Genomic DNA, 41,359 nt, shown 5'->3' on the forward strand with positions numbered 1-41,359 from the left:
CAATCATTACAAATGAAGAATCAGATAAATACGTTAGTCAAAAAGAAAAACTAGAGAACCTAAGTAAAAAAGCGGAAACCACAAAAACAGAATTTGCCAAGGAATTACAAAACACCAAAGAAGCTCATGCGCAAAAAATTCTTGAAGTAAGAGAAAAAATCTCACAGCTTCAAGCGGATGAAAATGCTGCTAACTTAAATGATGTCATTCAAAAACTTCAGCAAGCAATCACAAATAATCAAATAACTGATGACAACCAACCACTTGCAGATATAAATCACAAAAAGGACACATTGCAAAAAGCAATAGAAACAGCAGAAAATGAAAAAATTATAGCTAACAAAGAAACCGAGGCAGCACTAGATAATTTAGGTAAAACCATAAATGAAGCCAATTCTCTTACAAGTTCAATGCAATCAGAACCATTGCTAAATGATGCAAAAAATAAATTAGAACAAACAATAAAAGAAGCAACAGCTAAGAAAAATCACAGTCCTAAAAAACTAACTAATGCCGAAATCAATAATGCTAACAAAAAACTAAGTCAAGCAAAGCAAGAAGCAGAAAATACAATAAATAGTATAAATAAGCAAAAGAGTGAAATAAGAACCCAGATTAATCAAAAAGCAAAGGATATCAAAGATTATGCAGACACTTTAACTAAGAGCGAATATAAGGACATAAAGGATAAACTCACCAAAGCTGTAAGCGATTTTGAAACACAAAACAAAAAAGAGCTAAACAACAAAACCAAGCAACAACTAGATGAAATTTTGAATGATTTAAGTTCAAAATTAACCGAAGCCAAAGCAGAACAAGCTAAAAAAGATGGCGACATTAAGGAATTTAATAAACAACAATTATTAAATTCAAAGGATGCATTAAATAATTTTTCAAGCACAATAACAAGTAACGATTCTGAAATGATCAAATTAAAGGAAGATATTAAAAAGGCTATAGATGAAACAGATAAAATTATAAAAAGTAGTCAATCAGAAAAGTATGAGGAACAAAAGAAAAAACTTGATAATCTAAAAATAACGGCTGAACAGCAAAAGAAACAATTTGATGCAAGAATTCAAGAAGCAAAATCAGAACACGATAAAAAAATAAAGGAAGCTAATGATAAACTAACTGATCTAAGAAATGATGTAAACTCTAATAACTTAACAGAAGTTATTACCAAACTTCAAGAAGAAATCAGCAATAACCAAAGCTCTAGCATTACTGATTCAATTCAAAGTATTAATAGCAAAAAGGAAGCATTACAACATGCTATCCAAATAGCTGAAGCAGAGAAAGCTGAGGTAGACAAAAAAATTAACAAGGATCTTGAAGATTTCGAAAAAACATTAGAAAAAGCCAATGCAACAAAAAACGCGATGAATAATGAGCCTGAATTAAATAATCAAAAACAAACGCTTGAACAAGCGATAAATAATGCAAATAACATTAAAAATGCACATAAAAAAGCTCTAGATTCTCAAATAAAAGAAGCTAATAAAATCCTTGCAGAAGCTGAAAAGGTTGCAAAAGCTGCTCTTGATAGTATCAATAACCAAAAATCCGAATTAATAAAGCAGATTCAAATCAAAGCTGACGAAATTGAACAATATAAAAATCAAAATTTATCTAACGATAGTGCTTATGGCCAAATCAAAAATGAACTAGAAACAATCCTAAATAACTACAACAATAACGATAAGACAAATATTAATTCTAAAACTAAACACGACCTAGAACAGATCAAATCTAAACTTGATGCAGCCCTAGAAAAGGCAAAAAGAGATAAAGCGCAAAAAGATGCAGAAATTACTGAGACAAATAAGCGACAACTTACAAAAGCTAAAAACGATCTGCGGGAAGTTGTAAAACGTATCATAACACATGACCCAGAAATGACTAAGTTAAAAGAAAAACTTAACTCTGCCATTTCTGAGGCCGAAAATGTACTCAACAGAGAAGAACACGAAAAATTTATTGAACAAAAAAATAAATTAAATAATTTAAAAAATGAAGCAAACAGTGCAATAACTAATTTTAATAACAGACTTCATACTGAGCAAGACCTGCATAAGAAAAAGCTTAGAGATGCACAAGCAAAATTAGATTCATTAAAACAAGATTCAAACCACGCAAATTTAGCTACCATAATTAATCAATTGCAACAAATAATTAATACAAATAAATCCATAAAAAAAACTGACCCAATTAAAAGCATTTCAGATAAGGCTAGTGCCTTAGAGCAAGCAACAACAAACGCTGAAACGCAAAGAGTAGCTGCAAATCAAAAAACCGATGCCGAGATTGCAAAATTAGAAATGACACTTAAAAAAGCAAATGCTACAAAAGCAGAAATGGCTAAGGAACCAGCATTAAGTGATTCAACAACTACACTTACAAATGCGATTAGTTCAGCACAACCAGCAGCTAATAAAACTACTAAACTAACTGATGCACGAATTATCGATGCTAATAGAAGATTAACGGCAGCTGAGGATGTCGCCAAAAAAGCTCTTGATGCTATTAATAATCAAAAACAAACATTAAGAACACGAGTACAACAAAAAGCAGATGCAATTGACACTTATATAACTTCAAACCTAAATAAAAAAGAATACAAAAAAATTAAGCAAGAATTGCAAAATATTCTCGATACATACAATTCACAAAATAAACCTCATCTTACAACAAAAACAAAAGCGCAATTAGAGGAAATATCTAAGAATTTAGAAGATGAATTAAATAAGGCTAAACAAAAGAAAGAAAAGCAAGATAGTGATACAAGCATTGCTAATAAGAAAACAGAAATTAACAAATTAATTGATAAAATTCCTTATCCAGATCCTAATTCACCTGAAGCAACCCAAGCTAAAAATGCTCTAAAAAATACTGTTAATCAATTAAATAATATCCAAAGTTTAATTCAAAAACAAACTGAGATAACTAATTTTAGCAGCCATATGCAAACAAAGAAAAATCAGTTAAGTGCTAACGGCGGAAATCTAAAATATTCAGAAAATAATGCACAAGCAGTTCAAAAAATAAAACAAAAGCTAAATTCAGCACAAAATATAAATCAAGCTAATAACGCCCTACCAGATGGTTGAGCTAATAAGATTGAAACATACAAAAATGTAATTAATTCTTCGTTTGATAATGGCGCTGATAAAAACAATTTAATAACAAGATTAAACCAAACTGTTCCTACAACAATAACTGATAGTGGTGTATATAATGAAAATCATTTAAAAAATGAAATAATACAAAACTATAAACGTCTTGCAAAAGACAAGATAGGCACTTTAAGCAATATTCCTCAAGATAAAAAAAATAATATAAAGAGTAATATCGATAACATACAAGTTCCTAATGATCATACAAAATTATCTAAAACCATCAATGACATTAAGGAACTTGTTACAAATGCTACAAGACAAAACTTCAACTTATTTATTGATAAATTAGCATATCCAGAAGATAAATCGCAATTAAGAACTAATTCATTAAAAACAAAAGCAATAATTAAACAAGCACTAACATCTAATATTGATTATTCAAATAAAAATTCTGTGGAAACGACTCTAAATAAGCTAAAAACAAATATTGATACATTAAAAAATGAAATAAATAATATTAAACCAGAAGCAAAGAAAAATGAATTCTTAACAGAATTTTCTAAGGCTGATCATACTAAAATTTCAACATTATTACAAAAGGTTAGAAAATATAAACAGGATTATAAAGACAAAAAGCGTTCAGCTCAAGGAGTTATTTCACAAATTTCTGATCAAAATGAAAAGAAAAAACTGCAAGAAAAATTAGATAACCCAACAAATAGTATCGAAAGCTTTGATGCTATTAAAACTGAAGCAGAAAAGCAAAAAGAAAAAGAAATTAAGCAAAAGTCTAAGGAACTTCAAAGAGCTAAAGATGAAGCAAAGAAAATTGTCGACGAAATTAATTATCCTGGTGGAAGCAAATCACACGCCATAGAAACTCTAAAACATCAAATTGATCAAGCACAATCAATTGATGAAATTAATAGATTAAATGAAAATAATAAGAAGATAAAAGAAGCTGTTAAGAGAGCTCTTGACGCTATTGATAAATTAACAGATAATAAAGAAAAAGAAAATTTAAAAAGAGAGCTTGATAGTACTATAAGCATCGATGGTCAAAATAGTGGTATTAAACATATTACCGGTAAGGCTATCATGAAACGCCGTGAAGCACTAGAAAAGAAAAAGGGTAATATTCAAAAAGAAATCGAAAAACAAAAAGATTCAGCAGATAAAAAAGATTTAATAAACCAACTAAAACACATCGAGAGCGAAAAAGACCTTGATATGGTTAAGCAACAACTTAACTTAATTAAGGAAAAAGATAAACTAAAAGATGAAGTTTCAAAACTTGAACTATTTGACCTATCTGGCCACCTAAATGAAAATGGCCAAACCGGCAGAGGAGGTTTAAACAGCTCACAGTTATCAATGCTTAACAAAAGAATTTCTGATGCAACAACCGACCACGAACTGCAAACTATTAAGGCAGATATAGAAAGACAGAAACAAGCCGAGCTTAATGATTTAAAATTACAGCGAGCTAACGGCGGATTTCAACTAGACGCATATACTAGTCAAGAAATTTTTAATGATTTTAGTGAAATGAAGAATTTTTTATTCTCTATTATTTCAAACATAAAAATAATAAAAGGGATAGGCAATTCAAATGCTGAAAATGAATTCAGAAATAAGGGAGCTGAATTGCAAAATAAAATACTTTATCAAACAACAACCATAGATCAATATAAAAAAGTTAAACAGGAAGTTGAAAATTTTGCTAAACGTTGAGAAGATGATAGTAAAACTCAAAATTGAGTAGCATTCTTTATTGAAAGAGTTGAAAAACATTCTACGCAAAGTCCGCCTGAAGCTGGTCCATTCCCAGTAAATGTTGCGGAAAACCATATTAAACAAATTAAAACAATATTTAAAAATAAAGCGACAACGCGTGAACAAGCCATAAAAGCAGAAAATGATTATCTAAAATATATATTCTTTAATGCAAGAAGATTAAAGAAGCTTGATTATGACTATCTACAATTTATTAAAGACTTAAAATTAAACCCATTCTTGGATGAAAATGAAAAATCAAGACTTGATGTGCAATTTGACAAATTTACGAAAGCTGCTGATATAAACAGCAAAGCAAAAGTAGCTCTTGATATTGATTCTAGCTTGATCGGAAAAGGAACTAATACAAGGGATTTCTGGAGAGCAAGTTCACAAGTCGATTTTGTTGAATATTGGGTTTCAATGGTTGCTGAAGCACCAGAAAATATAATTAGTCAAGAAAACAAATATATATGAATTGATAAAATTACCCTAAATATTGATGAAAGAAAAGAAGTTGCTAAAAAACTATGAGATGAGTTTAAAACAAAATATAAGGATACGCTACTAAAAGGCGTTCTATTAGATAAAGACGGATTTCCTCAAAGACATGCACCGTTCTTTGAATAAAATATTTTATTGCAACATTAATTAGTAATTTTCATAAATTAATAACCTAAACTTTTAACATTTTTTATAACTAAAAATAAGGGGAAAATGCTGATTTATTAAAAAAATCAGCATTTTTTACTTTTTTTGACCTCAAATATATAATAATTTAGTTATAAATACACTAAAGAAAAATGAGGTAAAAATGATACTAAAAGGCCAAAGAGTTCAAATGCCTAAAAATGTCAAAATCATTAGAAAAGGTGATAATAAATATGTATATTAATAGAAGATGATAAAAAAATATCATTCGTTGCTTATACCGGGCAATATTTAACAATAACTAAAATTTTTAAAGATTTATATATAGATGAACAATTCTCGTGTTTCCCACATTAAGTATAAAAAAAATAAATATTCCATTTTTATGGAGTTTATTAAGTTAAAATAAAAGAATTTTTTCAGTAGTGTAGAAAATTTTGTGTAAATTAATCTCAGGCTTACCTTTAGTAAGATATTTGAGTATAGCAATTGCACAAATCTAAATTTATTATGCAAAAACACCAAACAACATGACAAAATTGGATAAATTTTCTTCCAAATATGTTGTTTGGATGTTTTAATTATTTAATCATCTTTTTCAAAAAAATTGTAACTGATTAAAAACAGACCCTCAATTAGGAATAAGGTACCAAAAATAATAAATTAAAAAGTCCTTTTGGACTTTTTAATTTATTGATTCCAAGTCATAAATGGCTTTTTCAATATTAATCCCAATAATATTATGGACATAATGATAAACTGATGATTCTTTGTTTAAAAAAGCATCATTTGCGGTTTTTATTTTAATGAAATAATTTTCATGAAGCTGAATATTTGCATTAACGTCACATTTATATACTGTTTCTAATAGATATTTAAATTCTTTCTCAGCAATTTCTTGATCGCAAAAAACATAAAATGGTCAAAAATTATTTTCTTTATATTTAAACGTAATTAATGTTCCGCCTTTTCCATCATTATTTATTATTTCACGAATTTTTTTTAACTGCTTTAATTTAAAATAAGAAATTTTTTTATTGGCAGTGATATTTTTAATAAAAACAGCATCTTTATTAAACTGACTATAAAACAATTCATAAGAACAAATGAAATATAAACTTTCCTCAAAGTAGAAATTATATTGAGTTTCTTCATTGCTTATGTATGATTCATAATCAATAGAATTATAAAACGGAGATTTTGCAATTTTTTTATAAATAACAAAATCACCTAAATCAAGAATCGGTAATATATCATAATCTTCTTGATTTTTTATAGGACTTAATAAACGTGTGCAAATCATTTCTTTCTCCTTAAAATAAAAACCACAAGACACTGCACTTCTCGATATGGCTGCTATATCTCTATCCTGACCAATTTACAAGGTTACCGTTCTCATGGCTTTATTATTATACTATATTTGCAAGCATTTTATTATATTAAATTAATCCAAAAAAAACACTTTGAATAAACTGCTTTATTTGCAACATTAACAAATGTCCCAAAATGAATTATAAAATGCGCCGAAGCGCAAATTTTAACGTCTGTTGTAATATTCAACAATTAATGATTCATCAATTTCTTTTGCAAACTCATTTCTTTCTGGCATTCTTGTATATGTAAACTTATTCCCATCACGAGTTAACCATGCAGCGGTTGTCATAACTTCAAGAGCGTCTTTAACATTTGCATTATTTTCTAATGAAGATTTAAGTTCGATTACAGAACCTGGTTTAATAATCATTGAAGGTATGTTTGCCTTATGTCCATCAACAACTACGTGATTATGGTTTACAAATTGTCTAGCCTGAGCTCTAGTACGAGCAAATCCTGCTCTAAATACTAGATTGTCTAGTCTAGATTCGACTAGTTGCAATAAATTAATACCTGTAACACCATCTTTTCTAGCGGCAATAGTAAATAGATTTTTGAATTGTCTTTCATTTAAACCATACATAAATCTAACTTTTTGCTTTTCATACATATGCAATTGGTAATCAGAAGGTTTTGATCTTTTGGCACCATGTTGACCAGGTGCAGTCATTCTCTTCTTACCCTTTGTGAATTCTTTATTATTTTCTAGAAGCGATGTTCCATATCTTCTAGATTTTTTAAAAATTGATCCTAAGAATCTTGACATATTTTTTTCCTTTCAATATGCAAAGACAATTAAATAATTCTTAATTTATATTTTTTTCTCTAATGATTTCGGTTAAACAGCTTCCTTACTATCAAATTTATAAAACAAAGAAAAAACTTTTAAATAATATTATTTATGCTGTTGTCAATGCTTTACAATTATACCTTATTTTTATTGTCAATAACTAATTATTTTCGCAGAAATATTTATTCAGCCAAATTAATCAATGGTTTATCATATTTAATTGTAAATTTATACATAAACTTCTTGATTTTTTTTGCAATATTACCTCTAGTATTATTTTTTTCTTGAATCACAAAAATTAATTTTTCGTATTTAGCATCGTATTTAATAGCCATTCATTCTCTTTGCTCAAAATTAAACTTTGCAACATACTTTGTATCACTATCCTTAAAATTTTTTCTAACATCTTCAATTGTGCTAACTTTTAATTGGGCAATTGAATCCTGCATATATAATTTAGTCTCAAAGTCAACAACATTTGATGGATGACAATCATAAACAAATTCACTAATAATCAATTTATTTGATAGGTCCAAATTTTGGTCACATATATCATCATATCTCATTTCTTGAGTTTGATAATAATTTAACATATCAACTAAAATATTAAAAAATAAAAATGCATCATACTTGATTTTTTTATCATTACTAAAATAAACCTGATAATCTTCATTAAAAAACATAAAATCAGGTTTTTCTATATTTTTTGAATCAAATTTTCAACTAAAACCAAGGTTAATTTTATATTTATTAGCTATGTTTGTAATATTCTCCTTCTTGCAAAGATTTGATGTAGCAATACTTTTTAAATTTTTAAAGTCATTGTTTGTATTTGTGTAATTATTAGTAAAGGATAAATAATTTATCACAAGGTCAGAGATATCAACCAAATCATATTGAATAAAATATTTTTGTTTATTATTTCTTCTATATAAATAGACCTTTTCATAGTCAAATGAAAATTTAAAAATATAATCCACATTTTTAAGCAATGCAAGTTTAAAAATTGAAAATTTCAAATAATTAGGCTTATCAAGCTTAAATGTATCTTTTAAAACTGTATAAGCAATATCATTTTTTCCAAGAATTTTCTTAACAAATGAATCTTGTAGCGCGCTAGAAATTACACCTATTTTGAGAATATGATTAGCGTTTTTAGTAAAGTTTTTACTTAAAAGAAAATCAGTGTATTCCCTTAATATTTTCCTAAAATTTAAATTACGCATTTGCGTATTACTATCCTTAACTAAGTCTATTGATACTTTTGTATATTCGTCTAGAATATATTCAATTATTTTATGATTTAATGGTTCATTATTCTTACCATATAACGAAATAGCAAAATTATTATTATCATATTTATGAAGATATATGATGACCACAAAAGCTTCGCTAACACTGTTTGTAAATGAACAAAATGCTCTGCTAACAGGTTCATTTTTCTCATAACCATATGAGTCTATATGATCACCATTGATTTTATCAATTAATTCATTTTCAAAAAAAGCTAAAAATTTATGGCTGCCATCATTTGCAATTAAAATTGATTTTTTATCCTTGCTAACATTAGATAAAACATTCTTAATAGCAAATCCTAATAATTTAATAGTAACCTCATTAAAGTTATCATATCCTGCCTTAATTTTAGCAATAATGTGATTGTTTCTACTAACGAAATTGCTATTTATTTTATTGTTTGTAGATTCATAGAAATTAGGAAATAATTTCAGCTTCATATTTTTTATCCTTTATTTTATAAGTTCTTCTAGCTTAACAAGAAATTCATCTATTGCTTGTTTTGGTGATATATCCCTTCTTATTTTTTCAATAAGGTTATTCTCAACTAATATTTTAATATATTCCCTAAATTTAGATTCTTTTATATCGATGAGATCACTAAAGGGGATCAGGTCATTATCAAAGATATTTTTTAAAACTAAATCATTCGCAATATTTGAATAGTTGTGTTTTTTTATCTCATTTTTAAAATTTTTTGTAGGAAAAATATAATCAAGTTGATAGCTCAAATATTCAATTGGCGTTAAATAAAGAGGCCTCCCATCAACAATTTGCTCATGCTTATTATTTTGATTATACATTCAATCTAAAAAAAGATTTATGACCTCATTTTTCGCGCCTACAGCCGATTTTATTGCAGAGAGAAATAAACCTTGGATAAAAAATGAGCCTTTTTTATCTTCTTTAGTTTTACTATGAGGCACATCTAAAATCAAAAAATCATCCTGATGATTTAAGAAATATTTTAAATTATACTTATATGCTCTAGTTGTTATGAACGTAAAAAGTTGGTCTTGTAGCCCTTCAATAGTTATTTTTTTTGTAACATCAATATCAATTTTTTTTGACTTTAGGGCAGTATAGAAGTTCATAAGAGTTTCTCTAAATTCCTCATACTCATTCCTATTTATTTTAAAAATATTGGCATAATCTATTTTAAAATCTTGATTGTATTTAAGAAAATAATTATTAAAGTCAGATCCAGCTTTTTTAAATAAAGTCTCAAAAATATAATTTTCGATATGCTTAACAAATAAAATACTTGTATTATCCTCATTAATTTCCATTTTTTTTATAAGATCAACAAACTCGTTAAACATATCATCATAGCAAAGTATTTTATTACTTAAATAATTAATTAATTCCTCATTTTTTTTATCTGCACTAGTTGGTATAAAACTTCTTATTGTATTAATAATTTTAAAATTTTTAAATCTAGCTAAAAAAGGTTCTGATGATTCTTTAATTTTGTCATAAATTGAATAAAAATAATTAATTAATAATCTCTTATTGACAATAAGCATCTCTGAACTAATGCCAACAGGTAGGCTAAAAATTTCATTTTGATTATCAAAACCAAGACGATTATTATAATCTAAAATCTTTTTCTCAATATTGCTCTTTTTTGCAATATCGGTTAGTTCAACTAATCGGTTATTATAATGAATAGCCGAAACAATAGAAGGGTAGGAAAGAATTAAGGAAGGTGTTCTACTATCTTTGATATTTAGCTCTAAAATAACTTTATTATTAATGTTTTTTTTGTCAAATGAGTTGCGAATTCTAATTTTGTGATTAGCATATTTTGAATCAAGAGTATCATTGAATTTATTAACTAACTCTACAATAGTGGCAAATGCTTTTTTTTCATGGGTTTCTACAAACGGAACCATTAAATTAACATTATCATCTTCACTGACTTGACAAGAATTACAAAAAGCCACGCTAAGTGGCGAAAAAATCGTAGGAATAATTTTAAAAATTGTTTTCTTTGACATACTTATTATTTGATAATACGTGAGGAAATAACTCTTGCCGCAATAGTGCCGTCATTAGTTGCAGTTGTAATTTGTCTGATATCCTTAGCTACAACATCACCGACAGCAAAGATATTTTTGAATTGTGTCTCCATATTTTTATCAACTATTATAAAACCACGCTCATCTAACATTTCTTTGTTAGAAATAAACGATGTCGCAGCCTTAAAACCAATATAAGGAAAAACCGCCTTAATATTCATTTCTTGAATATTTCCATCAATTTTGACAATAATACTTTCTAATTTATCTTCACCTTGAAGTTTTAATATTTCAGAATTATAATGAATATAAATATTTGCATGCTTTTTTGCGTCGTTAATAATTTTTGCTTCAGCTCTAACTATGTCTCTTACAAAAATGTGCACCTCTGATGCGGTTGCTGCTAAAAAAGTCGATTCTTCAAATGCTGAGTTTCCACCACCAATAATTGCACATGGTTCATTTTTATATAAGGCGCCATCACATACAGCACAATAAGAAACTCCACGTCCCCTAAATTTTTCAATATTTTCAATTGATATTGGTACTAAATTAGTCATTCCACTAGCAATAACAACAACTTGTGCATAATACTCATCGCCGTTTTCTAAAATAACTAATTTTTCATTATCACTAATGTTCCTAATTTCTACAACTTTTCCATAAATATATTTGGCTCCATTTTTTCTTGCTTGATTTAACATACTTGTTGCTAATTCAAAACCACTTATAAAATCAAAACCAGGATAGTTTTCAATCTTAGATTGTTGAGCGATTTTACCGCCGGGAACAGATGATTCAATAAAAGCTACATTATACTCATTTCTAGATAAATATAAAGCTGCTGTTAAACCAGCTGGACCTGCACCAATAATTAAAACATCAAATACTTTTTTCATTTTTCTCCTTTTTTAAAAAAATAAACATTAGTTTTTTAGGCTAACGTTATTTTTTGATCCTCTGCTTCTTTACGACTTAATAGATCTCTTCTTAATAGACCTTTGTTGTCATTTTTAGGTTCATAAACAATAAAGTAGAATATTTTATGAGTTCATTCTTTCTTATATTTATACACCTTATAAACATTAAAGTTTAGCTTAATTACAAATTCAAATAGAATTAATAAAACCGTACCAACGACCATATATAAAGCTGAAATTACCTTATAAATACCATAATTATCTTGACGTAATGGTTCCATTCCGAAACGTAGAATTCCATAAAAAATAATATATAATGCCCCAGTGGTTCCAGGTCTTAATCAGTTGTAATTGTTTAAAATTCAAACAAGCAAGATATAAGCAAATAAGTTAGCAATTGATTCATATAGGAATAATGGAAGACGATAGTGTCCATTAATAAACATATGGTCTCTAATCAACTTAGGTAATATCTTAAATGCAAACGATGTTTCAGACATAATTTGTCCATAAACTTCATGATTAGCAAAGTTTCCTCAACGACCGATAGCTTGACCAATGAAAACGGCAGGTAAAATAATAGAAAATGCTTTTCTTAAATTTATCCTCTTTGGATTTTTTGAAAATACAATGTATAATACACAACAAATTGTAGCAGTAATAACCCCACCATGAATAGATAAACCTCCTTGCCATACATAAAATATTGTATATCAAGGCCCATTTGGTCATCCTCTATGTTCGATTAGTTGTTGAACGACAAAGATAAATCTCGCGCCAACAATAGCGGTAGGCAAAGCAATAAAAATCAGAATTGCTAATTGCTCAAAGGAATATTTTTCTCTTCTTCAGAAATAAGCAACTGTCAGTATTGCACATATCATACCTAACATTAAAGTTAAAGAATATACGTGAAAAGGGCCAACTTGAAGACTAACGCCTGCATAATCCTTCATACTTTCTCCCTTCATAATAAAAAATAATAAAGAATTACTTATATATAATTTATATAAAATTATATTTTAATTTAATAAATTTTTATGATGATTTTAATATCTTACTTAAATACTGGCCAGTATATGAGTAGCTAACATCAGCAACTTGTTCAGGTGTTCCGGTTGCAACGATATTGCCTCCATACTTACCTCCATCAGGGCCCAAATCAATAATATAGTCGGCACTCTTAATTACATCGAGGTTATGTTCAATAACTATAACTGTATCGCCATTATCGACAATTCTATTCAAAACATTCAATAAATTTTGTACGTCATAAGAATGAAGGCCAGTTGTTGGTTCATCTAAAATATATAACGATTTACCAGTAGGTTTCTTTTGCAAATAAGTTGCTAATTTAACTCGTTGTGCTTCGCCACCAGATAATGTTGTTGCATTTTGTCCGAGTTTTATGTATCCTAAACCCACATCAATTAATGTTTGCAATTGATCTCTAATTTTAGATTTTTGAATAAAGAATGTATATGCTTTTTCGATAGTCATATTTAGCACATCATTTATTGACTTTCCATGATATTTTACTTCAAGAGTTTCATAATTATATCTTTGACCATCACAGTGATCACATGTCACATATACATCGGGTAAAAAATGCATTTCAATTTTAATAACTCCATCACCCTCACATTTATCACATCTACCTCCGGGTATATTAAATGAAAATCTTGATTTAGTAAATCCTCTAATTTTTGATTCTTCTAAATTAGCAAATATTTCTCTAATATCATCAAATACACCAGTATATGTAGCAGGATTAGATCTTGGTGTTCTCCCAATTGCACTTTGGTCAATTTTAATTAACTTATCGACTTCTAAAAATCCATTAATTTTTTCGTTTTTAACAAGGCTATAATAAGCCTTTCTATTCAACGCGTTTTCCAATTCCTTAACCAATTCTTGATTAATTAAGGAAGATTTACCAGACCCAGAAACACCAGTAATTGCAATAAATTTACCTAACGGAAATTTTAACGTTATATTTTTTAGATTATTAGCAGTAGCTTTTTTTAATGTTAATACTTTACCATTACCAGAACGCCTTGATTTTGGCACCTTAATTTCAAGTTTTTTTGCAAGATATTGGCCAGTAATGCTCTCATTTGTACTCATTATTTTTTGAATATTGCCACTAGCAACAATTTCTCCACCGTATTCACCAGCTTTTGGACCAATATCAACTATAAAATCAGCATGTTTTATTGTATCTTCGTCATGTTCAACAACAATCAAGGAATTACCTAAATTAACCATTTTTCGCAATGAATTCAGTAATTTTTCATTATCTTTTTGGTGCAAACCAATTGAGGGTTCATCCAAAACATATAAGACACCTGTTAAATTAGCACCAATCTGTGTTGCTAACCTAATTCTTTGAGCTTCACCGCCAGAAAGCGTTTCTGCTTTTCTATTCAAGGTTAAATATTGTAATCCAACATTGATAAGAAAATCTATTCTATGGTTTATTTCTTGCAAAATAAGATTAGTTATTTCTTTTTCGAGGTCAGTCATTATTATATTATTAATAAATTCTTTAAGTTCTTCAATGGACATATTGCATAATTCATATATATCCAAACCATTAATTTTAGTAGCAAGGGCAAATTTATTCAATCTTTTTCCGTAGCATTCATCACATTGAGTATCAGACAAATAACGAGAATAATACATTCGCATTTCATTTGATGAAGTATCAAGGTATTTACGCTCAATTTTTTCACAAACACCTTCAATCCTTTTGTTACGTTCATATTTAATTCCATTTTCAGAAATAATAGTATAGGAAATTTCCTCCATCGAGCCATATTTTAAAATATTTATATGTTCCTTAGATAAATCACCTATTGGCACGTCTTTTGGAATACCATAGTAGCCTAACATTCTATCAAATTCCTGCCACTCAAGATTGCGAGAATTAATGATATTTTTATAAATTAATATTGCACCTTCATTTATTGACATTGTTTTATCTGGACATATTAAATCTCATGATGCTTTTTGCAAGACACCAAGTCCCTTACATTTATAACACATTCCATTTGGTGAGTTAAATGAAAAAAGTCGTGGTTCAATTTTTGGCATATTAAAATCGCCGTATTTACAGCTATGTGTTGTTGAATATGTGTTTGTTTGTCCTTCAACAACTTCAATAGTCACCAATCCATTAGAATAAGATAAAGCAATCTCGACAGCCTCAGCAACACGTGACATTGTTTCTTTATCATTTGATAAACTAAAGCGGTCAATGATTAAGTCGATGTTTCACCTTTTATTCTTATCCAAAATTGGGTCTTTTTCTAGTTCCAAAATAGTACCATTAGCTTTTATTCTGAGAAAACCGTCCTTTTTTAGTTTTGCTAACGTGGTAGCAAAAGATCCCTTTTGATTATTAATTATTGGAGATAATATAAATATTTTAGAACCCTCATTTTGCGACAAAACATAATTAATAATATCTCGGCTTTTTTGCGCTGTAATTTCAATTTTATGATTTGGACAATAAGGTTTTGCTATTCTTGCATATAACAATCTCAAAAAATCATAAATTTCCGTTACTGTGCCAACAATACTACGAGGATTATTGTGGACCGTTTTTTGCTCAATAGAAATGGCAGGGCTCAATCCTTCAATACTATCCACATCAGGTTTTTTTGTTCCACCTAAAAATTGTTTAGCATAATTTGATAAGCTATCAACATACCTTCTTCTACCCTCTTCATAGATGGTATTGAATGCTAGCGAACTCTTTCCGGACCCTGAAAGCCCGGTGAAAACGACAAATTTATTTCTTGGTATTTCAAGATTAACATTTTTTAAATTATTTTCTCTTGCATTTTTAATAATAATATTATTATGTTTCATAATATAGAATTATATTAATAAATTAGTGTTTTTAAATAGTAAATAAAAAATTAAAAAATGAATATCTATAATAAATGCGATATTCATGATGGATTGTTTGATTTCTAATTATTTAATAATGAATGTTTACCATTTTGAATTAAGAATATTTATTAACATATTTAAAAAAATAGACCATTTTTAGCTTAATTAAGGCCTATTTTTTTATATTTCTATAATACAAGCAAATAATGAAAATAATATATTATAAGAACTAACCTAATTTATTTCATCTTCATCTATTGTTTCTTGTTCTTGCTCTCTTGTTTTTTCTCTTCCTGACTTCTTTTCTCTATATATTTCAAGCACAGTTCTTATAAATGATTCATCTTCAAAGTCCGTAATGTTCATTGCGGGCACACCAGGAACAAAAGTTCCCTGTTTAACCTGAGCAACAAATTCCTTTAATGTTTGAACGATTTCTGCTTCATCAATTCCCATATCAATTAAAGGCTCAACGAAACTTTCTATAAATGCGTATCTCAAATCATCACGAGTTTGAATTTTTGAAGTATCAAAAGGCAAGTCTAAATCACCATTCTTAACTTTTTCAATCATTTCTTTCTCAGATTTTGCATATTTTTCAGGATTATTTAGAATTTCTTGAATTTTCTTTACATCATTATGTTCAGATTCCGATAATTCTTTCGAACCAAAGAAATTACCTATTGAACCCATATTAAGCAACTCATGGTCATTTAAACTAGGGGCAATGTATTCAAAGTATGACTGATATATTTTATCTTTACTTCTTCATTCAAAAATTGATGAAATTTCTTTAGATATGGTTGAAAGTTCTAATCTTGAAAGAAGACCGAAATCAAAAAATTCCGTCGTAGCTGAAACTTCCCCAAAGGAAGGAACAAGAGAATTATGGAAAGCATATACGTAATTATTATCATATAAAGATTTTGCTAGTTGCATACCAAAAACGCTTGTGTTTTTACTATTTTCGACCCTATTTGTTTTATTAAATTTTAATGAATGCTTTAATACCGCATCTGTGTTTTGCTTTAGCATAGCGCTAAATCTTTCGGCCAATGATACTCCAGCGTATTTAATACCCTTCTTAAGAGTAAATTCAAACGAAACAACCGAAAAATCAGATAATATTGCTGTAAAATAATTTGATTTCTTATCAAGATATTCTATTTTTTTGAATAAAAAGTCATCAACATTGGCAATCAAGCCTTTTTGAGCTCTTGTTTCAAAAGTTATTTCTCTGAGTTCTTTCTCATCGAATTCACTTGTATCAAAGATTGGATAATATGGATTCTTATTATATCCATAGAAAGATAGAATTAATCTACCCAATTCCTCAAATGTTAAATTATCAGATATAATTAGTTCTAACGGCTGATCTTCGCCCAAAAAGTCAACTAGTTTAACATTAGTTTCATTAAAAAAAGGAGATAATTTATTAATATTATTAACCTTTAAAATATAATTTTGTCCAATTCTTGTTACCTTCATCTTACTTCTCCTTTATAAATTCATGAAACATATATTTTCTTGTAATATTCTTTAATCGATATAAATAGTCCAAAATAGCTTCCCCTAACCCATTTTGTGCTACATCACTTGTAAAAAGTTTAGCAGTTTTTAATACTTCATTAGATGAATTATCCATTGCATATGAATAATCAGTAAGTTTTAACATCGGGGTATCATTATTACTATCTCCGATAGTCATAACTTCTTTTAGCATTACTTCTTCATTGCTATAAATATTTTCAACCATTCATCTAACAGCACTTCCTTTATTAACTCCTAACGAATTAATTTCTATATTGCAATGGGTCACAATAATTTCCATTTTATCTTTTAGGTGTTTGATACTATCATATATTTTTTCATATAGTGTTGTTGATGGCTGATCGTCAATGGCATACAACTCAATTTTAATAGGTTTTATAAACTCGCCTTTCCATAATTTAGGTATCATTTTCTTATTTTTGTCACTAACAAAATGATAATTTATAACCTCGTCAATTATAATCTTTTCATCTTTTAGATAAAAATAATTTTTGTCATCTCAAAAAATAACTTGTAAATTTAACTCATTTGCAATTTTAATTACTTCTTCTAAATAATAGAATTCAATATTTCAACTCTTAATAATCTCTGCTTTTTTCACGTCATATATTTCAGCACCAGATGAACAAAGAAGATATCTCACATTTAGTCTTTTAGCTAAATTTAACATGCGCTCTTGCACCGGATTTCCGGTGCATATGTTAAAATCAGCACCATTATCAATAGCAAACCTAATATCATATTCGGTATCTGGTCTTAAATCAAAATTTCGATACAGCGTACCATCTACATCGCTAAAAATAACAGGTTTTTTGTTATTAATTATTGCATACATTATTTAGCTCTTCCTTTCTTAGCTTTAAAAGCTATTTTCTTGCGCTTAACCAATATTGCTATTATTATATATAAAAATAATGCACTAAAGCTAATTGTGGGGACAACATATCCAACAATTTTCCACTTTTTATTGCTATCATTATTTTTATCATATTCTCTATTATAAAACCAATGGCCATATAGAACAATCTTGTTGCTACTAATATTTTTTAATTCCTCAATTTTCTTGGATTCTTTTAAATATTTTTTCTTTGTTAACCAAGTTCAAACTAATATGGCTGCTTCAGGCAAGGGGAGTTTTTGACTTCTCAAAATTACTATCAATTTTTCATCATCATTTTTTGTTTTATTATAGTTATCAACAAGATCAATAAAATCCTTAGAAATATATTTTTTAGCAGTTATATTATTATCTAACGCTTGTGACTCTTTTGATGTTAAATCAGAACTTTTACCATTTATTTCTATTTTATCCAAGGCGTTTAACCCTTTTTCACTACCCCACTCAAAGAATGATTCATAAGTATAATCCTTATAAGAAATATTTTCATCTTTTACTTTTTTAGCCAAAAGAAAATCATCTCAATTAAGCTCTTCATATTTTTGTTTAATAGCACTAAATTCAAGACTTTTATCTTCTTCAACTTGATTTTTATTTTTACATGAAACAACTAATGGTGCAGTTGCAAAAACAGGTAATGTAACTAATGATGATAGAAATATTTTTTTTTGCATTTTCTTCATAATTACAATAAATTTTATAATAATTAAGGCTATTTTTTGAATATTTGAAATAACCAAAAAATATTACATTATTTATGTTTAAATTATTAATAGCATTATTCTAAAAATAAGGAGGTAAAAATATGAATAATCTTTTAATTGCCTTGATTGTAATTAGTGCATTAGCACTAATAGGAATAGTTTCCACATTATCTTATTTAATCACACAAAGATTAAGAGCTGAAAAGGCAAAAACAAAAACTGAGGAAATTATAAAAAATGAAATCCAAAACCATCTAAATGAAATTAATAACCATATTGAAATAAAATTAGATAAGTTAGAACTAAATCAAAAAGCTTTTTTAGCTGAAATCATTGGTGATAAAATAAATAATTTAAAAAATGAATTAAACAAAACAATAAATGAATTTGGAAAGTCTTATAATGAAATAATCAACAATAATTTGGTTCGAATAGCTAGTGTTATAAAAGAAAGTAATAAGGTTCAAAATGAAGATCTAAATAAATTATCAAATGTTTTAAGAGAAAATGTTAATACAAGACTTGAAGATATAACTAAAAGAAATCGTGAGTGATTTGAAGAAATTAAAACAAAAATAGATAAACACTTTGAAGATAAATTAACAAAACAAATCAATGAACATTTTAATAATATCAAGAGCTCTATGGATGAAATGAACAAAGGCATGACTGAATTTAGCACTATTCAAAAAAGTGTTATTGATCTTAACAAAGCCTTCTCAAACAATAAAACTGTAGGAAATTTTGGTGAATTCTCATTAAGACAAATTTTAGAAAACCATTTTCCGTCACTTAAAAATAATCTCTGATTTGAACAATATAAAATTGATCCAAAAAGTGATGAAAAAGTAGATTTTGTTATTAGGTCAAAAAATATTATTGATGGCAAAGAACAAGAAATCATTATCCCGATTGATAGTAAATTTCCTTTAGATACATGAAATAAATATATTGATAAGGAAAATGAAGTAGATAAAAAGGATGCTCTTAAAAAATTAAGAGATAAACTTAAAGAAATGGCTAAAAGTATTAGAGATAAATATATCAAGCCATATCATAATACTACACCTTTTGCCATATTATTTCTGCCATCTGAGAGCATACACCTAACATTAATTCAAGACAATAACTTTATACCTGCAATATTCAATGATTATAAAATATTAATAATAGGCCCAAGTTTTATGATGGCTTTTATATATAGTTACTCTGTTCAAAACCAAAATTATAGAGTTGCAAAAGATATTGAAAAAATTAAAGATTTATTTATCGAAATTCAAAATAAATACAATGTTGTTAATAACAATATTATTGATGGTTTAGATTCTATTGGACAAGCATCTAAAAAGATTGGAAAAGCATACAAATATACAAACGAAGTCATTAATAAAATTAGCAAAAACTCTAATGAATTAGGCATTCCTGCCCCCGTTATAAAGGAAACCACTGAAAAGAAGAAAAATAAAATAAATGCCCTAATTTCTGATGACATTTAAAAAAATAAAAAAATATGTTGCACATATTGTGCAGCATATTTTTCAAACTAAAATTATTTTGTAATCTTTGTTACAGTTCCGGCACCAACAGTTCTACCACCTTCACGGATTGAGAATCTTGTTCCTTCTTCAACAGCAATAGGTGCAATTAAAGTAACTTTTAATTCAACTGTATCCCCTGGCATAACCATTTCACGTTGTCCGATGAATGCAATTCCACCTGTAACGTCTGTTGTACGGAAGTAGAATTGTGGTTTATAGTTTTGGAAGAAAGGTGTGTGACGTCCACCTTCTTCTTTTTTAAGAACATAAACTGTAGCTTCAAATTCTGTGTGAGGAACGATTGTTTTAGGTTTTGCTAAAACTTGTCCACGTTCAATTTCTGATCTATCAATACCACGTAGTAATAAACCAGCATTATCCCCAGCTTGAGCTTCTTTTAGGTTCTTTCTAAACATTTCGATACCGGTAACAACTGTTTTCTTAGTTGGCTTTAATCCAACAATTTCAACTTCTTCGTTAAGTGATAAAACACCACGTTCAACTCTACCAGTTGCAACTGTTCCACGTCCTGTAATTGTGAAAACGTCTTCAATAGCCATTAAGAATGGTTTTTCTGTTTCACGTTTTGGTTCTTCAATGTATGTATCAACAGCATCCATTAAGTCCATAATTTGTTGCTCATAAGCGGCGTCGCCTTGTAATGCTTTAAGAGCTGAACCGGCAATAACAGGTGTATTGTCTCCATCGAAACCATATTCGTTTAGCAATCCACGGATATCCATTTCAACTAAACCAATCATTTCTTCTCTTTCATCATCACTAAACATATCAATTTTGTTTAGGAAAACAACAATTTTAGGAACACCAACTTGTTTTGCCAATAAAATGTGTTCACGTGTTTGAGGCATAGGACCATCAGTAGCAGCAACTACTAATATTGCACCATCCATTTGAGCGGCACCTGTAATCATATTTTTAACATAGTCAGCGTGACCTGGACAGTCAACGTGTGCATAGTGACGCTTTTCTGTTTGGTATTCGATGTGTGAGGTGTTAATTGTAATACCACGTGCTTTTTCTTCTGGGGCATTATCGATTGAAGCGTAATCTCTAGCTTCTGATAAACCTTTTTTAGATAAAACTGTTGCTATCGCAGCTGTTAATGTTGTTTTACCATGGTCAACGTGACCAATTGTTCCAACGTTAACGTGAGCTTTTGAACGGTCAAAATCTACTTTTGCCATTTTCTTTCCTTTCGAGTTAACTATATAAATTTTTAATTTTTTTATAGATATTAAAATCTTTAAGATTAAACGCGTTTAACCACCTAAGCATAGCCTTTCATCTATGTCCTGTCCAAATTAAGGCGTTTAACATTGATTTTTAAAGTAAATAAGTAATGAAATAATTTTAACAAAAATAAAAATTTTTAAAATTTTTTTAAACTTTTATTATAAAAACTTTAAAAAAGTAATATAAATTTTTCAATTTAATTTAAGTCATTTTTTCATTTTTAATTATCAAAAAATCACAAAATATAATAATACTAAATTAATAGCTATTAATTAGAATCCCTTAAAATTCTACCTAAAACTATTTGCAATTGTTCTAAAGGAACAGACTGTAGTACGCCATTTTCAGCAAGCGTTATACCGCCGTTTTCTTCGCTCACAATTAATGTTGAAGCATCACTCATTTCAGAAATTCCCATTCCGGCGCGATGTCTTGCACCATATTTATTATCAATTGACTTCTTAGTTATTTTATAAAATGTAGCAACATAGTAAATTTTATTATTTCTTATAATAACCGCGCCATCATGTAAGGGGCTATGTTTATTAAAAATAGAAATTAAGATCGAAGAAGAAATATTCGCATCCAAAATAATTCCATCTGTTCTTAGTGGGTCTAAATTATCATTATTTTCAATTGTTATAATTGCACCAGTTTTTGTTGCCGAAAGCTTCTCTAGCGCTTCTCTCAATTGATAAATTATTCTAATTTTAGTTGAGCTTCCAAGACTCTTTTTAATAGACTTATTTTTCTTCTTAGCATTTACAATGTTAATAATATAATTAACTGATAAAACAACCGAAATAAAGATTACAAAAAATAAAATAATATATTCAACCATTAAAAACCTCATCTAATTTTATGAATTACCATTTGCTAATTTAATAATTATTATCAAGACAATGATTTGAATAATTATTACAAAAATAATTGCCAAAATTCTTCTTAGTTTACTAATTGGTTTTGCTTGTGTTGCCTGTGGAGAATCAGATCATCTATCGAACTCAATATATGTTTGATACTTCATTTGCAATTGTGTTTGTCTATTCTGGGCTTGCTTAATTATTTCCTTATTTCTTTCATCCATAATATTCATAAATCTCATCTTTTGAAAATAATTAAAAATTTCCATCTCAGAATAATCCTTAAAAAATTTAGCATTCTTCTTATATGACTGAAATTCAGTAATGATTCTTGAGATATTATCGCTCTCAGGATCATAATTCAGGGTTCTTGTATCTTTTTGTTTTTGAGCCATCTTTCTCCTAACAATCAATAAATCATCATTTTAATATGTTTGATTATTAATTAAGATTATTTTATTATAATTACACATATATTAATAAAAATTTTATATTAAATTACTAAAAAATATAGGAGATAAAATGAAAAAAACAATCAAGGATATTGAACTTAAAGGAAAAAAAGTAATTCTAAGAGTTGATTTTAATGTCCCTGTTTCTAACGGAATGGTTATGGACACAAAAAGAATCGATGCAGCATTGCCAACAATCAAGTACATTTTAGACCATGGCGCATCACTAATTATGCTTTCACATTTAGGAAGAATAAAAGCTCCTGAAGACAAATTAAATAAATCGTTAAAGGTTGTTGTAGAAAAGTTTTCTGAAATTCTAGGCAAAAAAGTGGACTTTATTCCTGAAACTAGAGGTGAAGAAGTTAAAAAGGCAGCTTCAAACCTAAAACCAGGAGAAATTATTTTCTTAGAAAACACTCGTTTTGAGGATTTAAATGATAAGGCTGAGTCGGGAAACAATGAAGAATTAGCAAAATATTGAGCTAGCCTAGGAGATGTTTATGTTAATGATGCCTTTGGTGCTTCACATCGTGCTCATGCTTCAACGGCAGGTATTGCAAAATTCATCAAGGAATCAGCACTTGGTTTATTAATGAACAATGAAGTTTTACACTTATCTAAAATATTAGATGGATTCGAAAGACCATATGTTGCTATTATTGGAGGAGCAAAAGTTAGTGACAAAATCAAGGTACTTGAAAAATTATTCAATGTTGCTGATAAAGTTCTAGTTGTTGGTGGAATGGCATATACCTTCCAAAAAGCGTTGGGTCACAAAGTGGGAACATCAATTTGTGAAGATGACAAAGTAGAAATGGCAAAACAATATTTAATTGAATATAAGGACAAAATTGTTTTACCAATTGACAATGCTTACACTGATGAATTCGCTGATAAAACTCCTTTATTTACAACAAAAGATAATATCAACATTCCTGATGGATATATGGGATTAGATATTGGCCCACAATCAGTTGAGCTATTTAACGAAATTATCGCTTCCGCAAAAACAATATTTTGAAACGGACCTGCAGGAGTAACTGAATTCAAAAACTTTGAAAATGGAACAAAAGGTATTGCTATAGCTATTGCAAATAATGAAAGAGCTTACTCTGTTGTCGGTGGCGGTGATTCAGTAACTGCTATTAACAAACTAGGATACCAATCAAAATTCAGTTTTATTTCAACTGGTGGCGGAGCTTCTATCGAATTCATTCAAGGTAATAAAATGCCCGGTTTTGAAGCAATTCAAGATAAAGAGTAATAGTTTAATATAAATTAAAAGAGAGTTCATTTTTCAATGGACTTTTTTGTTTAATTTGTTAAAATTCTTTTATGAAAAAAACATGTTTAACATTAAAAGAAACTCAGTTTGCGATTGAAAAACTAAAAGACGTTTTTTCACATAAATTAAGAAAAGCCTTAAATCTTACAAGAGTATCAGCACCTATGTTTCTAAGAAGTAGTAGTGGCTTAAATGATGGTCTCTCAGGAGAAAAACCAGTTATATTTAGACCTAAAAATATTAATGAAGATATCGAAATTGTTCACTCACTAGCAAAATGAAAAAGAGATGCCTTAGCAAGATATAATTTTAACGTTTATGAAGGTATCTATACTGATATGAACGCAATAAGACAACAAGAAAATATTGATAAAACCCATTCTTTTTATGTCGACCAATGAGATTGAGAATTAGTTATAAATAAAAAGGATCGTAATATTAATTTTCTTAAAAAGGTTGTTAAAAAAATATATAAATGCCTTAAAGAAACAGAAAAAACCATTAATAAAATTTATCAAATTTTCGCAACAAAACTTCCAGAAAAAATTTTCTTTATTAGTTCAAATGAACTATATAATCTCTACCCAAATATTTCGCCTGAGGAGAGAGAATACGAGATAGTAAAAGAACACAAAGCTATTTTTATTTACCAAATTGGTTATCTATTAAATGATAATAAGCCACATTCAAAAAGAGCTAAGGACTATGATGATTGGATGCTTAATGGTGATTTAATTGTTTATGATCCAATCAACGATATCGCTTTGGAACTAAGCAGTATGGGAATTAGAGTGGATGGTGATTCACTAAGAAAACAATATCAACTAAGTGATTATGAAATAGCAAAAATAAGTCCATATCATAAGGCTATTTTAGAAAACAAATTGCCTTTAACTATCGGTGGAGGACTAGGGCAATCAAGAATTGCAATGTTTTTATTAGAAAAAAGACATATTGGTGAAGTTCAAGTTAGCATTTGAAATGACGAGACTAAAAAAACGATCAATGAAAATGGCATAATTCTCTTATAAAATGATATACTTTTACCATAATTAAAATACATAAAGAGTTGTTAGCTTGACGGCGATGAAACATGCCAACCTGTTCATATAGAATAAGGTGGATAGTCAGAGATTTTTACAAAAAATCTAACATGTATCATTTGTAAGTTTATTTAGTCAAAAAACAACCTATAAAATAGAGTTGTTTTTTTATGTTTTTAATTATAGCTATAGAAATTTAAAGGAGAAATACAATGAAGAGATTATTAACAAGCGAATCTGTGGGTGCGGGACATCCGGATAAAATTTGTGACCAAATTTCAGATGCGATTGTCGATGCTTTATTAAAGCAAGATAAATATTCAAGAGTAGCATGTGACGTTATAGCAAATGATGACCTCATATATATTGGTGGCCAAATTTCAACAAAAGGTTATATTGATACTATTAAGGAAGCATGAAAAATACTTAAAAATTTAGGCTATAAGGAAAACGATTTTAAAATAATTAACGCAATTACTGAACAAAGTCCTGATATTGCTCAGGGAGTAAACAAGGACAACAATAAAGAATTAGGTGCTGGCGATCAAGGGATTTTGTTTGGTTATGCCACTTGCGAAAATGAGTATTATATGCCATGGCCTATTGTGCTAGCTCATGAATTAGTAAAGCGTGCCGAAAATTTAAGAAAACATAAAAAATTTCCATATGCAAAGTCAGATATGAAAAGCCAAGTCACAGTTGAATATGATGATAAAAAAAATACATATACTATTAAAAAAGTTTTAATGTCAATTCAACATGAGGAAAATTTTAATTATGATAAATTTAAAACCTTTATAAAAACAAATATCGTTGACTATGTTTTAAAAGAACATAATTTCAATTTAGATTATGAATTATTAATAAATCCCACCGGTAGATTTGTAATAGGGGGACCAACCGGAGATACTGGTTTGACTGGTAGAAAAATAATTGTCGACACTTATGGTGGTTTTGCAAGACATGGTGGTGGGGCGTTTTCAGGCAAGGATGCAACCAAAATAGACCGTTCTGCAGCATATATGGCAAGATATATAACCAAAAATTTTGTTGCTGCTGGCATTGCAAAAAAAATGGAAATCCAATTATCTTATGCCATAGGATTGCCTAGACCACAATCAATTTATATTGAGACTTTTAGTACTTCTAAATATACAGAACAGGAAATAATTAATGCCGTTTATAAATTATTTGATTTAAGTGTTGAAGGAATTATAAACACACTAAATTTATTAAATCCAATTTTTCTACCAACCGCAACTTTTGGTCATTTTGGTAGAAATGACCTTAATTTAAGTTGAGAAAAAATTGACAAAATAAATGAAATAAAAGATTTCTTTAAAAATATAAAAAGATAAATTATAATTTTATATGTGTCTAGGGGATTAGTTTAATGGTAGAACAATGGACTCCAAACCCATTTGTGCGGGTTCGATTCCTGCATCCCCTGCCATATCATAAAATTGTTATAAAACAAGATGCATTACAAATGTATCTTGTTTTTTTAAAAAAGTAAAGCATTTCTTATTAATAGATTTAATAGGAAATGTAAAACGGCTAACTTCGCGTTTTATGGCGATTAGGTTTATTTTTAATTTTTTAATTAGTTATATCGGTATAAATATCTTTTTTTCTCAAAATCTGTTAAATTCTAGATTTCTATTTTTTATATTTCACATTACCTCCTATAATGATTTTAAACTATAGGATGTTGCAAAATGATTGAGAATTTACAAATTACGAACAAAAATATGCCTTATTAAGAAATGGCAAAAAAGAATTTATAATTATTAAAAATAGCAAATAATATAGGAATTAAATTAAAATAAAGGAATAAAAATGGGATACCCAAAAATTATTATTAATGAAACTAAATTCAAAACTAACGTTAAAAGAGCAATCGAAATTTGTAAGGTTAAAAATATTGAGGTTTTAGCAGTAACTAAAGGTTTTTGCGGAAATAGAAGAATGGCGGAATTATATGCTGAGGCCGGCATAAAAAACTTTGGAGATTCACGGCTAGATAATTTTGAAATATATAAAGATATACCAGGTCACAAACAGCTTTTAAGAATACCAATGATTTCTGAAATACCAAAAATGATTGAATTATGTGATTCATCATTAAATGGCGATTTAGATGTTATTAAAAAAATTAGTGATTATTGTTTAAAAAACAATAAAAAGCCGCATGAAATTGTTTTAATGGTGGACTTAGGTGATAGAAGAGAAGGCGTTTTGCCAGAAGATGCTTTAAAATCAGCTAAATTAATCAATGAAATGAAAGGTGTTAAATTAATTGGTTTAGGATGCAATTTTGGGTGTTATGGTGCTAGAATACCATCTGATGAAACAATGAAACAATTCGTTGAAATCCAACATCAAATTGAGAGTGAACTTAATATCAAATTAACTCATATGTCAGGCGGAAACTCATTGAGTTTACATATGGTGTGAGAAAATCGTATGCCAGAAGAAATCAATGTTTTAAGAATGGGTTTTGCAATGATTTTTGGTACTGAAGATATGTATCGTCAAACAATTGATGGAATGTATCGTGATGCATTTAGATGCGAAGTTGAAGTTGTTGAAGTTGATTATAAAAGCTCAATGCCAATTGGTGCTTGCGGAATTGATGCGTTTGGACATGTTCCTTATTTTGAAGACATTGGTAATATAAAAAGAATTATTTTGGCAATCGGTAAATTGGATACAATGTTTGATGCTATGATCCCATATGATGAAAAACTAAAAATTTTAGGTGGATCTTCAGATCATATGATTATCAACGCTCAAGATTCAAATATTGAATATAAAGCCGGTGACATCGTTACTTTTGGTCTTGACTGAGGAAGTTTATTATATCTATTCAATTCTTCATATGTAATTAAAGAATTTGAAAAATAGTTTAATTTTTGTAAAAAAATAACCAAACTTATTGAAAAAGAGATTTTTTGGAACTGTAGATAATTTTGTGTAAAAATCTCCTAATAGCAAATATTTAAACTCAAAATATTTATATAGGAAATTTTTTTAATATGCTAAAAAAGAAATTAAAATGCTAAGTGCAAAAGAATTATATGATAAATATAAATTAGCAACTTAGGAAAAGATTTGCAAAATTATTAAGCAAAATACCAAGGATCTTATTCAAATAATACCAGAAGAAGAGATGAAAAAACCTTGGTTGCGATAGATATGAGCATGAAAAAACGATAAAAGATAACTATCGAAATGGTAGTTATTCTAAAAATGTAAGATCCAATTTGGGTGAAATTGAACTTCAAATTCCGAGGGATAAAACTCTGAATTTGAACCAACAATAGTTCCAAAATACCAGTATGATATTTCTAAAATTGAAAGCCAAATTATCGGTCTTTATTCAAAAGGAATTTCAACGAGAGATATCTCTCAAACTCTTAAGGAAATGTGCGGAGTTGAAGTTGATGCTGCTTTCGTTAACAGAGTAACTGATAAGATAATTCCACACATAACTGAGTGAAGAAATAGACCTTTAGAAAAACTTATGCCATGGTTTTTATTGATGGAATAAGGTTAAAGTTGCAGAAGAAAATAAACTTGTTAAAAAGTCAGTTTACATAGTTATGAGATACTCTTTGGAAGGATATAAGGATGTTTTGGGTTCGAAATTGGGGAATCTGAAAGTGCAAAATATTGAATTCAAGTACTAAATAACCTTAAATTAAGGGGGGGCGTTCATGAGATATATCTCATGGCGAGTGATAATTTAGCGGAAATTAACGAAGCAATCAAAGCTGTTTATTCTAAAACACAAATTCAAAAGTGCATAGTTCATCAAATAAGAAATTCGACAAAACATGTTAACTATAAAGATTTAAAAGAATTTACCCAAGATATGAAAAATATTTATAAATCCAGCAACCTGGATGAGGCTTCAAGGTTTCTTGAAATTTTTGAACAAAAATGAGATTCTAAATATCATTATGCAGTCAAAAGTTGAAGAAATAATTTCGATGAATTAGTTACTTTTTTAATTTTCCAGCGGAAATTAGAAAACTAATTTATACAACAAATGTTATTGAAAATTTAAATAGAAATATTAGAAAAATTTCTAAAAATAAAACTTCATTTCCTACTGATGACTCTTTAATAAAAATAATTTATTTTGCAATTCAAAATCAAGTTGAAAAACGAGGTAAATCCGCTCCTAACTGAGGGGTTGTTTATAACCAATTGCAAATAATTTTCGAATAATAATAATAATAATAATAATAATTTAAAATAACCAAAATAACATTTAGGAGATTAAATTCTCCGATTTTGTTATGTTATTTGGTTATTTTTACATAATAAATTTAGATTTATGTAAGCTATTCTCAAATCTCTTACTCAAAAAGTAAGCAGGAGATAAATTTACACAAAATTTACTACACTACCTATTAATAATGCAAATTATAAATATTTATCTCTTTTTCGCTACCATCCTTTGCTTCCAATTCTTCATATTCCTTTATTTTTGAATAATCACTAGGTATGTATCTATTTATAAAAATTTTTAAAGTTGCATCTTTTTTATCGTTATCTATTCCGATTATTATAATATCTGCAATGTCCAATTCCTTATCATTATATTTAACCTTATGTTTATTAATAGCTGAAATAAAAGATCTTGTTTGTAAAAAACTAGGATAAGGTGAATGAATTGTTTTTTTTCAATTTGTTACGTCTTTATAAGTGTCTTCTGAGCTTGTTTTAAAAATTTTAAAATCTTCTAAATCCTGAAATGGTGTAGCATATCATTGCTCAAATTCAAACCCATAGGGTAGAAATTGAGTAATCATTTTTTTAGGAAGATAAAATAGCACTATATCCTTTAAATTTGATATTTTTTCTTCAAATTCTTCTATAAAATCTCCTTTATTATCTTTTGATGTATTTATAAGTTTAATTTTCAATGGGATAACATAAAAACCCTCTTTCTTAATGCTATTTATATATTTTTTAACTTCCTCTATTTTATTAGAGGTTTTAAATTCATATTTTTTAAAAGGATTTTTAATTAAAATGTTATCGCCCTTAAAGGCATCCTTATAAAGAGTTACATCTTCTAAATAATTTCTATGAGGCATTGATGGTCCGATTGGCATATTAAGACGATCTAAATGCGTTATCACCGAATATATGCTAAAGCCAAGCAATGGAGCACCAATCACAACAGTTGGCACCAGCGCGCCTATTAATGCAATTTTTGTTTTCTTTTTCATTATTTTATTAACTCGCAATCCTTTAATCTTTCTGTAATTTCACTTCCAGTAACAAAATTAGCACCATCCCAAAAATATTTTCCTAGTTCACCTTGATCTTTATTTTCTAAATATTCAAGCCATTTAATGTTGTTTGTATCAATAATAACTTGATTTCATTTGTCATATCAATTAAAATTAACTAGTGCTCTTCCATCTTCATAAACTCCATAAGCTACATAAATATGCGAAGATTCGCCATTCAATTCATATCCACCATTCTTAAATTCTCTTGTATCCGAAACTAGAAATGCTGGTATTTTTTTATCCTTAATAAAATTTACAATATTATTGCTTCTGTTATATCAATAACTAAATGTATAATCAACATATTTTTTGTTTAATAGATTTTTAATAATTTCTTTCCTATTTCAGTATGTTGTACCCTTCTTGAATTTAAATTTTTCTAAAAGATCTTCCATATAAACATCATTTAATTTTGGAGAAAATAATTTTCTTTTAAATATTTAACTTTTTCATTATTAGTTAAATTGGAAAAATATGTTCTGAGCTGGTGAGTTTTTTTCATACTCATAATCATAAACAAAATCACCATTTATAATTTCCCATGGCATTGTGTCATAATCATATATTATTCCTGCATCAAAGGGTTTTGTTTTATCTATATATTTTTCTTCTTTTTGAAATCCTAAATATCTAGGATTTAAAAAATAATTATTGTAAAGTATCATCTGATTTATGGCAATATAGCCGCATATTCCGTCTCAGTCTTCTTCGTTTGTGTAATATTTAGCATCATTAATTCCAAAAACCTTATTGTTGTTTGATTTAAAAAATCATGAATACCTAATTTCATCATCAGCATATAAAAAACCGTTGTATTCATTTCTTATACCATTTTTCTTGAAATCTGTTAAACTAGAATTTTTTACGGTGTTTAAATTCCAAATATTAAAATTGCTAAAATTAACATTTTTAAAATTTTTTTCAATTTTTTTAGATTGATCTTTTCAATCATCGGTCACATTTTTGGTTTTCTTAATAGGCCTATGAACGTCACCAGGAAATGGTTTATCCCTATCGCGAATATTTGTATAATCAAATGATGTTTCGCTATTTCTTAATATTATTGTATCCTTATTAGGAAACATTAGCATCATTTCTGGCGTAAAAATATAATAAGGATTAACTTCTACTATTTTTTCTCTGCCATGATCAAAGATTGAATAACCACCATTTTCATAGCCGACTATATAGTTATATTTATCAATATTCAAAAAATTACCTGATATAAATTTAATTTTGGTATCTTGTCGCCCTGTTAGTCTTATAAAATCACACAAACAATAAGCACCAACTTTTTCCTTATATTTTATTTCTAATGCTTCATCTGTATTGTTACTATTTTTAGTATAAGAGATAACCAATATTGGACTAACCACTAGCGGCATTCCTGATAAAAAAACTTATCTTTTTCATATATCCCCCTTAACTTAATTTTAAAACTTTAAATTTTTTTAACAATAAATGAGGCGTTTTTTACAAAAAAATACATATTTAATATCAAAAAATAGACCCAAAACCCTAACTAGTTTTAGGCCTATTGGTTCTATTATTAACCTTTATTTTTTATAAAATACTCATTAATAAAATACTTCATTCTTACAATTTAATATTTTAAAAATTAAAACATTAAATAAAAATTAATATATTATCCCTGACATTAATAAACAAATACATTATAAAAATTTCTTTTGTAATTTTATTTAGCTATCTTAAAATAACAAACATCTCCATCCTTCATTAGATAATTTCGGCCTTCTAGCATCATTTTACCTGCTTCTTTCGCTTGTTTTTCACCACCACAAGCAATATAGTCATCACACTTAATAACCTCAGCTTTAACGAATTTCTTTTCAAAATCAGTATGAATAATTCCGGCACATTCAGCCGCATTCATTCCTTTTTTAAACACTCAAGCTCTTGTTTCAACTTCTCCAACAGTGAAATAGGTAGCTTGATCTAATAAATAAAAACTCTTAGATATAAGTTCGGCAAGTCCGGATTTATCGATATTATATTCATTTAAAAACATTGTTTTTTCTTCATTTAAAAAGCTAGATACTTCATATTCAATTTTTATACAAATTGGAATTATATATTCATTATTTTTTTCTAATTCTTGTTTTAATCTTAAAAAATGTTTTGCTTCTGATAGGTTTTTGTATGAATTTGCATCAAGATTAGCAACATAAATAGTAGGCTTAATTGTAAGAAATTGATAATTTTTAATAATTGCCAATTCCTCAGATGAAAAGTCAATATCCTTTAGCATTTTTTCATCAGATAAATAATCTTTAATTCTAACCAAAAGTTCATATTCTTTTTTTAATTCCTTATCATTTGAGTTAATTGCCTTTTTGCCAATACGTCCTAGAACATTTTCAACCATCTGCAAATCTGCTAAAATTAGTTCTAAATTAATTATTTTTAGGTCGGCCAATGGATCAATATGATTTCTCACATGAACTATATCATCATTTTCAAAACATCTAATTACGTGTACTATTGCATCCACTTCACGGATGTTAGATAAAAACTTATTACCTAATCCCTCACCCTTCGAGGCCCCTTCGACAAGTCCGGCAATATCAACAAATTGAAATGTTGCTGGAACAATTTTTCTAGCATTAACAAGAGATGCTAAACTATATAATCTTGAATCTTCTAAATTAACTATTGCAATATTAGGTTCAATAGTAGTAAATGCGTAATTAGCTGACTCTGCTTCATTTAATGTTAAGGCTGAAAAAAGTGTGCTTTTTCCAACGTTTGGTAATCCCACAATCCCTGCTTTTAATGACATAAAAACCTCCGATAAAGAAAAAAATTTATACTAATAATTTTAATGTAATATAAGAAAATAATTTATTATTATAACAATAAATAACTCACAGAATTTAAGGTAGGTTTATTATGTATAAAAGATTCTCAAAAGGTATGATTGAGATTATCACAGGTCCCATGTTTAGTGGGAAAACCGAGGAACTACTAAGAAGATTAAGAACATTATCATATGCTAAATTTAATAGTTTAGTAATTAAGCCTGAATATGACAATCGTTTTTCTAATAGCGAAATAGTAAGTCGCTGTGGATTAAAAGAAAGAACTTTTTCAATTAAACAAATTGAAGATATTTATGAATTGCTTGACAAAGCTAAATATGATGCAATTTTAATTGATGAGGCTCATTTTTTTGGAAATAATTTAATTTCAGTGGCCGATGTTTTGGCAAACAAGGGATATTTAATAATAATTGCTGGACTTGACCAAGATTATCGACGTCAACCTTTTGGACCGATGCCTAATTTAATGGCTATTGCTGAAACAATTACTAAATTGCATGCTATTTGCGTAATATGTCAAAATGTTGCAACTACTTCATATAGAAAAATAAAAAATAAGAGCTTAAATTTATTGGGTAATTACAATGAATATGAAGCCAGATGTCGTAAGTGTCATTTATTAGGTGAAAATGTTCAAAAAATAAAATAAAAAATGGGGCGTTCGAAGGGGATCGAACCCTCGTATGCCGGAGCCACAACCCGGAGCGTTAACCACTTCGCCACGAACGCCATTTTCTAAATTGCTTTATTATTTTAACATAAATAAACGTTTTTTTACAAATTTTAGGTTTATTATCTACAATGTAAAGCAAATTTTATAAGTTTGAGTTTTTAGTAGTTGCAATCAAAAAACACACATTTATTTTGCGTGTTTTTTTGATAAATTAAGCTTTTGTATCTAATTGAAAAAGTTCAATTTCATAAATAGTAGAGTGACCTTTAAACTTAAATGGAAGAACAATTTTACCATCTGCTTTCTTTTCTAAGCAAAGTGCTTTTCTACTATTTTTCTTATTAGAATTATTTGCAAAAAGTATTTCTTTTTTATGTCAAAGATCAACAAATTCCTTTGAGAAAATTCCTGATCCAAGGTTTTTTGCTTTGTTTTTCTTGTTAGGTCTCTTTTCAGAGAACATAAAATTATTTTTTTTATCAAAAGTAACATAGCCAAAGTAATGATGTTCTCTTTCATTTGATAACCTACTATTTCCTTTTGATATAGTAATAATTGCATTTTTAACATCTTCAGTAATTGAACTAGTTGATACAATTGACTTATTATTTATTTTATCAACTATTTTTTGTTGTTCCTCAGTTAGATTTTCCTTGACATTTGCATCTGGTTGTTTTTTCTTGGCATCTGTATTTTTATTTAAGTTGTTTTTTGCTTGCTCAAGTAAATTAGACAATTTTTTGGTAGCATCTTCTATTTTTTCAAAATCTGAACTATCTTGTTTAACAACTTCCTGTTGTTTTTTTAATTCATCGTCTAATTGCTTTTTAATATCATCATGTTTTTGGTTAGTAAGAATTTTTGAATAATCTTCCACTTCTTTAGCTATTTTATTGAATGAAGCTAGTGCTTGTAGCTTAGAATCTTTTTCTTGTTGTGCATCATCAATATCCCTTTTTGCATTTTTGGCTTTAAGTGTAGCTTCAATTAATACTGATGAAATAGAATCAATTTGCTCCTTAGTACTTTTATCATTAATAGCATTTTCATTTTCTTGAATGACTTTATCCAATTCATCCTTTATTGCTTTATATCTAGAATCTGACTCCAATTCCTTGCTTATTTTTTTAGCGGCATTAAGATTATTATCAAATTCAACTCTTGCCTCGATTTCATCATCGATTGGTTCGGCCATTTTTTTTGCTTTTTCTGATGCATCTTTTAATTTTTTAGTTGCTGCTTCAAATTGTTCAGCAGTACTATTATCATTAATATTTTTAACTATTTCATTAACATCCTTTTCCAGCATGGACTTTATTTCCGCATACTTAGGACCACTCAAATATGTTAATTGATCATCGATGATATCTTTTTGCTTTTTATATTCTTGTTTTGTTTTTTCTAAAACATTATTTGTATTATCACTACCGTGTTGTTCACCTATCATTTGTTTGGATTCTTTAGCAGTATCAATAGCATTGGCTATTTTATTTGCTGCTTGCTTGAATTGCTCAACACTAGACTTGTCAGAAATTTCTTTTTTAGCAGTATTAATAGATGATTCAAGTTTAATTTTAGCTTCCTTATACTTATCATCTAGCAACGAGGATAATAACTTATTTGCTTCATCCAATTTAGTGTTATATAAGGATTTAACAGCTTCTAATGAATTATTATTTTTTACATCTATAGTATTTTTCTTAATTTCACTAACTTGACTAACTAACTTTAATAATGCATCCTTAAAATTGGAATTTGTTGACTTATCAGAATTTAGCACCTTTTTAGCGTTATCGATAGCTTTTTTAATTTCTAACTTTTGTGAATCATTAAGTTTCTTATTAGATTTTAATTCTTGCTCAAAGGTTTCGATTTGCTGAGATAGCTCTTTTTTAGGTTTAGCATGTAACACGATCCCTACTGATAAACCGGTTGCAAGCACGACAGCTGTACCGCTAATAGAACCTAACGAAATTAGCAATTTACTCGATTTTTTCATTTTAATTTTCTCCCACATTTTTAGCGCAAAAATTATTATTAGTGCAATTCATTTATTGTACAGGTTTTACCTAATTTATAACATAACTAAATTAGTTATTTGCCATTTTCTTTAATTCATCGCTAGTAAATAGTTCTATTTCATATATCTTATCGCTGCCTTTAAACTTAAAAGGTAGAACAACTTTGCCATCCTCCTTTAATTCAAGGCATAATGCTTTTCTTCTGCTATTTGAACCGGCATATAAGACATCTTTTCTATTTATTAAATCCATAAATTCTTTAGCAAATAAATTTCCAAGATCTTTCTTTTTTCCTTTTGAATTTTCAGAAAATTGCAAGGTTGGTTCTTGTCCTTTTGTTGGCCTCTTGTAGCTTAAATAGCCAAAGAAGTATCTCACGTGTTCATTTTTATCATGACTTTTAGGAGATTTGTATATTTCAATAATAGCTTTTTTAACATCCTCACTAATGGTGCTATTATTTAAAATTGTTTTATTTTTTATTTTTTCAACTAATGCCTTTTGCTCAGCTGTTAAAGTTTCTTCTGTAGTATCTGCTTTTTGTGCGTCTCTTTTGATTTGTTCAAAGAATTTTTTAAGGCTTTTAGTAATATCTTTAACTTTGCGAGAAGTTGTATTTTCCTGATCTACAATACTTTTTTGTTTATTTAACTCGGCCTCTAATTTATTTTTAAGACCATCTTGTTCAGGCTTTTTTAATGTCTTAATAAACTCTTTAATTTCATTTTCTAATTTATAGAAATCGTCTTTTGCTGCTTTTTTAGTATCATCAGTTTTTGATTTATTATCAATTTTTTTCTTTTCTGCCTTAGCTTGATTAATTGCGTCATTAATTTCATTTGTGGCAGCAAGAAATTCATCCTTAGAACTTGATTCAGTTATCGTTTTTTTATTTTTATTAACTTTTTCTTCTAATGTCTTCTTAATAGTTGCGTATTCAGGTTTTGCTTCTAATGTTTTAATTAGTTCATTAGCTTTAGAAATAACTTCGTTATATTCTTCTTTAGCATTTTCTAAATTTTTATTAGAATTATTTAAATTATGAACATCTATTGATTGTTTTTCACTATTAGCAGTTTCGATAGCACTTATCAATGATTTAGTAGCATTTTCATACTGTTCTTTTGTACTTTTATCGCTAATTCCTTTTTTTGCTAAATTAATAGATGATTCCAATTTTGTTTTTATTTCTTTATATTCATCTTTTGAAAGCATAGTTAGTAATTCGTTAGCTTCATTTAATTTAGATTCATATATTTTTTTAGCTTCGTTTGATAATAAATCAGGTTTTGAATCAAAGCTTTTTTTCCTAATCTCACTAACCTGACTAACAAGCTTTGATAATGCTTCTCTAAAATTAATATTTGATGATTTGTCAGAATTTAACACTTTCTTAGCATCATCAATTACCTTTTTAATCTCGGTTTTTTGCGATTCGTTAAGTTTACTATTAGATTCTAATTCTAATTCAAAAGCTTGAATTTGTTGTGCTAATTCTTTTTTTGGTTTTGCTTTCATAACTAAACCAACCGATAAACCGGTAGCAAGTAAAACTACTGCGCCTGTAATAGAACCTAACGTGATTCATAATTTACTTGACTTTTTCATTTTTTTTATAATCTCCCTAAATTTAAAAATAAATTTTACTAATCAAATTTATTAAATCATTTTAACTGTTATTATTCTACAATGCTAGGATTTGTTTTAAGCATATTCTTTAATTCTTCACTTTTGAATAACACTATTTCATAAATTTTTTCATGCCCGTTAAATTTAAAGGGCAATACAACAGTTCCGTCTTCTTTTAATTCAAGGCATAATGCTTTCCGGCCATTTTTGCTTTTTGACACACCGGCATAAACAACATCTTTTGACTTTATCATATCCATAAATTCTTTGGCAAATAAGTCTTTTCCAAGTTTCTTTATTTTATTTTTCTTTGAACTTGATTTTTCAGAAAGTTCTAATATATCTTTTTTTAATTTAATATAACCAAAAAAGTTTCTAACCTTCTCATCAACGATTTTACTTTTGCCTTTATATATATCTATAATATCTTTCTTTATTGTCTCCGTTAATGAAGATTGATTTAATATACTTTTATCATTAATTTTATCTACTATTACTTTTTGAGCAGATGTTAGATTTTCAACTTTTTCATCAATCTTTTGTGAATCTCTTTTTATTTGTTCAAAGAAATTTTTAAGTTTTTTAGTCTCAGCATTAATCTTTTTAGCAGTTAAATTACTTTTTTCTATATTTTGCTTTTGTTTATTTAATTCAGTTTCTAACTTGCTCTTAAGATCTTGTTGCTCAGGCTTTGTTAATGATTTTTGAATAAATTCAGTAATTTCAGTTTCAAGTTTTTTAAATTCAGCTTTTGCTTCATCAATTTTTTGTTTTAAAATTTCTTTTTTATCTATTTCCTTTTTTTCATTATTAGCAGATTCGATAGCAGTTTCTAATTCCTTGGTTGCACTTTTATATTCTTCATCAGTAGTTTTATCATTAATCTTTGTTTTAATTTGGTTTAATGAATCATCTAATTTTTTCTTGACATTTTCGTATTTAGCTTCCTTAAGAGAACTCGATAATTCCTCAGCCTCCTTTAATTTTTCTTCATAATCTTTTTTAGCATCAACCTTTGGTGTGGTTTGCTTATCAAGTTCCATTTTTGCTTTTCTTGCATTGTCAAAAGCTTCTTCTAGTTTTTTTATTGCTTCTTTAAAATCATCAATGGTACTGCTATCACTAACACTATTAACAATCGCTTGAACTTCTTCCTGTAATTTATCTTTTATATCTTTATATTTGTCACCAGCTAATTCAACATCATATATATCAAGAAAATCATTGGATAATTTATTATAAAAAATCTGTTGTTGTTCTTCTAATTGGTGTTGTATTTTATCATCAATTGTTTTTTTATCATTCTTAGTTTTTTCTATTAATTCAGTTATTAACTTTGTAGCACTATCATATTGTTGTTTAGTACTCTTGTTTGTAACTTGATCTTTTAATTTCTTAAATGATTCATCAAATTTTTGTTTAATATCTTTGTATAAATCACCATCAAGTTCTTTTGATAATTTATCTCCTTCACTAATTTTTTCTTCATATTTATTTTTAGCTTCCAATAAATTCTTTTCTTCCAAATCAATTTGCTCTTTTAATTTCGAAGCTTCATCTATTGCTATTTGTAATTTAATTTTGGCTTCATCATAATCATGTTTTTTACTTTTGTTATTTAAATTATTAGTTATTTCTTTGATGGATAGATCTAATTTTGATTTAACATCATAATACTTATTAGCTAAAAGCTTGTTTGATAGTTCTTTTGCTTCTTTAACTTTGTCATTAAAATCATTTTTAATATTTTCGAGAGTATCAATTTCTTGTTTAGCTTGTATAGCTTCTTTTATCGCTACTTCTAGTTTTTGTTTTGCTTCGTCATAGTCGCTTTTTAAACTGCCATCATTTATATTTTTTGTTGACTCATAGATAAATAAATCAAGTCTAGATTTAATGGCTTCATACCTTGGAGATGATAATAATATTTGTAATTGTTTAGCTTCTTGTAACTTGTTATTATACGATTTTTTTGCAAACCTCTTTAACTTGTCAATACCCATTTCTTCAGTATTTGGATTTTGTTTAATTTCTTCAACAGAATTAACTAATTGCGCAATGGCATTTTCAAAATTTAAGTTTTGTGAAGAAGTGCCAGAAAGAAAAGCCTTGGCAGCTTCTATTGCCTGCTTAATTTTTGTCTTCTGGTTTTCGTTAAAAGAAATATTATTTTTTAATTCTTTTTCATATTGATCAATCTTTTGAATTAAAACATTTCTAGGCATAGATTGTTGTACAGTATAGATTGATATTCCCGCGGCTGCGACAATAGCTCCAACATTGGCTCCGCATAATGCAATTAATAATTTACTAGACTTCATTACGTACTCCTTATTTATAAAAATAATTACTAATTATATATTTAAAACTCATTGAACTTATTTATAGTCACTAAGTTTCTCATTGCTTGTAAATAATTCAATTTCATATACATTGGTATGATCTTTAAACTTAAATGGCAATACTATTTTTCCATCACTTTTTAATTCAAGAGCTAACGCCTTTCGAGGATTTTTACTTGTTTTATTAGTTGGAAAAATTATTTCCTTTTCATGGACAAGTTTAATAAATTCCTCATCAAAAAATCCAATACCAAGATTCTTATGTTTTATTTTGTTTTTATTCTTTTTATTAGGCTTTTTCGATGAGAACTCAAAACTATTATTTTTCTTAAATTCAATATATCCGAAATAATAATGAAAATTTTCACCAGATACTTTACTATTGTCTTTAAGTACTTCTAAAATATGGTTTTTAACTTCTTCTGTAATTTTATCTGCCTTTAATAATGTTTTATTATTTAACTTATTAACTATATCTTTTTGTTTTTGTGTTAATCCATCATCAGGTTCTTCGGCCTTGTTTGCTTCCAACTTAGCTTGTTCAAATAATTTTGTAAGTTTTTCCGTTGCTTTTTTGATTTTATTAGGTGATGATTCGCCATTAACTATTTGTTTTTGCTTATTTAATTCATTTTCTAAATTAGTTTTAATGCTCATTTGACTAGGTTTTGTTAATGTTTTTAAAAAATCTTCAACCATTCCTTCCAAGGCCATAAATTCTGCTTCAGCATCCTTTTTTTCTTTTTCAGTATTTAATTTCTTATCAATTTTTTTCTTTTCTGACTTAGCTATTTTGATGGCTTTATCTACCTCACCAATTGCATTACCAATTTCTTCTCTAGTATTATTCACATTTACTGAATCTTTCTTTTCTTTAACCACCTTTTCTAAATCGTCTTTAATATTTTTATATTCATTGTTACTATCGAGCTCAGTAGCAATTCTTTCTGCTTCTGCAACTTTTTCATGCAATTTTTCTATTAATTTTAATCTAGCTCCGATTTCTAGTATTTCATCATAAGCGTTAGCAATTAACTCTTCTAATTCCTTAGTTGCTTCATCATACTCTTTTTTTGTATGTTTTCCACTACCTAATTTAGTTTT

The 41,359-nt window shown here is 27.9% G+C and carries 29 protein-coding genes, 2 tRNA genes, 1 other RNA gene and 2 pseudogenes; 11 read left to right on the plus strand and 23 right to left on the minus strand.

What is annotated here, in order from left to right; translation table 4 throughout:
* The coding region (locus ACWXVU_RS01970) for a hypothetical protein (protein ID WP_456012076.1) at positions 1-5,525 on the plus strand (5,525 nt) is incomplete at its 5' end.
* 706 nt (positions 5,526-6,231) lie between these two features.
* On the opposite strand, the gene ACWXVU_RS01975 is transcribed toward ACWXVU_RS01970, so the two are convergent.
* The 11 genes from ACWXVU_RS01975 to ACWXVU_RS02025 form a co-directional block, all read right to left on the minus strand.
* A complete protein-coding gene (locus tag ACWXVU_RS01975; protein ID WP_438340745.1) occupies positions 6,232-6,849 on the minus strand; it encodes a hypothetical protein in 618 nt (205 codons plus the stop codon).
* Between the two features lie 10 nt (positions 6,850-6,859).
* Positions 6,860-6,955: signal recognition particle sRNA small type (gene ffs / locus ACWXVU_RS01980), an RNA gene on the minus strand.
* Between the two features lie 128 nt (positions 6,956-7,083).
* Positions 7,084-7,686, minus strand: a complete 603-nt coding sequence (gene rpsD / locus ACWXVU_RS01985) for a 30S ribosomal protein S4 (RefSeq protein WP_438340744.1) — start codon at positions 7,684-7,686, stop codon at positions 7,084-7,086.
* A 206-nt stretch (positions 7,687-7,892) separates the two neighbouring features.
* Positions 7,893-9,446, minus strand: coding sequence for a hypothetical protein (locus ACWXVU_RS01990; protein WP_456012077.1), 1,554 nt, complete (start codon positions 9,444-9,446; stop codon positions 7,893-7,895).
* A 12-nt stretch (positions 9,447-9,458) separates the two neighbouring features.
* The gene (locus ACWXVU_RS01995; RefSeq protein ID WP_456012078.1) at positions 9,459-11,006 is read right to left on the minus strand and encodes a hypothetical protein; all 1,548 of its coding nucleotides are present in this window, start codon (positions 11,004-11,006) and stop codon (positions 9,459-9,461) included.
* A gap of 5 nt (positions 11,007-11,011) precedes the next feature.
* Entirely contained in the window at positions 11,012-11,926 is a 915-nt protein-coding gene (locus ACWXVU_RS02000; protein WP_455994265.1) for an NAD(P)/FAD-dependent oxidoreductase, read from the minus strand.
* Positions 11,927-11,961: 35 nt separating this feature from the next.
* Entirely contained in the window at positions 11,962-12,918 is a 957-nt protein-coding gene (lgt, locus tag ACWXVU_RS02005; protein ID WP_438340740.1) for a prolipoprotein diacylglyceryl transferase, read from the minus strand.
* A gap of 67 nt (positions 12,919-12,985) precedes the next feature.
* Positions 12,986-15,823: an excinuclease ABC subunit UvrA gene (gene uvrA, locus ACWXVU_RS02010; RefSeq protein ID WP_456012079.1), complete on the minus strand. Its 2,838-nt coding sequence runs from the start codon at positions 15,821-15,823 to the stop codon at positions 12,986-12,988.
* Between the two features lie 258 nt (positions 15,824-16,081).
* A complete protein-coding gene (locus ACWXVU_RS02015; protein WP_455994269.1) occupies positions 16,082-17,335 on the minus strand; it encodes a hypothetical protein in 1,254 nt (417 codons plus the stop codon).
* Position 17,336: 1 nt separating this feature from the next.
* The gene (locus ACWXVU_RS02020) at positions 17,337-18,233 is read right to left on the minus strand and encodes a Cof-type HAD-IIB family hydrolase (protein ID WP_456012080.1); all 897 of its coding nucleotides are present in this window, start codon (positions 18,231-18,233) and stop codon (positions 17,337-17,339) included.
* The gene (locus ACWXVU_RS02025; protein WP_456012081.1) at positions 18,233-18,979 is read right to left on the minus strand and encodes a hypothetical protein; all 747 of its coding nucleotides are present in this window, start codon (positions 18,977-18,979) and stop codon (positions 18,233-18,235) included. The genes ACWXVU_RS02020 and ACWXVU_RS02025 overlap by 1 nt, the downstream gene beginning before the upstream one ends.
* Positions 18,980-19,101: 122 nt before the next feature.
* Here ACWXVU_RS02025 and ACWXVU_RS02030 point away from each other — a divergent pair, with 122 nt between their 5' ends.
* The gene (locus ACWXVU_RS02030) at positions 19,102-20,496 is read left to right on the plus strand and encodes a DNA recombination protein RmuC (RefSeq protein ID WP_456012082.1); all 1,395 of its coding nucleotides are present in this window, start codon (positions 19,102-19,104) and stop codon (positions 20,494-20,496) included.
* A gap of 53 nt (positions 20,497-20,549) precedes the next feature.
* Here ACWXVU_RS02030 and tuf read toward each other — a convergent pair whose 3' ends face one another.
* From tuf to ACWXVU_RS02045, 3 genes are all read right to left on the minus strand, one after another.
* Positions 20,550-21,743, minus strand: coding sequence for an elongation factor Tu (tuf, locus tag ACWXVU_RS02035; protein ID WP_438340734.1), 1,194 nt, complete (start codon positions 21,741-21,743; stop codon positions 20,550-20,552).
* 317 nt (positions 21,744-22,060) lie between these two features.
* A complete protein-coding gene (locus ACWXVU_RS02040; protein ID WP_438340733.1) occupies positions 22,061-22,633 on the minus strand; it encodes a diadenylate cyclase in 573 nt (190 codons plus the stop codon).
* An 18-nt stretch (positions 22,634-22,651) separates the two neighbouring features.
* A complete protein-coding gene (locus ACWXVU_RS02045) occupies positions 22,652-23,050 on the minus strand; it encodes a hypothetical protein (protein WP_438340732.1) in 399 nt (132 codons plus the stop codon).
* Positions 23,051-23,177: 127 nt separating this feature from the next.
* Between ACWXVU_RS02045 and ACWXVU_RS02050 the strand changes: the two genes are divergently transcribed.
* The 8 genes and pseudogenes from ACWXVU_RS02050 to ACWXVU_RS02085 all read left to right on the plus strand — a co-directional run bounded on the left by ACWXVU_RS02050 (position 23,178) and on the right by ACWXVU_RS02085 (position 29,674).
* Complete coding sequence (locus ACWXVU_RS02050) at positions 23,178-24,374, plus strand: phosphoglycerate kinase (RefSeq protein ID WP_438340731.1); 1,197 nt, start codon at positions 23,178-23,180, stop codon at positions 24,372-24,374.
* A gap of 71 nt (positions 24,375-24,445) precedes the next feature.
* Positions 24,446-25,426, plus strand: coding sequence for an aspartate--ammonia ligase (gene asnA / locus ACWXVU_RS02055; RefSeq protein ID WP_456012083.1), 981 nt, complete (start codon positions 24,446-24,448; stop codon positions 25,424-25,426).
* 224 nt (positions 25,427-25,650) lie between these two features.
* On the plus strand, positions 25,651-26,796 hold the full coding sequence (metK, locus tag ACWXVU_RS02060) for a methionine adenosyltransferase (protein ID WP_456012085.1): 1,146 nt from the start codon (positions 25,651-25,653) through the stop codon (positions 26,794-26,796).
* 21 nt (positions 26,797-26,817) lie between these two features.
* Positions 26,818-26,891 (plus strand) — tRNA-Trp (locus tag ACWXVU_RS02065).
* A 386-nt stretch (positions 26,892-27,277) separates the two neighbouring features.
* Positions 27,278-28,345, plus strand: coding sequence for an alanine/ornithine racemase family PLP-dependent enzyme (locus tag ACWXVU_RS02070; protein ID WP_456012086.1), 1,068 nt, complete (start codon positions 27,278-27,280; stop codon positions 28,343-28,345).
* A gap of 284 nt (positions 28,346-28,629) precedes the next feature.
* Positions 28,630-28,764, plus strand: a pseudogene (locus ACWXVU_RS02075) (transposase); the annotation flags it as partial.
* A pseudogene (locus ACWXVU_RS02080) lies at positions 28,758-29,480 on the plus strand (IS256 family transposase); the annotation flags it as partial. The pseudogenes ACWXVU_RS02075 and ACWXVU_RS02080, both read left to right, overlap by 7 nt.
* Positions 29,481-29,506: 26 nt before the next feature.
* Positions 29,507-29,674: a hypothetical protein gene (locus ACWXVU_RS02085; RefSeq protein ID WP_455966086.1), complete on the plus strand. Its 168-nt coding sequence runs from the start codon at positions 29,507-29,509 to the stop codon at positions 29,672-29,674.
* 185 nt (positions 29,675-29,859) lie between these two features.
* Here ACWXVU_RS02085 and ACWXVU_RS02090 read toward each other — a convergent pair whose 3' ends face one another.
* From ACWXVU_RS02090 to ychF, 4 genes are all read right to left on the minus strand, one after another.
* Positions 29,860-30,684: a hypothetical protein gene (locus ACWXVU_RS02090; protein ID WP_456012088.1), complete on the minus strand. Its 825-nt coding sequence runs from the start codon at positions 30,682-30,684 to the stop codon at positions 29,860-29,862.
* On the minus strand, positions 30,684-31,145 hold the full coding sequence (locus ACWXVU_RS02095) for a hypothetical protein (protein WP_456012089.1): 462 nt from the start codon (positions 31,143-31,145) through the stop codon (positions 30,684-30,686). The genes ACWXVU_RS02090 and ACWXVU_RS02095 overlap by 1 nt, the downstream gene beginning before the upstream one ends.
* A gap of 60 nt (positions 31,146-31,205) precedes the next feature.
* The gene (locus ACWXVU_RS02100; RefSeq protein WP_456012090.1) at positions 31,206-32,135 is read right to left on the minus strand and encodes a putative cysteine peptidase; all 930 of its coding nucleotides are present in this window, start codon (positions 32,133-32,135) and stop codon (positions 31,206-31,208) included.
* Between the two features lie 311 nt (positions 32,136-32,446).
* Entirely contained in the window at positions 32,447-33,550 is a 1,104-nt protein-coding gene (ychF, locus tag ACWXVU_RS02105; RefSeq protein WP_444705057.1) for a redox-regulated ATPase YchF, read from the minus strand.
* Positions 33,551-33,660: 110 nt separating this feature from the next.
* Between ychF and ACWXVU_RS02110 the strand changes: the two genes are divergently transcribed.
* Positions 33,661-34,239 (plus strand): thymidine kinase, encoded by a 579-nt coding sequence (locus ACWXVU_RS02110; protein WP_456012091.1) that lies wholly within the window; start codon positions 33,661-33,663, stop codon positions 34,237-34,239.
* Positions 34,240-34,243: 4 nt separating this feature from the next.
* Here the strand turns inward: ACWXVU_RS02110 and ACWXVU_RS02115 are convergent.
* The 5 genes from ACWXVU_RS02115 to ACWXVU_RS02135 all read right to left on the minus strand — a co-directional run.
* Positions 34,244-34,319 (minus strand) — tRNA-His (locus ACWXVU_RS02115).
* A 155-nt stretch (positions 34,320-34,474) separates the two neighbouring features.
* Complete coding sequence (locus tag ACWXVU_RS02120; protein ID WP_456012092.1) at positions 34,475-36,262, minus strand: hypothetical protein; 1,788 nt, start codon at positions 36,260-36,262, stop codon at positions 34,475-34,477.
* Between the two features lie 91 nt (positions 36,263-36,353).
* Positions 36,354-37,892: a hypothetical protein gene (locus ACWXVU_RS02125; RefSeq protein ID WP_456012093.1), complete on the minus strand. Its 1,539-nt coding sequence runs from the start codon at positions 37,890-37,892 to the stop codon at positions 36,354-36,356.
* 71 nt (positions 37,893-37,963) lie between these two features.
* Entirely contained in the window at positions 37,964-40,234 is a 2,271-nt protein-coding gene (locus ACWXVU_RS02130; protein WP_456012094.1) for a hypothetical protein, read from the minus strand.
* A 57-nt stretch (positions 40,235-40,291) separates the two neighbouring features.
* The coding region (locus tag ACWXVU_RS02135; protein WP_456012096.1) for a hypothetical protein at positions 40,292-41,359 on the minus strand (1,068 nt) is incomplete at its 5' end.

Source organism: Mycoplasma sp. 2575 (assembly GCF_053851635.1).